Annotated in this window: 53 protein-coding genes and 1 pseudogene (1 of these 54 running past the window's edge); 28 read left to right on the top strand and 26 right to left on the bottom strand. The window is 66.0% G+C overall.

What is annotated here, in order from left to right:
- From ACN4E0_RS05545 to ACN4E0_RS05535, 3 genes are all read right to left on the bottom strand, one after another.
- Window positions 1-905 carry the start of an efflux RND transporter permease subunit gene (locus tag ACN4E0_RS05545; protein ID WP_419566465.1) on the bottom strand. 2,284 nt of this gene lie to the left of the window's left edge, so only the first 905 of its 3,189 coding nucleotides appear in the window; the start codon lies at window positions 903-905; the stop codon falls past the left edge of the window.
- Between the two features lie 51 nt (window positions 906-956).
- Window positions 957-2,288, bottom strand: a complete 1,332-nt coding sequence (locus ACN4E0_RS05540; protein WP_419566463.1) for an efflux RND transporter periplasmic adaptor subunit — start codon at window positions 2,286-2,288, stop codon at window positions 957-959.
- 222 nt (window positions 2,289-2,510) lie between these two features.
- The gene (locus ACN4E0_RS05535) at window positions 2,511-3,110 is read right to left on the bottom strand and encodes a TetR/AcrR family transcriptional regulator (RefSeq protein ID WP_419566462.1); all 600 of its coding nucleotides are present in this window, start codon (window positions 3,108-3,110) and stop codon (window positions 2,511-2,513) included.
- A 334-nt stretch (window positions 3,111-3,444) separates the two neighbouring features.
- On the opposite strand from ACN4E0_RS05535, the gene ACN4E0_RS05530 reads away from it, so the two are divergent.
- Window positions 3,445-4,044 (top strand): helix-turn-helix domain-containing protein, encoded by a 600-nt coding sequence (locus tag ACN4E0_RS05530; protein ID WP_419566461.1) that lies wholly within the window; start codon window positions 3,445-3,447, stop codon window positions 4,042-4,044.
- A gap of 388 nt (window positions 4,045-4,432) precedes the next feature.
- Window positions 4,433-4,951 (top strand): arginine N-succinyltransferase, encoded by a 519-nt coding sequence (locus tag ACN4E0_RS05525; protein WP_419566459.1) that lies wholly within the window; start codon window positions 4,433-4,435, stop codon window positions 4,949-4,951.
- A 47-nt stretch (window positions 4,952-4,998) separates the two neighbouring features.
- On the opposite strand, the gene ACN4E0_RS05520 is transcribed toward ACN4E0_RS05525, so the two are convergent.
- The 7 genes from ACN4E0_RS05520 to ACN4E0_RS05490 form a co-directional block, all read right to left on the bottom strand.
- Window positions 4,999-5,241: a hypothetical protein gene (locus ACN4E0_RS05520; protein WP_419566458.1), complete on the bottom strand. Its 243-nt coding sequence runs from the start codon at window positions 5,239-5,241 to the stop codon at window positions 4,999-5,001.
- Window positions 5,238-6,302 carry a Leu/Phe/Val dehydrogenase gene (locus tag ACN4E0_RS05515; protein ID WP_419566457.1) on the bottom strand — a complete coding sequence of 355 codons (1,065 nt, stop codon included), beginning with the start codon at window positions 6,300-6,302 and terminating at the stop codon, window positions 5,238-5,240. The genes ACN4E0_RS05520 and ACN4E0_RS05515 overlap by 4 nt, the downstream gene beginning before the upstream one ends.
- Window positions 6,303-6,944: 642 nt before the next feature.
- The gene (locus ACN4E0_RS05510) at window positions 6,945-7,496 is read right to left on the bottom strand and encodes a nucleotidyltransferase family protein (RefSeq protein WP_419566455.1); all 552 of its coding nucleotides are present in this window, start codon (window positions 7,494-7,496) and stop codon (window positions 6,945-6,947) included.
- Window positions 7,489-8,340 carry an XdhC family protein gene (locus ACN4E0_RS05505; protein ID WP_419566454.1) on the bottom strand — a complete coding sequence of 284 codons (852 nt, stop codon included), beginning with the start codon at window positions 8,338-8,340 and terminating at the stop codon, window positions 7,489-7,491. The genes ACN4E0_RS05510 and ACN4E0_RS05505 overlap by 8 nt, the downstream gene beginning before the upstream one ends.
- Entirely contained in the window at window positions 8,340-10,529 is a 2,190-nt protein-coding gene (locus ACN4E0_RS05500) for a xanthine dehydrogenase family protein molybdopterin-binding subunit (protein ID WP_419566453.1), read from the bottom strand. The genes ACN4E0_RS05505 and ACN4E0_RS05500 overlap by 1 nt, the downstream gene beginning before the upstream one ends.
- Entirely contained in the window at window positions 10,526-11,512 is a 987-nt protein-coding gene (locus ACN4E0_RS05495) for an FAD binding domain-containing protein (RefSeq protein WP_419566452.1), read from the bottom strand. The genes ACN4E0_RS05500 and ACN4E0_RS05495 overlap by 4 nt, the downstream gene beginning before the upstream one ends.
- Window positions 11,509-12,015, bottom strand: coding sequence for a 2Fe-2S iron-sulfur cluster-binding protein (locus tag ACN4E0_RS05490; RefSeq protein ID WP_419566451.1), 507 nt, complete (start codon window positions 12,013-12,015; stop codon window positions 11,509-11,511). Before ACN4E0_RS05490 ends, ACN4E0_RS05495 begins: the two co-directional genes overlap by 4 nt.
- Window positions 12,016-12,198: 183 nt before the next feature.
- Between ACN4E0_RS05490 and ACN4E0_RS05485 the strand changes: the two genes are divergently transcribed.
- The 5 genes from ACN4E0_RS05485 (at window position 12,199) to ACN4E0_RS05465 (ending at window position 16,253) form a co-directional block, all read left to right on the top strand.
- The gene (locus ACN4E0_RS05485) at window positions 12,199-12,405 is read left to right on the top strand and encodes a hypothetical protein (RefSeq protein ID WP_419566450.1); all 207 of its coding nucleotides are present in this window, start codon (window positions 12,199-12,201) and stop codon (window positions 12,403-12,405) included.
- Between the two features lie 256 nt (window positions 12,406-12,661).
- A complete protein-coding gene (gene gntA / locus ACN4E0_RS05480; RefSeq protein ID WP_419566449.1) occupies window positions 12,662-13,387 on the top strand; it encodes a guanitoxin biosynthesis heme-dependent pre-guanitoxin N-hydroxylase GntA in 726 nt (241 codons plus the stop codon).
- Window positions 13,362-13,943: a DUF1989 domain-containing protein gene (locus ACN4E0_RS05475; protein ID WP_419566448.1), complete on the top strand. Its 582-nt coding sequence runs from the start codon at window positions 13,362-13,364 to the stop codon at window positions 13,941-13,943. Before gntA ends, ACN4E0_RS05475 begins: the two co-directional genes overlap by 26 nt.
- 84 nt (window positions 13,944-14,027) lie before the next feature.
- On the top strand, window positions 14,028-14,789 hold the full coding sequence (locus ACN4E0_RS05470; protein ID WP_419566447.1) for a Crp/Fnr family transcriptional regulator: 762 nt from the start codon (window positions 14,028-14,030) through the stop codon (window positions 14,787-14,789).
- A 399-nt stretch (window positions 14,790-15,188) separates the two neighbouring features.
- On the top strand, window positions 15,189-16,253 hold the full coding sequence (locus ACN4E0_RS05465) for an AI-2E family transporter (protein WP_419566446.1): 1,065 nt from the start codon (window positions 15,189-15,191) through the stop codon (window positions 16,251-16,253).
- A gap of 18 nt (window positions 16,254-16,271) precedes the next feature.
- Here the strand turns inward: ACN4E0_RS05465 and ACN4E0_RS05460 are convergent, their stop codons facing one another.
- From ACN4E0_RS05460 to ACN4E0_RS05425, 8 genes are all read right to left on the bottom strand, one after another.
- Window positions 16,272-16,898, bottom strand: a complete 627-nt coding sequence (locus tag ACN4E0_RS05460) for a hypothetical protein (protein ID WP_419566444.1) — start codon at window positions 16,896-16,898, stop codon at window positions 16,272-16,274.
- Window positions 16,899-16,969: 71 nt separating this feature from the next.
- Entirely contained in the window at window positions 16,970-17,773 is an 804-nt protein-coding gene (locus ACN4E0_RS05455; protein WP_419566442.1) for a DUF1295 domain-containing protein, read from the bottom strand.
- A complete protein-coding gene (locus ACN4E0_RS05450) occupies window positions 17,763-18,389 on the bottom strand; it encodes a lysophospholipid acyltransferase family protein (protein WP_419566440.1) in 627 nt (208 codons plus the stop codon). Before ACN4E0_RS05450 ends, ACN4E0_RS05455 begins: the two co-directional genes overlap by 11 nt.
- 46 nt (window positions 18,390-18,435) lie before the next feature.
- Window positions 18,436-20,046, bottom strand: a complete 1,611-nt coding sequence (locus ACN4E0_RS05445) for a carboxyl transferase domain-containing protein (RefSeq protein WP_419566439.1) — start codon at window positions 20,044-20,046, stop codon at window positions 18,436-18,438.
- Window positions 20,047-20,883 (bottom strand): hypothetical protein, encoded by an 837-nt coding sequence (locus ACN4E0_RS05440; protein WP_419566437.1) that lies wholly within the window; start codon window positions 20,881-20,883, stop codon window positions 20,047-20,049.
- A 78-nt stretch (window positions 20,884-20,961) separates the two neighbouring features.
- A complete protein-coding gene (locus tag ACN4E0_RS05435) occupies window positions 20,962-21,267 on the bottom strand; it encodes an alkylphosphonate utilization protein (RefSeq protein ID WP_419566435.1) in 306 nt (101 codons plus the stop codon).
- Complete coding sequence (locus ACN4E0_RS05430) at window positions 21,264-21,635, bottom strand: DUF1801 domain-containing protein (protein ID WP_419566433.1); 372 nt, start codon at window positions 21,633-21,635, stop codon at window positions 21,264-21,266. Before ACN4E0_RS05430 ends, ACN4E0_RS05435 begins: the two co-directional genes overlap by 4 nt.
- On the bottom strand, window positions 21,632-22,813 hold the full coding sequence (locus tag ACN4E0_RS05425) for an isovaleryl-CoA dehydrogenase (RefSeq protein ID WP_419566431.1): 1,182 nt from the start codon (window positions 22,811-22,813) through the stop codon (window positions 21,632-21,634). The genes ACN4E0_RS05430 and ACN4E0_RS05425 overlap by 4 nt, the downstream gene beginning before the upstream one ends.
- Before the next feature lie 167 nt (window positions 22,814-22,980).
- Here ACN4E0_RS05425 and ACN4E0_RS05420 point away from each other — a divergent pair, with 167 nt between their 5' ends.
- Genes ACN4E0_RS05420 through ACN4E0_RS05405 form a run of 4 tightly spaced genes read left to right on the top strand, consistent with a single transcriptional unit; the run spans window position 22,981 to window position 27,331 of the window.
- Window positions 22,981-24,507 (top strand): sensor histidine kinase, encoded by a 1,527-nt coding sequence (locus ACN4E0_RS05420; protein WP_419566429.1) that lies wholly within the window; start codon window positions 22,981-22,983, stop codon window positions 24,505-24,507.
- A 48-nt stretch (window positions 24,508-24,555) separates the two neighbouring features.
- Window positions 24,556-25,035, top strand: coding sequence for a hypothetical protein (locus ACN4E0_RS05415; protein WP_419566426.1), 480 nt, complete (start codon window positions 24,556-24,558; stop codon window positions 25,033-25,035).
- Window positions 25,036-25,094: 59 nt separating this feature from the next.
- A complete protein-coding gene (locus tag ACN4E0_RS05410; RefSeq protein ID WP_419566509.1) occupies window positions 25,095-25,799 on the top strand; it encodes an ATP-binding cassette domain-containing protein in 705 nt (234 codons plus the stop codon).
- The gene (locus tag ACN4E0_RS05405) at window positions 25,796-27,331 is read left to right on the top strand and encodes an ABC transporter permease/substrate-binding protein (RefSeq protein ID WP_419566424.1); all 1,536 of its coding nucleotides are present in this window, start codon (window positions 25,796-25,798) and stop codon (window positions 27,329-27,331) included. The genes ACN4E0_RS05410 and ACN4E0_RS05405 overlap by 4 nt, the downstream gene beginning before the upstream one ends.
- A gap of 1 nt (window position 27,332) precedes the next feature.
- Here ACN4E0_RS05405 and ACN4E0_RS05400 read toward each other — a convergent pair whose 3' ends face one another.
- From ACN4E0_RS05400 to lgt, 3 genes are read right to left on the bottom strand one after another with little or no spacing between them, the layout of a single operon-like run.
- Entirely contained in the window at window positions 27,333-27,746 is a 414-nt protein-coding gene (locus tag ACN4E0_RS05400; RefSeq protein WP_419566420.1) for a DUF2147 domain-containing protein, read from the bottom strand.
- Entirely contained in the window at window positions 27,743-28,828 is a 1,086-nt protein-coding gene (locus tag ACN4E0_RS05395) for a class I SAM-dependent methyltransferase (RefSeq protein WP_419566418.1), read from the bottom strand. Before ACN4E0_RS05395 ends, ACN4E0_RS05400 begins: the two co-directional genes overlap by 4 nt.
- Window positions 28,825-29,700 carry a prolipoprotein diacylglyceryl transferase gene (gene lgt, locus ACN4E0_RS05390; protein ID WP_419566415.1) on the bottom strand — a complete coding sequence of 292 codons (876 nt, stop codon included), beginning with the start codon at window positions 29,698-29,700 and terminating at the stop codon, window positions 28,825-28,827. The genes ACN4E0_RS05395 and lgt overlap by 4 nt, the downstream gene beginning before the upstream one ends.
- Window positions 29,701-29,863: 163 nt before the next feature.
- On the opposite strand from lgt, the gene ACN4E0_RS05385 reads away from it, so the two are divergent.
- The gene (locus ACN4E0_RS05385) at window positions 29,864-31,558 is read left to right on the top strand and encodes a class I adenylate-forming enzyme family protein (protein WP_419566413.1); all 1,695 of its coding nucleotides are present in this window, start codon (window positions 29,864-29,866) and stop codon (window positions 31,556-31,558) included.
- Window positions 31,555-34,314, top strand: a complete 2,760-nt coding sequence (locus ACN4E0_RS05380) for a [protein-PII] uridylyltransferase (protein WP_419566410.1) — start codon at window positions 31,555-31,557, stop codon at window positions 34,312-34,314. Before ACN4E0_RS05385 ends, ACN4E0_RS05380 begins: the two co-directional genes overlap by 4 nt.
- Before the next feature lie 60 nt (window positions 34,315-34,374).
- Here the strand turns inward: ACN4E0_RS05380 and ACN4E0_RS05375 are convergent, their stop codons facing one another.
- A complete protein-coding gene (locus tag ACN4E0_RS05375; RefSeq protein ID WP_419566408.1) occupies window positions 34,375-35,046 on the bottom strand; it encodes a YggS family pyridoxal phosphate-dependent enzyme in 672 nt (223 codons plus the stop codon).
- A gap of 106 nt (window positions 35,047-35,152) precedes the next feature.
- Here ACN4E0_RS05375 and ACN4E0_RS05370 point away from each other — a divergent pair, with 106 nt between their 5' ends.
- From ACN4E0_RS05370 to ACN4E0_RS05350, 5 genes are all read left to right on the top strand, one after another.
- Entirely contained in the window at window positions 35,153-35,620 is a 468-nt protein-coding gene (locus tag ACN4E0_RS05370) for a thiamine phosphate synthase (RefSeq protein WP_419566407.1), read from the top strand.
- Between the two features lie 56 nt (window positions 35,621-35,676).
- Window positions 35,677-38,019: a DNA translocase FtsK 4TM domain-containing protein gene (locus ACN4E0_RS05365; protein ID WP_419566405.1), complete on the top strand. Its 2,343-nt coding sequence runs from the start codon at window positions 35,677-35,679 to the stop codon at window positions 38,017-38,019.
- Between the two features lie 55 nt (window positions 38,020-38,074).
- A complete protein-coding gene (locus tag ACN4E0_RS05360; protein WP_419566403.1) occupies window positions 38,075-39,664 on the top strand; it encodes a DUF389 domain-containing protein in 1,590 nt (529 codons plus the stop codon).
- 130 nt (window positions 39,665-39,794) lie between these two features.
- Window positions 39,795-40,910 (top strand): alanine dehydrogenase, encoded by a 1,116-nt coding sequence (gene ald / locus ACN4E0_RS05355; protein ID WP_419566401.1) that lies wholly within the window; start codon window positions 39,795-39,797, stop codon window positions 40,908-40,910.
- Between the two features lie 63 nt (window positions 40,911-40,973).
- Window positions 40,974-42,728, top strand: coding sequence for a diguanylate cyclase (locus ACN4E0_RS05350; protein WP_419566398.1), 1,755 nt, complete (start codon window positions 40,974-40,976; stop codon window positions 42,726-42,728).
- Here the strand turns inward: ACN4E0_RS05350 and ACN4E0_RS05345 are convergent.
- The 3 genes from ACN4E0_RS05345 to ACN4E0_RS05335 are packed head-to-tail and all read right to left on the bottom strand — an operon-like array spanning window position 42,725 to window position 45,832.
- Window positions 42,725-43,123: an acyl-CoA thioesterase gene (locus ACN4E0_RS05345; RefSeq protein ID WP_419566396.1), complete on the bottom strand. Its 399-nt coding sequence runs from the start codon at window positions 43,121-43,123 to the stop codon at window positions 42,725-42,727. The two genes, ACN4E0_RS05350 and ACN4E0_RS05345, sit on opposite strands and share 4 nt — an antisense overlap.
- Window position 43,124: 1 nt before the next feature.
- A complete protein-coding gene (locus tag ACN4E0_RS05340) occupies window positions 43,125-43,736 on the bottom strand; it encodes an HAD family hydrolase (RefSeq protein WP_419566394.1) in 612 nt (203 codons plus the stop codon).
- Window positions 43,736-45,832 carry a S9 family peptidase gene (locus tag ACN4E0_RS05335; protein ID WP_419566508.1) on the bottom strand — a complete coding sequence of 699 codons (2,097 nt, stop codon included), beginning with the start codon at window positions 45,830-45,832 and terminating at the stop codon, window positions 43,736-43,738. Before ACN4E0_RS05335 ends, ACN4E0_RS05340 begins: the two co-directional genes overlap by 1 nt.
- Before the next feature lie 158 nt (window positions 45,833-45,990).
- Here ACN4E0_RS05335 and ACN4E0_RS05330 point away from each other — a divergent pair, with 158 nt between their 5' ends.
- The 6 genes from ACN4E0_RS05330 to ACN4E0_RS05305 all read left to right on the top strand — a co-directional run bounded on the left by ACN4E0_RS05330 (window position 45,991) and on the right by ACN4E0_RS05305 (window position 51,748).
- On the top strand, window positions 45,991-47,793 hold the full coding sequence (locus ACN4E0_RS05330; protein WP_419566392.1) for an aminopeptidase P family protein: 1,803 nt from the start codon (window positions 45,991-45,993) through the stop codon (window positions 47,791-47,793).
- 71 nt (window positions 47,794-47,864) lie between these two features.
- On the top strand, window positions 47,865-48,260 hold the full coding sequence (locus tag ACN4E0_RS05325; RefSeq protein ID WP_419566389.1) for a VOC family protein: 396 nt from the start codon (window positions 47,865-47,867) through the stop codon (window positions 48,258-48,260).
- Window position 48,261: 1 nt separating this feature from the next.
- Complete coding sequence (locus ACN4E0_RS05320; RefSeq protein WP_419566386.1) at window positions 48,262-48,660, top strand: cupin domain-containing protein; 399 nt, start codon at window positions 48,262-48,264, stop codon at window positions 48,658-48,660.
- 180 nt (window positions 48,661-48,840) lie between these two features.
- A complete protein-coding gene (locus tag ACN4E0_RS05315) occupies window positions 48,841-49,557 on the top strand; it encodes a calcium-binding protein (RefSeq protein WP_419566385.1) in 717 nt (238 codons plus the stop codon).
- 50 nt (window positions 49,558-49,607) lie between these two features.
- Window positions 49,608-50,345: a response regulator gene (locus ACN4E0_RS05310; RefSeq protein WP_419566382.1), complete on the top strand. Its 738-nt coding sequence runs from the start codon at window positions 49,608-49,610 to the stop codon at window positions 50,343-50,345.
- The gene (locus ACN4E0_RS05305; RefSeq protein WP_419566379.1) at window positions 50,345-51,748 is read left to right on the top strand and encodes an ATP-binding protein; all 1,404 of its coding nucleotides are present in this window, start codon (window positions 50,345-50,347) and stop codon (window positions 51,746-51,748) included. Before ACN4E0_RS05310 ends, ACN4E0_RS05305 begins: the two co-directional genes overlap by 1 nt.
- A gap of 101 nt (window positions 51,749-51,849) precedes the next feature.
- Here the strand turns inward: ACN4E0_RS05305 and ACN4E0_RS05300 are convergent, their stop codons facing one another.
- The gene (locus ACN4E0_RS05300) at window positions 51,850-53,376 is read right to left on the bottom strand and encodes a helicase HerA-like domain-containing protein (RefSeq protein ID WP_419566377.1); all 1,527 of its coding nucleotides are present in this window, start codon (window positions 53,374-53,376) and stop codon (window positions 51,850-51,852) included.
- Between the two features lie 110 nt (window positions 53,377-53,486).
- Between ACN4E0_RS05300 and pabB the strand changes: the two genes are divergently transcribed.
- From pabB to ACN4E0_RS05280, 4 genes and pseudogenes are all read left to right on the top strand, one after another.
- Window positions 53,487-55,298 (top strand): aminodeoxychorismate synthase component I, encoded by a 1,812-nt coding sequence (gene pabB, locus ACN4E0_RS05295; RefSeq protein WP_419566375.1) that lies wholly within the window; start codon window positions 53,487-53,489, stop codon window positions 55,296-55,298.
- Window positions 55,295-55,951: an RluA family pseudouridine synthase gene (locus tag ACN4E0_RS05290; protein WP_419566374.1), complete on the top strand. Its 657-nt coding sequence runs from the start codon at window positions 55,295-55,297 to the stop codon at window positions 55,949-55,951. Before pabB ends, ACN4E0_RS05290 begins: the two co-directional genes overlap by 4 nt.
- Window positions 55,944-56,348 carry an alternative ribosome rescue aminoacyl-tRNA hydrolase ArfB gene (gene arfB / locus ACN4E0_RS05285; protein ID WP_419566372.1) on the top strand — a complete coding sequence of 135 codons (405 nt, stop codon included), beginning with the start codon at window positions 55,944-55,946 and terminating at the stop codon, window positions 56,346-56,348. Before ACN4E0_RS05290 ends, arfB begins: the two co-directional genes overlap by 8 nt.
- Window positions 56,349-56,591: 243 nt before the next feature.
- Window positions 56,592-56,666: pseudogene (locus ACN4E0_RS05280) on the top strand (50S ribosomal protein L33); the annotation flags it as partial.

The following is a 56,666-nucleotide window of genomic DNA, read 5'->3' as shown; positions in this document are numbered from 1 at the left end:
AGCGCATTGGAACCGGGCTTCTGGAAGATTGGGAGGATGACCGAATCCATGTCGTTCAGATATGCAGAGGTCGCGTAATCGGCAGCGCCGATCTCGACGCGCGCAATGTCCTTGACGCGGACCTGACGGCCCTGATCGTCGGTCCGGATCACGACCTCGCCGAACTGCGCCGGGCTGGTGAAACGCCCCTGCGTCTCGACGTTGAGCTGAAAAGCGGCATCGGGGCTCGGCTGTTGTCCCAACACCCCGGCAGCCACCTGGACGTTCTGTGCCCGCAGCGCGCCAACGACGTCGCTGCCCGTCAGCCCGAGGGCCGCGGCGCGGCCAGGATCGATCCAAACCCGCATCGCCAGTTCACGCTGGCCGAACAGCTGGGCGTCGCCGATACCTTCGAGGCGTGCGATACGGTCCTTGATCCGGGTCTGCGCGTAATTGGAGATGTACTCGCGGTCGAGCGACCCGTCGGGTGAAATCAGGTTCACCACCATCAGGAAGTCGGGCGTTGTTTTGCGCGTGACGACACCCAGTCGTCGGACTGCTTCAGGCAGCCGCGCTTCAGCGATCGCCACGCGGTTCTGGACCAGCACCTGCGCCTCGTCGAGGTCGGTCCCGGGTGCGAAAGTAACGGTGATCGTCATCCGCCCGTCGCCGGTGGATTCACTCGACTGGTAGAGCATCCCGTCGACCCCGTTGATCTCCTGTTCGATCGGATTGGCGACTGTGTCCGCGACGGTTTCCGCCGAGGCGCCGGGATAGACCGCGGTTACAGTGACCGTGGGCGGGACGATGTCGGGATACTGGCTGACCGGCAGGAAGAAATAGGAGATCGCGCCGACGAGCGTCACCAGAACCGCAAGGACGCTGGCGAAGATCGGTCGATCGATGAAGAAACGGGAAACGTTCATGGACGCACTCCGGGCGTGATGGGGGGGACTGCCACGGGCCTTTGGGGCGTTTTAGCTGGCGAGATTGGCGGAGGCGGCGGGGAGTTCGTCAGGCGTTTCGCCGCCGCTCCGCCCAGAGGGGGCGATACGACCTTTCTCCGTCCTCACCTTCTGACCGGGTATGGCCATCTGCGAGCCCTTGATGATCACTCGGTCGGAGGGCGTTAGACCCTTGCTGATCACACGCAGGCGCCCGACGAGCGGGCCCAGTTCGACCTCGCGCGTGACGACCTTTTCGTCCTTCCCGACTACCAGCAGCAGTTTCCGCGTCTGGTCGGTCGTGACCGCGCTATCGGGAACAAGCAGCGCCTGATGCGTACCGCCAGTGGCGAGCCGCATGCGCCCGAACAGACCGGGCGCGAGGAAACCTTCGCCGTTGCGAACGACGGCGCGCGCCCGGATCGTGCCCGACTCGCTGTCCAGTCCATTGTCCGTGAAGTCCAGGACGCCGTGCCAGCTGTATTCGTTCTCGTCCTGGAGGCGAATTTCCACCGGAGTGTTCTTTTCGAGCCCGTCGCGCCGCGCCTTGAGGAAGAGCGCTTCGGAGCCGGCGAATTCGAAATAGATAGGATCGACGGCGTTTATCGTGGTCAGTAGCGTGGCCGCGCCCCCGCCGCCGCCCGAAACCAGATTGCCTGCATCGATACGGCGATCGGAGATGCGACCCGAGATGGGCGCGCGCACGGTGGTGAAACCGACATCGAGCGCCCGCGCCGAAGCTCGCGCCTTGGCAGCGGCGAGCGTCGCTTCGTTATTGCGTACTTCGGCGGTGAGGCGGTCGATTTCCGTTTCGGCTATGGCGTCGTCGGCGACCAGGCGCCGCGCGCGGGAAAGGTTTTCGCGCGAAAGGGCAAGTGCGCTCTGTGCCCGGGCAACTTCGGCCTGCTGCTCGGCCAGAGCGGCGCGAAAGGTACGCGAATCGATAGTGAAGAGCGGCGCGCCCTTGCGGACAAACTGGCCGTCGGTGAAATGGATGCGCGTAATCTCGCCGGATACCTGCGGACGTACCTCGACGCTGCGGCTCGCCTGGAATCGCCCGACGAATTCGTCCCATTCGGTGATCTCCTGCTGCAGCGGAACGGCAGCCATGACTACCGGAACCGGAGGAGCGGCAGAGGCCGACGGTTCACGGTTAAAGATCCACCAGCTGCCTGCGACAGCGAACAGCAGGATGATTGCCAGCAGCAGTCGCTTCCTGCGCGGTCGAGGATGCGAAGGCATGGCTCCCGTTTCGGAATCGGCGCTTTCCTGCGCCGTTTCATCCCCCAGGATTTCGGAGACATGCCGGGCCCGATCCTCCTCAGTTATATAGTCCGTATCGCGATCGAACGGTATGTCGAGCATGGGCATTCCTGACCTCATAGATACAAGCGATCGCGCCTTCGAAAGCGCGGCCTGCGAAGAAAAACGCGTGTGATCTGGATTGCCGGGGACCTGCGGTACCCGGTCGTCACGCAACGCAATCAGCGCTGCGGGACTTTCTGTACCGCTAAGTATGTAATCTGAAGTTCAGGTCAAGCGGATTTTTTGTACCGCTAGGTATTTTTTTCGCAACTGCGAAAGGACTCAGCGCGATGGCCAGGAGAGAAGCGCTGATTCAGCGACTTCCATAAGCTCTTGGCGGGTGGCGCCGGATTGCGCTTGCACCGAGATGCCCTGCATCAGCGCGAGCAGATAGCGAGTCATGGCGATCGCATTTGTCGGAACGGCGAAGTCGCCATCGTCAATGGCTTGCTGGATCCGGTCGATGATCAATTGTCTCGCCGACTCCGCCCGGGCATTGACGTCGTCACGGATGGACGGCTCGACACTCTGGCACGCAACCGACGAGATAACGCCCATACAGCCCCGGCACTCACCCCCGGTCGCCACGTCGACTGCGCCGATAAGAAGCGTTTCGGCCACAGCGCGCGCGGTTGGCGCTTCCACCGCCTCCCCGATATAGGCGAGCTTGTCTTTCTCGTAGAGATCGAGCGCCTGGCGGAACAGCGTTTCCTTGTTGCCGAAGGCCGCATAAAGACTGGGGCGGGTGATCCCCATCGCCTCGGTGAGATCGGTCAGCGAGGCGCCCTCGTAGCCCTTCATCCAGAACACGCGCAAAGCCTCGCCGAGCGCTTCGTCGGTGTCGAATTCGCGCGGACGACCGCGAGTGGCAAGCTTTTCCATACTTTCTAGTATAGAATTTTTACGGGGCCATTCAAGAGATGTCGCGCCTGACGTTTCCGAACGATGGCCGCCTCGCCCGCGATCCCGGAGCCGGCCTAGGAGCGAAAGTTCACGCTCCCGGGGGAACGCAACTTTGGCGATAAATCGCCAAAAAATCCTGATGTTCAGTCTCCGCCCACATTGCCCCTGCGACACTTGCAGTAGCTATGTGCCCCCCCTACGATGGGCTTGACTATCCTCGTAGGGACATAGCGGCCTGACCGGAAAGTTGCTGAAGCAGAGAGATCGCCGGTTTATGGATTCACATATCAATCGACCTACCCTTGCGAGTGTCATGCGCGGGATTCGGGCCCGCAACCAGTGGACACTCAAACAGATGAGCGAGAAGTGCGGGATCCCGGTATCGACCCTTTCGAAGGTCGAGCACGATCGTCTCACTCTGAGCTACGACAAGCTCCAGCAGGTCAGCGAACGCCTCGACATCAGGATGTCCGATCTGTTTGCCGAGAGCGAAAGCCGGGAGGGTCCGGTGGTCACCGGCAGGCGCTCGATTGGAAAGATCGAGGATGCTGTCCAGGTGACCACGGATAACTACGACTATCATTATCTGTGTACCGACTTGCGGCACAAACGGATGATACCCATCGTCACGCGAATCCGGGCACGCAGCGCTGCCGAATTCGGCGATCTGGTCAAGCACCATGGCGAGGAATTCATCTACGTCATCGAAGGATCGATCGAGGTGCACACCGAATTCTACGATCCCACGGTGCTCGAGCAGGGCCAGAGCATATATCTGGATTCGTCGATGGGACATGCCTATGTCGCCGCGAAGGGTTGCGAGGAGGCGGTGGTGCTGGGCGTGTGCTCGAGTTCCGGCGAAGGACTGCTAGACGCGCTCATGAACTTGCGGAGCAATGCAGCCGGGAAGTGAGGGCTGCCTCAACCAGGTCGGCCGCCTCAAGCTTCCACAAACCTCAGTCAACCCGCAGTTCGCGCAGAAGAGTGCCCTGCCGCGAGTGCCGTCGGCCCTGAAACAACTTGGCCGCCCGCATTCAACGACGAAGCCAGTTCGCGCGATCGTCGTCGACAGGGTTGCAGCGCCCTCTAAAGGGTATTGGCAGTCACGATGATGGCGAGCCACCCCGACGTCCCCTCAAGGTCCGGCACCAGCGCCCATCGGACCCGTTTCCCCGGAAGGGAATCAGTACGATTCACGCCTGGTTGTTTCTCATCCACGCCACGAAGGGAACGGGCGTTGGGCGCCTCATGGCCCGGGCGCGCTAGGTGCTGTTCGCCTGCTTTCCCTCGCGTTCTCGGACATGATCATCGCCGAACTGAGGGGCTGGCAGGATGAAAAGGGGAACAGCCCTTTCAGGGATGGCCTGGGACATCGCTTCTTCGCTATGGATTTCGCCAGTGCCGATCTGGCCAGTGCAACGGCAGGCAGTGAATTCATTGCCGAGCTCATGCCCAAGTTGCCGCTCTATCTCGACCTCTTGCCCGATGACGCTGCCAACTGCGTCGGGAAGGCACACTCCGTAAGCGCAATCGCGATGAAGATGCCCGTCGATGAAGGGTTCAGACAGGGAGGCTATGTCGACATTTTCGATGGAGGTCCCCAGCTGGCCGCGCGTCGTGACACAATAAGCACGGTCAGAAAGACGCGTTTCGTCCGGCTTGGCGAGATCGCGAAACACCGCGAGGAAGTCGGACTGATCGCCAAGCCGCAACTGGACGATTTTCGCATGGTGGCGAGCGGTGAAGGAGCGACGCTGGACGAGATGGCAAGCGTCCTCGCACTTTCGAGCCAGGACGTCGCCGCGGTGTGTTTCGATTGAATTGGCAAGCTGCCCGTAACTGCGGCCGCCCAACGACCCACGCCCGCTCACGCTGCGATACAGCTATCCACCCCGACAAAGGCAGCGATCTTGCGATTGACTGCCTGCTGCTCGACGCTCCCGAGAGCGTCGACCATGAGCACCGCCTCCATCGTATTGCCGTCGACCCGCACCTGCATTGCCGGTGGTGGAAGGTCCAGTTGGGCAAAGATTCCCACGACCCGGGCGAGCAGGCCGGAGTCAGCCGCCCCCCGCATCGTGAGAACCTTTATTCCCTTCTCGTTGTTCACGCAGCCGCAGCCTCCTTGCGCGCGGGCTGTGCCAGTCGCTCGCGTGCAAGGGCATCGGCAGCCCGGTGCGTGGGCAGGCCGGCATCGTCTGCGTACCGCAGGACGTCCGCAAGGCGGTCGCCCGATCCCCGGACCCGGGCCTCGACCTCGACCGTGGTCCATCCGAGATATTCGGCACACACATTGATGATGCCCCCGGCATTGACGACGTAGTCGGGCGCATAAAGGACCCCGCGCTCGGCAAGGGCGTCACCGTCCTCGGGCGAGGCCAGGACATTGTTGGCCGCGCCGCAGACAAGACGCGCCTTCAGCCGCGGGACGCTTTCGCGATCGAGCACGGCTCCCAGCGCGCAAGGGGCGAAAACATCGCACTGCGCATCGAGGATCGAGTTGGAATGGGCGATTTCCGCCCCATACTTGCAGGCCACCTCGGCCGCGACGCCCTCGCGCGGTTCCGCCACGACGAGCCTCGCGCCAGCTTCATGCAGCAATTCGCACAGCGCCGAGCCGACATGGCCCAGCCCCTGGACCGCAACCTTGAGGCCGGCGAGGTCGCCGCCGAACTTGTAGCGCACTGCCCTTTGCATCGAGACGAATACGCCGAGCGCGGTCCAGGGGGAGGGATCGCCGCCCGGCTTGCCCTCCACGGCCGAAAGGCCCGCCACGTGCCGCGTCTGGAGCCGCACGGTTTCCATATCCTCGACGCTGGTGCCCACGTCCTCGGCTGTCACATAGTCCCCGCGCAGGCGTTCGACGGCGCGCCCGAAGGCCTCGAAGAGCTTTCGGCGATCGAACTCTCCGCGCGGGAGGTTGATGACCGATTTGCCGCCGCCGAGAGGCAGATCCGCCATCGCATTCTTGTAGGCCATGCCTTCCGCCAAACGCAGGGCATCGTGGGCCATGGACGCCTGGTCGGCGTAGCGCCAAGCCCGACAACCGCCGGCGGCAGGACCGAGGCGTGTCGAATGCAGGACGATGACCCCCTCCAGCCCCGATTCGGGATCGGACAGGAGGTGTACGGTTTCGGGTGGAAAGGCGGGATTGAAATCGAGTTCTTGCATGACAATGTCTCCGTGGTTCGGAGCTCTTTTTGGTGCATGTCTGCGGGTTTTTCTGGCCTAATGAGCGGACGGATATTGCACCGGGAGGCAAGGTTGACCCGACCAACACCGATATCCGGTCAAACTTTCCGCGGGTTATCGAATCGGCAATGCGGTGGTGGATTTGATCTCGGACAGGGCGATGGTCGAGTTGACCCAGAGCAGCAGAACGAGGGCTTGGCTTATGGCTTCGATGGCATACAGCATCCAAAGTCCGCAAAGGTGTAGCCATGACGAAAGTCCCTCCGCCCGCAACCCGCCCCGAGGACGCAGCCACCGTGCCTGGCCCGATCCCGCATCCGGAACAATCGTCGAACGCCCCCCACCAGGGTGTTCTCGTGAAGGGCGAACGGCGAGGATGGACCCAAGGCGTTCTACATTCACATCGAAGCCAAACCGGGCAAGGAAGATGATGTCGTGCAGATGGGCCGTTAGCGGTCCGCCCGGTCTCGGCTCGAAGGACTCGAGGCTGCCCCTTCGTCCGGGAACCGGGCAGGTGGGTCCTCGAGGCGCTTGCCTCGATTTCGCCGACCCCACGCTAGCGCTATGGAAAGACAGTCCACATCGGCGCCGATGGCGTTCGAGCGACGATAACCCGACCTGTCAGTGTTCGATGTAACGATCTTCTCGCAGGTCCACATCGAACAAGAGAGTTGGATCGGCCGGTTCGATTATCGACAGATTTGGCAGGTCCAGACCTCGGGCTCCTCGATCGCCCGTCAAATTGCGCAACTCTGCGAAGGTTTCGCCATCGAAGCCTGCAGGGCATCCGGCACTGCCGTCCTCGTATCCGGTGAAAACAGCTCCCCTGCCGGATGCGATCCGCCGCAGGTGCGCCGCGCTCATCATCGGCATATCGGCGAGGCCGATTACCACACGATCGTGGTGCATCGCGGCGGAAACACCCGCGGCGATCGAGGTTCCCATGCCCTGTGCGGCATCGGCGTTTACGACTTCTTCCCAACCGGCTGGCACCCTGACGGACGAGTGCTCGCCGATCACCAGAAACCGCTCGTGAAAGCCCGCCTCCTCTGCCGCATCGGCGGCCCAGCGCCACAGGGGTTTGCCCTTGTATGGGCTGATAAGCTTGTCTCCCCCGAAACGCTCGCTGCGACCGGCTGCGAGCAGGATGAATGCAATCGTCCGGTCAGGCACTGGTACGCAATCGCTCATATTGCGCGACCACTTCAGCCAGCGCGGACAGCGCCATCGCCGCGGGGGTCTTGCATGAAGGGATAAGGCCGACCGGGCTGCGGATGCGCGCAATCTGCTCTTCAGGTACGCCGCGGCGGGTCAGGCCGAGCGAGCGAGCCTCACGCGCTCTTTCCCCACCCTGGGCGCCCACGAAGAACACATCGCTCGCAAGCACCTGTTCGAGCAGGGCCATTTCCCATTCGTGGTCGTGAAACAGAAGGAGCGCCGCAGTCCATCGATCGAGCAGACAATTCGGGGCTGGCTTGCCGAGCGACAGGTGGGTCTTGTCGTAGGTCGTGACATCCAGCCGCAAGGTTGTGGCCAGGTCTTCCACATACGCCAACTCCGGTCCCTCCCCGAAAACCGCCAGTCGCAGGGAGGGCAGGTAGCGGCGTGTCGCAAGCCGTGAAACGCATGGAAGGGTAAGATCGGCGGGGGTGCGCTTCGCCAGCCGGTTCATCGCCATGCGGCAGGCCGCCCGGTCCGGGAAGGGATCGAGCAGGATGTCGAGCCCTCCGCCGCAGGGCAGGCGGAAATCGATCCTTCCCGATCCGGCGCCATAACGGATCACCCGCGGCTCGGCGCAATCGAGGAGGTCCGACGCTAGCTGCGCTTCGAGACAGCCATCGGAGAGACTTCCGACAGTCGACCCATCAGCCTTTACAGCCAGTTGAGCGCCCAACCGCCGTGAGAAGCTGCCCTCGATACCGACGATGGTGCACAAGCCTGCGCCCGGTTCGCAAGCCGCGGCAAGCGCCTCATGGTCCTCGTCCGTGACCTCGGCCGCATCCAGCTGCCGCAGCATCAGTCCGGCATCGCTGCCAGGACGCGGTCGGGCGTCATCGGATAATCGAAGATGCGCGCCCCACAGGCATTGTAGATGGCATTCGCGATCGCCGCCGCCCCGCCGCACATCCCGAGTTCGCCGATGCCCTTGGCCTGAATCGGACTCGCCGCAGGATCGCGCTCCTCGACCAGGAGAACCTCGAGGTCCGGCACGTCGCGATTCACGGGCACGTGGTATTCGGCGAGGTCGCAATTGACGAGATGCCCGTCGCGCGGATCGAATTCCAGCGCCTCGGTAAGCGCGACGCCGATGCTCCACGTGATGCCGCCCAAACATTGCGATCGCGCCGTCTGGTGATTGAGCACCCGGCCGAACCCGAACGCGCCGAGCATCCGGTCGACCCTCGTTTCCCCAGTGAAGCGATTGACGCGTACCTGCGCGAAGAACGCCCCGAAACCGGAGGCGGTGTAGTCGTCCTCGATGTCGCCTGGCTCATAGTGACCCTCGCGAGCGATATCCTTTCCCTCGAGCAAACCGACCAGCGCCTCGCCCGAAGCGGCCTTGCCGTCCGCCAGATCGAGGTCGGTTTCCTTCACCCCGAGCTTGTCCGCGATTTCCTCGCGAATGGCCTTGCATGCGACATAGACCGCCGAACCGATGGAAGCCGCGCCCCAGCTGCCGCCAGAGCCCGGTCCTCGCGGATGGCGGGTGTCGCCCAGTTCGACGAGGACGCTGTCGGGTGCGAGGCCGAGCATTTCTCCCGCGAGCTGGGCCAGGATGGTATAGGTGCCGGTGCCGATATCGGTCATGTCGGTTTCGACCAGCGCGGTTCCGTCGGCTTTCAGGGTAACGCGGGCTTTCGCTTCCGCGACGTTGTGGACTCGCGCCGCGCTGGCCATGCCGGTGCCGACCCACCATTCGCCATCCCGACGATGCCTCGGCTTGCGCGGCCCGCTGTCCCAACCGAACGCCTCCGCACCCTGCCTCAAGCATTCCGCGAGCTTGTGCGAGGAGAACGGCAGGTCTTCCTCCGGGTTCTGGTCGGGGATGTTTCTCAGACGCAGTTCGACCGGATCGATACCCGCCTTTTCGGCCAGCACGTCCATCGCGCTTTCGAGTGCGGGCATGCCCACCGCCTCACCGGGAGCGCGAACCGAGCCAGCGGTCATGCGATGGATGCGGGCCACTTCGAGCATGAGCTCGCGGTTTTCGCCGCCGTAAAGGAAATGCGAGGACTGGAGGACCGGCTCGACGAAGGTTTCACCCGGGAGGTTCGACGCGAGTGCATAATGGCCGAAGCCGGTCAGCCTGCCGTCCTCGCCCGCTGCAAGCCGCAAGCGCTGCGTCGTTTCGGAGCGCCGCATGATGCATTGGAAGACCTGCTGGCGGGAGAGGACCACCTTGACCGGTCGATCCAGTTCCTTCGCCGCTATCGCCGCCGCGACGACCTCTTCGCTGATTCCCAGCTTGGAGCCGAACCCCCCACCGACGAAGCGCGAGATCAGGCGAATGTTTTCCTCTTCCATGCCCAGCGCGTCTGCCAGCTCGCTGATATTGTAGTTGAGCATCTGCAGCGACGCGTAAACCGTCAGCTTGTCGCCATCCCACCAGGCGATGGCGGCATGCGGCTCCATGGCCGCGGAGGCATGCCCCTTGGTCGTGTAGGTGAGATCGACGGTATGAGCGGCCCCGGCCATCGCATGGGCAAGGTCGCCTTGCCGGACGGTCTCATCGTCCTGCTCTTCCGGCTCGACCGCCTGCGGATCGAGAGGAGCGCCTTCCTCTTCGTGGTACTCTACGGCGAGATGTTTCGCCGCATCGCGCGCTTGCTCGAAAGTCTCCGCCACCACGAGGGCGACAGGCTGGCCCCAGTAGCAGACCGTTTTCGGCCCCTGTTTGGGAGCTTCGTCGGCCGTACCTTGCGCCGCGCGGGTAGTGAGTTTGGGATCGTCGATGACTGCAATGACGCCCGGCATGCCCAGCACGGCATCCTTGTCGATACCCAGAACCTCTCCCTGCGTGATGGTCGATGTGACCAGCACACCCTCGGCACAGCCCTCGGCCGGATATTCGGCAGCATAGCGCGCCGTTCCGGTTACCTTAGCCAAGCCTTCGACGCGCGGAACGGCCTTGCCAAGCACCCCCTGCTTCATCGCATCGAGGCGGTTGGACCGGTCCGGCTTGTCCTGTTTCATGTGGGCAGTCATGGCGCGCCCTCCGCTGCGTGTTCGAGGACTGCGTGAAGCGCGCGCCGGGCGAGCGGGATCTTGAAGTCGTTTTCGCCGAAGCCGCGCGCATCTTCGAGAAGGATGTCGGCCGCGCGATCGATCGTTTCGCTTGTCGGAGACTGGCCGATCAAGGCTTCGCCGATACGCGGATCATGCCAGGGCTTGTGCGCCAGACCGCCGAAAGCAAGGTCCGCCCGCGTGAACAGGCCGTCTTCGATCCCGACGACGGCGGCGACCGAGACCAGGGCAAAGGCATAGGACGACCGCTCGCGCACCTTGCGGTAGATCTGGGTGCCCCCCACCGGAGGCGGCAGGGTGATAGCCGTGATAAGTTCGCCCTCTTCGAGCACGTTCTCACGCCAGGGCGTATCGCCCGGCAGACAATGGAACTCGCGGACCGGCACCTTCCGCTTCCCCCCATCGGCCATCGCAATATCGACGGTGGCGTCCAGGGCGCTGAGCGCGACCGCCATGTCTCCGGGGTAGGTCGCGATACATTGCTCGCTCGTGCCCAGGATGGCGTGCAATTTAGCGATCCCCTCGATCGCGCCGCAGCCGCTGCCCGGATCGCGCTTGTTGCAGGGCTGATCGATATTGGTGAAGTAGAAGCACCGCGTTCGCTGACACAGGTTCCCCCCGTTCGTCGCCTTGTTGCGGAGCTGCTGCGTCGCGCCGGAAAGAATTGCGCGTGCCAGGACCGGATAATCGGCACGAACGCGCGGGTGGACGGCGGTGGCGGTGTTTGTCGCCAGGGCTCCGAGCGAGAGTCCGCCAGCCTGCGTGTCCTCGATCTGGCCGAAACCGAGCCGATTGATGTCCGCGAGCTTTTCCGGCGTTTCAACCTGCAGCTTCATCAGGTCGAGGAGGTTGGTGCCCCCGGCGATCGCCATCGCGCTTTCGTCTGCAATGGCGCGGGTTGCCTCTTCGACGCTGCGTGGCCTGCCATACGCAAAGGGTCTCATGCGCTCTTCTCCGCCACGTCGCGGATTGCGGCGACGATATTGGCGTAGGCCCCGCAGCGGCACAGATTGCCGCTCATGCGCTCGCGTATCTCCTCGTCGGTGACCTTCATCGCTTGTTCGAGGCTCCCGCTGGCATCGCTGGGCCAGTCATCGGCAATCTCCTGCAACATGGCGGTAGCCGAACATATCTGGCCCGGGGTGCAGTACCCGCACTGGAAGCCATCATGCTCGAGAAAGGCCTTCTGCAGATCGGACGGCTGGTCAGGCGTCCCCAGCCCTTCGATCGTGGTCACCTCGTCGCCGTCGTGCATGGCAGCCAGCGTGAGGCAGCTGTTGATCCGAATCCCGTTGACGATGACAGTGCAGGCCCCGCACTGGCCGTGGTCGCACCCCTTCTTGGTGCCGGTCAGGCCAAGATCGTGGCGCAGGAAATCGAGCAGCGATGTACGGGGATCGTCGGGCAATCGCTGCGGGGTACCGTTGACGGAAATGGTATCGGACAAGAGCGCCTCCTCAATGCAAGAACCATCAAAACGGCGAAGGTGTCCTCGGACACCGAGAATTACCGGCAAGCAAGTGCTGCATCGTTCGTGCCGCGGGTTTACGCCGAGGAAGCTATCAAATGTCAAATCGCATTCGCTGGACCGGATCGCTAGCTCCGCCTTCCGCTGTTTTGGAGGTCGGGCATGTCACTCTACACCGTGCATTACACATTGTCGGGCGATCCGGAGGTCGAAGCAGGGATGGAATACCATTCCGACACACTGGAAGGGGTCTTTGCGAAGTTGGAACGCATTCACGGGTTGTCATCGGCAGCTTTGTACGAGGATCACCACCGGATCGGCATATTGCGTCGAAGCACGACCGGGATCTGGGAAGTAAGCCAAGGGTGAAACCGCTCGATGGCCGACGCGTCAGACTGGCCGATCTCCAGCAGAAATCCCAGGCACGGCACCAGTTGCCTTGCTGCTCTACATCCTGATTCTGGCGACAAAGCGCAGGAGCTTCACGCCGAACTTGAGTATCGAGCGCACCCGGGCGAATACGATGGGTAGCGTCGACCGCAAATGCGGCGCCAACGAGGCGGCTGAAACGCCTGATAAATGTTGCATGCAGGGATCGTAGCCGGTTGCATGGCGTACAGTGCCCATGCAGTCTTATTCTGACCCGTCTTCGCTGCTCCTTCCGGTGGATGCTGCCAAACTCGAAAGCGGATTGAGAGATCACGTCAAGGCGCCCGATTTTCCTTGCGTCGGGGCGAAATCGGCTTTGGCGCGAGGCACGCTGCGGACCGTCTCCGCCTGGTCCATGACGAGCGGCTGGGACGATATGCGCATCCACCACGAGTTACTCGAATGGAGCGAAGGATATCGCAGCGATCCGGATGGACTGCGCAGCCTGGCGGTGGTTTTCTCCGGTCCCGACGATCTGAGCGAAGAGGAATTCGAGGCAGCGATGTGGGAACGCCTCCAATCCTTGGCTCACAAGGATGCGTGGCTCGGCCAACCCTACGACCCCCGAGTAAGCGCCGCTCCCGACAGCCCGCATTTTTCGCTGAGCTTCGGCAAGGAAGCCTACTTCGTGGTGGGCCTCCATCCGCGCGCCTCGCGCCCCGCTCGACGCACGGCCTATCCGACGATGGTATTCAACCTGCACGCTCAGTTCGAGCGATTGCGGGAGGAGGGACAATATGAACGCATGCGGGAACGTATTCTTGCCCGCGACGTGGACCTGTGCGGCTCGACCAACCCTATGCTCGCCCGCCACGGAGACGGAAGCGAGGCACGGCAATACAGCGGTCGGCCGGTAGACCAGAACTGGAAATGCCCATTCAAGGACCCTCGGACGAATGACGACCCGAATTCCGCCGCGTAGCGGCGTAGCATTTACGCTCGACACGGATCAGGAGCTGGTGGTCATCGACCCGGAGGGCGGCCAGGTGAGCGACTTGCTTGCCTACGGCAGGGAAGACCCTCGCGAGGTCATCTCCAATGGCCGTACTTTCGATTATGAAGAGACCACGCGCCTCACGTCCGGCAACGCGCTGTGGTCCAATCGATCAGAGCGGTTGTTGGAGATCGTCGAGGACACAGTGGGCGAGCACGACTTCCTGCTGACGCCCTGTTCCACTGATACCTTTCGCCACTTCTATCCCGACAAGCCCGTTCACCCGGGCTGTTTCGGGAACCTCGCACGCGCACTCGGGCCCTTCGGCATCGAGGAACATACCATCCCGACCGCCTTCAACGTGTTCATGAACGTTCCGGTCGATCAGCGGACCGGTCGCCTGTCCGTTGAACCGCCCCGCACGCGCCCGGGAGATTTCATCCGCTTGCGGGCATGCAAGCCGCTGATCGTGGGTCTGACCGCGTGCTCGGCCTATGCGTCCAACGGGGGCAGCTTCAAGCCGATCGACTACAGGATCGAATAGTGCGACATCGTCCAGGCGAGTGCGATGCCTGCTTTGACGGCAGCGCCCGCGGCTATTAGCGAGCAGCTCCAACGGGAGTTCGTTATGCTGATGAACCGATTTCTTCGCGGCCGCCTGCGCCATGATCTGAGCCAGACGGAACTTGCCGCACTCGAGAACGCAGTATCCCGGACCATCGCTCTGGGGCCGAGAGAAACGCTCGTGGAGCGCGGAGATCGCCTCGAGCACAGCTATTATCTGATCGAGGGGGTGATGCTACGGCACCTCGACGATCAGCGGGGACAGCGCCAGCTGCTGGAGGTGAACATCCCCGGCGATTTCGTCGATCTGCATGGCTATGCCATGAAACGACTGGATCACAGCGTGCAGTCGCTGACAGCCGTGAGATTGGCAGAAGTGCCCCATACGGAGCTGAGTCGGCTGGTGGCGACGATGCCCCACTTGGCCCGGGCACTCTGGTTCTCCACTCTTCTCGACGCCGCGATGCACAGGGAATGGATCTTCCGGCTCGGCCGGCTCAATGCCGAGGGTCGCATCGCGCACCTCATCGTCGAACTGGCCGAACGATTGCGGCTGGTCGACCTGTTCGACGAGGGCGAGCTTCCCGTCCCTCTCCTGCAACGGGACTACGCAGAAGCCTGCGGAATCTCCCCCGTCCATGCCAATCGCAGCTTCAGGACTCTAAAAGACCGCGGAGCAATCCTGATGGAGGGAGAAGCCCGTCTGCGAATCCTCGACGAAAAGCAGCTACGCGATCTGGCGCAATTCGACAGCTCCTACCTTTACGGTACGGGAGTGCTGAGTCTGGAAGCGCTGGTGGATCGCGATGAGCACGCTCGCCGCTGAGGGGCCCTTGCTGGCGCATTCCAAAGGCCGACCGCCCAGGCGAGACACCGGCTGGAACACCGAAAGGCGTTTGAGCGTTTCTGCGGCGCGCGGGACCTCCCTCTCGCGCCGGGTGGCCTGCCGTCCTTGTCCCAAACCGCGGACCAGCAGGCCGCCCGTTATTGGCGACAGCGGCCATCACACCGGAATACACGAGATGGGGTAGCCGCGACCGACGGCTAGGGTCCGCATTCCGCGAGTGAAGGCACGCCAGCGCCTGGCCGCCCCCATCCCGGATGACGTTTATTCTTAGCGAAACAGGCAATCGCTTTGTAGGAACAGGCATTCAGTTTTCCGAGAATGCGATTACGGGTAGATGCGATGCCGGAACGAACAGATAATCGCGTTGTCACCGACCGTGTGAGCCGGGGGGCACCAGGCCGGTCGGTCGAGAAGGGCGGATTCCTCCTCTTCCTCGCGCTGGTCTCGCTCGCGCTGCTGGCGGTAGTGCTCCCCTTTGCCAAGCCGCTGCTGTGGGCGGCGCTGGGCGCGATCATGTTCCAGCCGCTGTACCGCTGGTTCCTCGCCAGACGGCCCGAGAAGCCGAGCCAGGCGGCGCTGGCGAGCCTGCTGGTGATCCTCTTTGCCGTGGTCCTCCCGGCGCTGTGGATCGGCAGCGCGGTGGTCGACGAGGCCGCCGGCCTGTTCCTCGCCTTTCGCGATGGCGATGTCGATGTCGCGGCCTATTTCCAGCAGGTCTTCGGCGCGCTGCCGGCCAATATCCAGGCATCGCTGGAGCGTGCGGGCTTCGGCGATTTCGGTGCGGTGCAAGAGCGTGCGAGCGCTTTCATCCAGGCGAGCCTCGGCCTGATCGCGACGCAGGCCATCGCCATCGGCGGAAGCGTGTTCGGTTTCGTGCTCGGCTTCGGCATCGCGCTCTACGCGGGCTTCTTCCTGCTCCGCGACGGGCGCGCGATCGGCGAGGCGATCCTCTCCGCCCTGCCGATGGATCGCGCCATTGCCGCGCGGCTGGCCGAACGTTTCCTCACCATCGTCCGCGCGACGATCAAGGGCTCGGTGGTGGTCGGTCTGCTTCAGGGTGCGCTGGGCGCGATCACCTTCTGGATCGTCGGCATTCCCTCGGTGCTGCTGCTCGGGGTGATCATGGCGATCGCCTCGCTGCTCCCCGCGCTCGGCCCGGCGATCGTCTGGGTGCCCGCGGCAATCTACCTGCTCGCCACCGGCGCGCTGTGGCAGGGCGTCGTGGTGGTGGTCTCGGGCGTGGCGGTGATCGGCATGGCCGACAATGTCCTGCGCCCGATCCTGGTCGGCCGCGACACGGGCATTCCCGACTGGCTGATCCTCGTCACCACGCTCGGCGGGATCGCGCTGATGGGGCTGTCGGGCATCGTCGTCGGCCCGCTCATCTGCGGGCTGTTCCTCGCCGCCTGGGGGATTTTTGCCGAGCAGCGCGCCGCCGCCTAGGCAATCGGCAGCCTGCAGTCAGGCGGCGCGGATATCCTGCGTGCCGCGCGCACCGCCATCCTTGGCATCGAGCCCGTCGAAGATCGCACCGACTATCAGCGCCAGCTTCTCCTCGCTCAGCCGGTCGTCGATCATCGCGATCATGTAGGGCTGGAGGTAGCAGCCGACCATCTGGTTGATCAGCGACATCGCCGTGTCGACCTCAAGCCCCTGCAGATAGCCATCAGCCTGCGCCTCGGCGATCAGCTCGCACAGATAGTGGTCGGCAAGGTCGATATAGCTGCGCGCATAGTCGAAATAGCGTTCGCCCATCTCGACATAGAGATTGAAGGTCGCCGGATCCTCGCGGAAGTTCTGCCGCAGCAGGCGGAAGCGCCGGGCGAAGAACTCGTACATCTTGCGCCGCGGCGGCAGGTCGGACGCCATGACTTCGTCCATCACCGCCAGCTTGGGCGCGAACCATTCGCCGGTCACCGCCTCGAGCAAATCGCCCTCTTCGGGAAAGACCACGTCGAGCCGGGCGCGGGCGATCTTGAGCTCTGCGGCGAGCCGCGTCCGCGTGACCTCTTGGCCGGTGCGCTCCATCAGCGCCATCGCCTCGCGCGCGAAGCGGCTGCGCAATTCGTCGATTTCCTTCTCGCTCACGCCCGGCGCGCTCCCATCGGTTCGAATCGCAAATTAGGGACGCTTTGGCGCGGGTAAAACCCCTTTCCGGTCTAGCCGGCGGATTTCTTCGGCGGGCGCGGGACGAAGGCCGAGGTGCGCGCCCGATAGTCGGCATAGCCCGGACGCGACTTTTTCATCCCGCCTTCGAGCAGCGGCGCACCCGACCAGCGTGTCAGCGTGAAGGTCAGGAACAGCGGGCCGATGACCGTTGCCGCCGCGACCCACCAGCCGGCCGATGCCGCCGCGATCCAGATCCCCCACCACACGCAGGCATCGCCGAAATAGTTGGGATGGCGGGTATAGCGCCACAGGCCCCGATCCATCACCTGCCCGGCATTGGCCGGGTTCGCCTTGAACCGCGCGAGCTGCCAGTCGCCGACCCATTCGAAGAATATGCCGAGCGCCCACAGCGCCACGCCGACCAGCGCCAGCCCGCTGACCGGGGTCAGCGAACTGGCCTCGAGAATGCCGTATTGCGCGGGGCTGGAAACGATGAAGAGCAGCACCGACTGGCCGAGGAAGACCTTGGTCAGCGCGGCCATGGCGAAGCGCCCCTTCTCTCGGTCCTTGCTGAGGATGCGCGCATAGCGCTTGTCTTCGCCCTCGCGCCGCCAGCGCATCAGCAGATGGAGGCACAGCCGCAGGCCCCAGATCACCGTCATCGCCATCAGCAGCGTGGCGAGCGGGCCCGGATCGAACAGCCGCAGCCAGCTGACCAGTGCGAGCAATGCCATCCCGCCGCCCCAATAGGCATCGACGAAGCTGACGTCGCCGATCTGGACGGCGAGCACCCACAGCAGCAGCGCCAGTCCGACGAGAATCACGGCATTTGCGAGCAGCGACTCAAGAATCACCCTTCATCTCCTCGATTGTCTCGGCACTCTTTTCCAGAGCCACGAAGCGATCGCAATCGGGCCGCTTCTCGCGATAGAAGGCGGCAAGCCTGGCGAGGTCGGCGCGATAGTCGCCGGTCGGCATGAGCGGTTCGCCCAGGCCGCCGCGCATGGTCGCATTGTTCACCCAGGCGGGGACGATCGGGACGCCCGCCGCCATGGCGATATGGTAGAACCCGGTACGCCAGCCGCCCTTGAAGGTGCGCGAACCCTCGGGCGCGATGACGAGGGCAAGATCGTCGGCGCGGGCGAAGGCTTCGGCCACCTGCTCGACGTAATTGCCGCTCTTCGACCGGTCGACAGGGATCCCGCCCATATCGAGCATGAAGTTGGTCGCGGGCCAGCGGAACAGGCTGAGCTTGCCCATGAAGCTGGGGCGGATACCGAGTTCATGCGTCGCTCCGAGGAAGAAGACGAAATCCCAGTTCGAGGTATGCGGCGCGCCGAGGATGATGAACTTGTCGCAATCGGGTCGCCCGCCCTCGAGCTGCCATCCCTTCCAGCGATAGAGCCACACGAGCATGCGCCGCACCAGGCGCGACAGCAGCGAGGGCTGACGGTTCGGATCGGTCGGCATTCTCTCTCCCCGCTCCCGCCTAGCACAGCGCTGGCGGAATGCGAGCCTACATCCTGAACACGCCGAACTGCGGCTTTTCGGGGATCGGCGCTTCCAGCGTCGCGGCGAAGGCGAGGCCGAGGACGTCGCGGGTCTGCACCGGATCGATTACGCCGTCGTCCCACAGGCGCGCGGTGGCGTAATAGGGATTGCCCTCGTCCTCGTATTTCTGGCGGATCGGGGCCTTGAATTCCTCGGCCTGCTCCGCCGTCCAGCTGTCGGCGTCGCGGTGGACGGTGGCGAGCACCGACGCGGCCTGTTCGCCGCCCATCACGCTGATGCGCGCATTGGGCCAGGTAAACAGGAAGCGCGGGGAATAGGCGCGCCCGCACATGCCGTAATTGCCCGCCCCGAAGCTGCCGCCGATGACCACGGTCACCTTGGGCACACTCGCGGTGGCGACCGCAGTGACCAGCTTGGCGCCGTGCTTGGCGATGCCTTCGGCTTCGTATTTGCCGCCGACCATGAAGCCCGAGATATTCTGCAGGAACAGCAACGGGATGCGACGCTGGCAGGCGAGCTCGATGAAATGCGCGCCCTTCTGCGCGCTTTCGCTGAACAGCACGCCGTTGTTGGCGAGGATCGCCACGGGCATGCCCCAGATGTGCGCGAAGCCGCAGACCAGCGTGCTGCCGTAGTGCTGCTTGAACTCGTGGAACTCGCTGCCGTCGACGAGACGCGCGATGACCTCGTGGACGTCATAGGGTGCGCGGACGTCCTCGGGGATGAGCGCGTAGAGGTCCTCTGCATCGAACTTGGGCAGGCGCGGTTCGCGCAGCTCGACCGCCTTGGCCGCGGCGTGATTGTCGCCCAAGTGGCTGACGATATCGCGCACGATGGTGAGCGCGTGCTCGTCGTCTTCGGCGAGGTGGTCGACCACACCCGATTTCCTGGCGTGGAGGTCGCCCCCGCCCAGATCCTCGGCGCTGATTTCCTCGCCCGTCGCGGCCTTCACCAGCGGCGGGCCGGCGAGGAAGATCGTGCCCTGGTTGCGGACGATCACCGTCTCGTCGGACATGGCCGGGACATAGGCGCCGCCCGCGGTGCAGCTGCCCATGACGCAGGCGATCTGCGGAATGCCGAGCGCCGACATATTCGCCTGGTTGAAGAAGATCCGCCCGAAATGGTCGCGATCAGGGAACACTTCGGCCTGGTGCGGCAGGTTGGCCCCGCCGCTGTCGACGAGGTAGATGCACGGCAGGCGATTCTCCTGCGCGATTTCCTGCGCGCGCAGGTGCTTCTTGACCGTCATCGGGTAATAGGTGCCGCCCTTCACGGTGGCGTCGTTGCAGACGATCATCACTTGCCGGCCCGAGACCCGGCCGATTCCGGCGATCATCCCCGCGCCGTTGATTTCGTCCTTGCCGTACATGCCGTTGGCGGCGAGCTGCCCGATCTCGAGAAAGGGGCTGCCCGGATCGAGCAGGCGCTCGACCCGCTCGCGCGGGAGCAGCTTGCCGCGCCCGACATGCCGCTCGCGACTGCCTTCCGAGCCGCCCAGCGCGGCTGCGGCGACGGTCGAGCGCAGTTCGGCGGCGAGCGAACGGTTGTGCTCGAAACGCGCCTTGGCATCGGGCGTTTCGCGGTCGAGGGTGGAGGTAAGAACGGGTGCGGTCATCTAGCGGTCATCCATGTCGTCGGCTTTGCTTTTCAGGGCGTGTGGCACCGTCGTGCCTTCAAGCCAGCGGCCCTTCATCCATTGCCGGGCAGCGGTCTTTGTATTCTCGGCGTAATCGTCCGTGTCGAGCCCGACCAGCGGCAGGTCGAAGCGTCTGGCCATATCCGCTATCGTCTCGTCGGTAATGGGGTTCGCGTCGCGCACGATATACCGCGCCAGCTCCAGCTCCTGCCCCCAGAAATAGACGTTCTGCGCTTCGACATTGTCCTGCATCCGGCGCGTCTCTTCGGCACGGCCGTCGCTGACCATATCCAGCCAGATGTCGGGCATCAGCAGGTCGACCGGGCCATCCGGTTTCCAGTCGAACGCATCCGCCTCGACGACTTCGATCTTCCTGCCGAGGCCATCGGGCAGGCGGTCGAACAGGCCCATCTCGCGGTTCATCGCGATAATCTCGGGATCGCGTTCGAGGACGGTAATCCGCTCGACCTTGGGGTGGAACGTGGCCATTGCCGCGGCCCAGCCCATCCCGAGGCCACAAATAACGGTATGCGCGCCAGCATTGTCGATGCCGATCCACTGGCTCTCGACTTCCATCGGGCAGATCGACATCCAGACGTCCTTGCCGCGGGTCAGGATCGGCATGTTGTACACGCGGTGGAGGCCAGACCAATAGCCCATGGCCACACCGAACGGTATAGCGAACAGCTGCCATGACTCCGTCTCGACAGGCCGGTAGTAAACCGCCAGCGGATCTCCTTCCCAATCCGGAAGGGCGTCGATATCGACATCGGAAAGATCCGGAGTGCCCTTGCGCGGGTCCGGCTTACCGCCCAATTGCTCTACCATTGCGGCTGGCCCGCCGCCCCGACCGGAGTCCGGTCGCTTATGGAAGCGTCAATGATCGCTGCCATATCAGCGCTTCTTCACGAATTCGGCCCGCAGGACGAGGCCTTTGATGCCGGGATATTTGCAGTCGATTTCCTGCGCATCGCCGGTCAGCCGGATCGACTTGATCAGCGTGCCCTGCTTGAGCGTCTGCCCCGCTCCCTTGACCTCGAGATCCTTGATCAGCGTCACCTGGTCGCCATCGGCCAGGAGATTGCCCACCGCATCGCGCACCTCGACCTGGTCGGCCGCGGCCTGTTTCGCGGCGAGCTCGGAAGCCGGCATCCATTCGCCGCTTTCCTCGTCGTAGACGTAATCTTCGTCGTCGCTCATCGCGTTGCCTCCAGCCAGCGGGTGAACAGCCGCAGCAGCGCGTCGCGCTGCGCATCGATCGCGTCCTTATCCGCGAAGGTCAGCGTGCCGCGATCGGGCGAGGGCCAGCGGGCCAGCCCCTCACTGTCCACCGCCGAGAAATCCTCGTCGCGGCCCTTGGCGCCGCAATGGAGCACGGCGCGCACGCCGCCCTTGCGCTCGACGCCGAGCGTGATGCGGTCCTCCCCGTCGAGCGCGAAGCTGGGGGCGTTCCACTTGATCGTCTCCTCGACCCGCGGATCGGCCTCGACAACGAGCGCGCGCAGCGCGTCGATCGCCGCGCGCGTGGCCTCGTCGCAGCCCTGCCGCCAGGCCTCGACGCTGGTCACCCCGCGGCGCCGATCAGTTCGCGGCCGATCAGCATGCGGCGGATCTCGTTGGTGCCGGCACCGATGTCGAGCAGTTTGGCATCGCGCATGTAGCGCTCGACCGGCCAGTCGAGCGTGTAGCCGGCCCCGCCCAGCGCCTGAACGCTTTCGGCGGCCACGCGGAAGGCGTTCTCCGATGCCAGCAGGATCGCGCCGGCCGCATCGAAGCGGGTGGTCTGCTCCGCATCGCAGCTCTTGGCTACGGCATAGGTGTAGGCGCGCGCCGATTGCAGCGCGACATACATGTCGGCGACCTTGGCCTGCATCAGCTGGAAGGAGCCGATGGGCTTGCCGAACTGGGTACGCTCGCGAAGGTAGGGAATGACCGTGTCGAGGCAGGCCTGCATGATGCCCAGCTGCAATCCGGCGAGCACCACGCGCTCGTAATCCAATCCGCTCATCAGCACGCCGACGCCGCCATTGAGCGGGCCCATCACGCGGGTTTCGGGGACGAAGCAATCGTCGAACACCAGCTCTGCCGTGGGCGAGCCGCGCATGCCGACCTTCTCAATCTTCTGGCCGATCGAGAAGCCTTCGTCGTTCTTCTCGATCAGGAAGGCGGTAATCCCGCGACTGCCCGCGCTGCCGTCGGTCTTGGCATAGACCACCAGCGTATCGGCATAGGGTGCGTTGGTGATCCAGAACTTGGTGCCGTTGAGGACATAGCCGTCCACCCCGTCTCGCGTGGTGGCCTCGGCCTTGAGCTTCATCGAGACCACGTCCGACCCGGCGCTGGCCTCCGACATGGCGAGGCTGCCGACATGCTCGCCGCTGATCAGGCCGGGGAGGTACTTCGCCTTCTGCTCCTCATTGCCCCAGCGGCGGATCTGGTTGACGCAGAGGTTCGAATGCGCGCCGTAGCTCAGGCCCAGCGAGGCGCTCGCGCGGCTCACTTCCTCGACCGCGATGACATGCTCGAGGTAGCCGAGGCCGAGGCCGCCATCCTCCTCGCTCACGGTGATGCCGTGCAGGCCCAGCTCGCCCATCTGCCGCCACAGTGCCTCACGCGGAAACCAGTCCTCGCGGTCGATCTTCTCGGCGAGCGGGGCGATCTGCTCGTCGGCGAAACGGGCGACGGTGTCGCGGATCATCTCGGCGCTTTCACCGAGCTGGAAATCAAAATCGGGAGTCGCGCGCATGGTCTCTCCTCAAATGCCTCGCGAAATTCTTGTGCGGGCGAGCCGATAGCCGAGCCCGCATCGGGGGGCAAACCCAATGGCCTTTTCTCCCGTAGTCGGAAGCAATCTTGCTTTTTGAGTTATGCCTCGGATGACATTTATGGCTATGGGGCTGCAGGGACGTAATCATGTACCACAAGCACGCCACCCCGTGGCCCGAAGGCGAACCGCCGGCGGATGCCTATTGCGACGAGGACGAGCGCCTCGCGATCCTGGCTGTCTACGGCACCGATGCCATTGTCGACGATCCCGAACTGCAGGAGATCGCCAGCCTCGCCGCCAGGATCTGCCACACTCCGATGGCCATGGTCACCATCGTCGAAGAGGAACGCCAGCTGTTCCTGGCCCGGACCGGGCTCGAGGCGCGGGAAACGCCGCGTTCGACGAGCTTCTGCGCCCATGCCATGCTCGGCACCGAATCCCTGGTAATCCGGGATGCGCGCGAGGATAGCCGCTTCGCCGACAACCCGCTGGTGACCGGCGAGCCGCATATCCGCTTCTATGCGGGGTATCCGCTGGTTTCGGCCGAAGGGGCGCCGCTCGGGGCACTGTGCGTGATCGACACCGCGCCGCGCGCCGATGGTCTCACCGAAATCCAGCGGGAAACGCTGGCCGTACTCGCCAAATCGATCATGCGGCGCATTGCGCAGCAGAGGCTGGGTGCGACCGCCGAGAAGGCGGTGAATCTGCGCGAAAACTATCTCCAGCGGATGATCGACAGCGTGCCGGGGATCGCCTGGTCGGCCGATGCCGCCGGGAATTTCGACTATATCAATCCGCAGTGGACCGAGCTCACCGGCCTGCCGGCCCCGCGCACCCTGGCCGACTGGCAGGCAGCGGTTCACCCGGAGGACTGGGAGAATGCGGCTGGCGCCTTCCAAAGCGCGCTCGATAACGAGACGCCCTTCGAATACGAGTGGCGGTTGAAGCAGGCCGACGGCGAATACCGCTGGATGCTGTCGCGGGCGGTGAAGGCGCCGGTCGACAAGGGCGAGACCCGCTGGTTCGGCACGGTGATCGAGATCGACCGCCAGCGGCGCCTGTCCGAGGCGCGCGACCTGCTGGCGAACGAGCTGTCGCACCGGATCAAGAACATCTTCGCCGTGGTATCGGGCCTCATCGCCATTCGCGCGCGCGGTAAGCCCGAGGTCGCCGAATTCGCCGAGGCACTCAATCAGGCGATCCGCGCGCTGAGCGCGGCGCACAACCATGTGCGCCCGGGCAATGCGGAAAGCCCCGGAACGCTTTCGGGCCTGCTCGCCGACCTGCTCGCACCCTATGGCTCGGCCAAGGACGAGCGCTTCAGCATCAGTGGGCCGGGCATTGCCATCAGCCCCCGTGCGGCGACGCCGCTGGCGCTGATCTTCCACGAGCTGGCCACAAATTCCGCCAAATATGGCGCTTTGTCCTGTCCCGAGGGCCATGTGACCGTCCTCGTCGAAAAGGCATCCGCGGACGGCGACCATATTTGCGTTTCGTGGGATGAAAGCGCGCGTAGCTGCGACATTCCCGAAGCGGGCGAACACGAGGGCTTCGGCTCGCGGCTGCTGCGCATGGCGGTCGAAGGGCAGCTCGGGGGGACATTCGAGCGCCACCATTCGGAAGACGGCCTCAGCGTAACCATCACCATTCCCCGGTCCTCGATCGAAAGCTGACTGCTCGCGCGGCTTGCACCGCTTGGCGGGCTGTGCTTTGCCGCTTGCATGCAACGGGCAAGAGCAATCACGGGACGCTGGCTGGCTGCGGCGATCGTGCCGTTCGCACTCGCCGCCTGCAGTGCGCAAGAGACGGATGAAGGCACACCGCCTACCGCAACCGACGCCAGCGCGAACGCCACCCCGACGCCATCGGAAGCGCCCGCTCCCGAAGCGCTCGCCGCAACCGCCTGGCGCACCCTGTCCGAGGACGGCGCGCGCTACACCACCTATCTCGATCCCGACGGAAGCTATCGCGACTTGCGCAACGGCGACCCCTGGCAGACGGGCAGCTGGCGCTACATCGACGGCGAGGAGGGCAAGCGGCTGTGCTTCAAGCCCGACGACGAGAACGGTCTCGAACGCTGCTGGGAGCCGGGCCGGGTATCGGGCGACACCATGCGCGCCAAGGGCGACAGCGGGATCACGATCGAGCTCGAACGGGTGGAATATCAGCCGCCCGCCGAAGCCGACGACGAAGCCGCGTGACCGACGCACGGCAGGCCCTGCTCGAATTCCGCGACCTGCACAAAGACTACGGCACGACGATGGCCGTGGACAATGTGTCGCTCGGGATCGATCGCGGCGCCTTCGTGGCGCTGGTCGGCGCCTCGGGATCGGGCAAGTCGACGCTGCTCAAGACGGTCAACCGGCTGGTCGAGCCGAGCAGCGGCAGCGTGCTGTTCGACGGCGAAAAGGTCGGGAGCCTGCCGCTCGCCGCGCTGCGGCGCCGGATCGGTTACGTCTTCCAGTCGATCGGGCTGTTCCCGCATATGAGCGTGGCCGAGAACATCGCCATCGGCCCGCGACTGGTCGGCGAGCGCCTGCCGGATGCACGCATCACCGAATTGCTCGAACTGGTCGACCTCGAGCCGGCCATGGCTCCGCGCATGCCCGATGAATTGTCCGGCGGCCAGCGCCAGCGTGTCGGCGTCGCGCGCGCGCTGGCGAGCGAGCCGCAATTGCTGCTGATGGACGAACCCTTCGGCGCGCTCGACCCGGTCACGCGCGACGCGCTCGGCGAACGCGTGCGCGCGCTCCACGCCGATCTCGGCCTGACCACCGTGATGGTCACCCACGACATGGCCGAGGCGCTGCTGCTGGCCGAACGCGTGCTGGTGATGGACGAGGGCCGGATCGTCGCCGACGAGACCCCTCATGCGCTGCTCGACGGGGCCGGCGGCGATATCGCGCAGGCGCTGGTGGCGGTCCCGCGCGGACAGGCCGACCGGCTGGCCGAGCTCGCCCGGTGAACGGCATCTGGACCACCCTGCTCGGCCTCGGCGACAAGCTCGCCGCGCATGTCCTGCTATCCGCTTCGGCGATTGCGCTGGGCATCGCGGTCGCGCTGCCGCTGGCGATCTGGGCGAGCCGCTCGGAAGCGGTCGCGCGCACCACGCTCGGTTTCGCCAGTCTCGTCCAGACGATCCCGGCGCTGGCGCTGCTGGCGCTGTTCTTCCCCATCCTGCTGAGCCTGCGCGCGGTGTTCGGCGAGGGGCTGCCGACGCTCGGCTTCCTTCCCGCGCTGCTCGCGCTCGCGCTCTATGCGCTGCTCCCGATCCTGCGCAATGCGGTGACCGCGCAGGCCAACCTCGATCCCGGCGTCATCGAGGCGGCCGATGGCGTCGGAATGAGCTTCTGGCAGCGGTTGCGGCTGGTCGAGGCACCGCTCGCGGCGCCCTATGTCATGGCCGGCATCCGCACCGCGGCGGTGTGGACGATCGGCGCGGCGACGCTGTCGACCACCATTGGCCAGCCGAGCCTGGGCGATCCGATCTTCGCCGGGCTGCAGACGCAGAACTGGGTGCTGGTGCTTGCCGGCTGCATCGCCAGCGCCGGGCTGGCGCTGATCGCCGATGCACTGCTGGGCACGATCGAACATGGCCTCAAGACGCGGCGGCGCGTGCTGACTTTCGGCGGGCTCGGCGCGGTCGCGCTCGGCATCCTCGCGGCACTCGCGGTCCAGTTCGCCGGGCGCAGCGAAGATCGCATCGTCATCGGCGCCAAGGGCTTTTCCGAACAATACATCCTCGCCCGGCTGATCGGCCAGCGGCTCGAGGATGCGGGCTATGCGGTCGGCTATCGCGACGGGCTGGGATCGGCGGTGGCCCACCGCGCGGTATCGACCGGGGCAATCGATATCCTCGTCGACTACACGGGCACGATCTGGACCAACCAGATGGAGCGCAGCGACAACCCTTCGCGCGACGCCATGCTCGCCGACATCATCGACTGGGAAAGCCGTACGAGCGGCACGCATGTGCTCGGCAGGCTCGGCTTCGAGAACGCCTATGGTCTCGCGATGCCGCGTGCCAGGGCGCAGGCCGAGGGATTGACCAGCATCGGCGATCTGGCGACAAAGGCGCGGGGGATGACGATCGGTGGTGATCCCGAATTCTTCGAGCGGCCCGAATGGATCGCGGTGCGCGACGCCTATGGCCTGCGCTTCGCGGCGCGGCGCAATTTCTCGCCCACTTTCATGTATAATGCGCTGCAATCGGGCGAGGCCGACGTGATCGGCGCCTATACGTCGGACGGGCGTATCGCGGCTGACGACCTGCTGATCCTCGACGATCCGCAGGGCGCCTTCCCCAATTACGACGCCATCATCCTCCTCGCACCCGAGACGGGCAAGGACGAGCGCCTGCTCGCAGCGCTCCGCCCGCTGGTCGGCGCGATCGATGTCGCCGCGATGCGCGAGGCCAATCTCTCGGTCGACCGCGAGGCGGACAAGGTGTCGTTCGGCGAGGCCGCCCGCCGGCTGGCGGAGCGCGCGGGGCTGTGACCTAGCGCGCGCGGGTCCAGACCTGCGTCCGGCAGAAGGGGCCAAGGCATCCCTCCACCTCCAGCTGGCTGGCGCTCTTGCGGCGGATGTTCGAGCGATAGGTCTTGCCGCTCTTGGGATCGTAGATCTCGCCTCGCCACCGGTCGCCGTCTTCGGTGAAACCGGTCAGGATGGCCATGCCCAGCAGCTTGCGATCACGCTTGGCCCGGTCCTTGTTCTTGACGTCGCGCTGGTCGGCGCCTTTTGGCGGCGGCACGAGGAATTGCGCAATCCGACCGCAGGTGCTCGATCCGCAGATGCCGATCTGGATCACAGCGGTCTTTTCCGCATTGATCCAGCGGCCCTCGATGGGCTCCGCGGCGGCGAGCGGCACCGCGGCGAGCGTCAGCGTGGCCAGGGCAATCAGGCGTTTCATCTGTCGGATCTCCTCCGCTCCCCTTCGGGAAAGCCGGCCCCGCGCGGCCAATCGCGCGCGCTCAGCGCCATGCATTTGAACAATTCCCCCATGGCCCCGGGCTGAACGAGCCGCTCGAGCGACGCTGCCAGCTCTTCCGCGCGCCCGGGCGCCGCCTTGGCAAGTGCCTGCGCGCGTAGGCCGATGCCCATCGCAGTGAGCCAGGCGCCCTGCGTGGTCAGCGAGCTGGCCATGCCCTCGCGCTGGGCGATTCCATCGAGCGTGGCGAAATCGACATGCGCGGTGACGTCCATCTCACCCGGCGCGGCGAAGACATCGACCTTCTCATGCGCCCGAACCGCCTGCAGGGTCGAGCCGCTGCGCGGGGCAAGGTGGCCGTAATCGATGAACAGCGCCGCCCCACCCTGCACGTCGATCCGGCGGGCGAGCGCCTCGACCAGCGTCGCTGCCGCCGGGCAGGTCTCGATCACCGTGCCCGGCGTCGCGGCGCGCTGCGCCTCGGGCACCGCCTCGTCCATCGGATTGGGCCCGGCGACGAAGGCGAAGGCGCCATTGTCGTCGAGGGCGACCATGCGCTCGCGCCAGCCCTTCTCGGTCATCACCAGCTGGCGCACCGGCAAGGCGTCGAGGAATTCGTTCGCGAGCAGCAGGATCGGCCGGTCGTCGGGCAGCGTATCGAGCGTATCGTGGAACCGTGCCCCGGCGAGCGCCCCGCCCTGGATCCGGCGTAGCGCTTCGGACCCTTCGACGAGATGCACTTCGGGCCGCAGCCCCTGGCTCGCCATCGCCCGCAGGGCATCTTTCGCCAGCGTGCCGCGACCGGGGCCGAGCTCGACATAGATCGCCTCGCCCGGTCGCCCCGCACGCGCCCAGATATCGGCCAGCCACAGCCCCGCCATCTCGCCGAACATCTGGCTGATCTCGGGCGCGGTGGTGAAATCGCCGGCCGCGCCCAGCGGGTCGCGCGTGGTGTAATAGCGCGCGTTGCTCTCGCCCATATATCGCGACACGGGCATCGGTCCGTGCTGCGCGATCAGGCGGCGAAAGCTGTCCGCGAGCCCGGTCTCGCCGCCCTCGCTCATGCCGGAGGCGACGCGACCTTGGCCGCTCCGCCGACCGGCGGTTTCACCAGCGCATAGACCAGCACCACGATGCCGATGGCGATCATCGGCAGGCTCAACCACTGCCCGCGCGAGAGGCCGGTCTCGGTGACGACATAGGCGAGATAGGCATCGGGTTCGCGGAAGAATTCCATCAGGAAGCGGCCCAGTCCCATGCCGATGGTGAAGATCGCCACCAGCAGGCCTGGGCGATAGCGTGCGCGGGTCTTCCAGAACAGCGCCAGCAGCAGAAGGCCCAGCAGCAGCCCTTCGAAGCCCGCCTGGTAGAGCTGGCTCGGATGGCGCGGCAGCTGGTCGGGATCGGTCGGGAAGACCATTGCCAGCGGGAAATCGCTGGCGACCGGGCGTCCATAGAGCTCACCGTTGACGAAGTTCGCCAGCCGTCCGAGCATGTAGCCGATGGGGACGTTAACCGCGATATAGTCGCTCACCCGCAGCCAGTTCAGCCCGCCGCGCCAGGCGACCCAGCTGATCGCGACGAGCACCCCGATCACCCCTCCGTGAAAGCTCATCCCGCCTTCCCACAGCCGGAACAGCGCCAGGCTCTGGAACAGTTCGGGCTTGTAGAAGGCGGCATAGCCGAGCCGCCCGCCGAGGATCACGCCGAGCGTGCAATAGAAGAACAGGTCGTCGGCATGGCGCTGCGCCATCGGCGCGCCGGACGCCTTGATCATCTTCGACAGGTGCCAGTAGGCGAACAGGATACCGAGCAGATAGGCCAGCGAATAGAAGCGCAGCTGGAAACCGCCGATCTCGAAAAGATAGGGCCTGAGGCCGAGATTCTCCCAGTAGATCGGTTCCGCCGCGCCCGATGCAGCCAGTAGTGACAGCAAGTGCTTATCCCCTTAGAGGTGTTGCCAAGGCCGCGACCGGCGACCCATCGGGGCGGCTTTTGGCATAGCAGGGGTTTTGGGGAAAGCCTGCGTCGAGCCGCAATATATGCGCGAGCCTCGGGCACGAGGACGCGCGCCGATTGGAGAGGACACGAAACAACCCATGCCGACACAACTCGACAAGGACATCCATCGCATCACCGCTGCGGTCACTGCCGCCGGCCAGATGTTCGAGCTGACCGAAGTCACCCGCCGCGGGGTCCCCATGCCCGCGTTCAAGAACGCCCCGCCGAGCCTCGCCCACTATTTCGCGCATTTCTGCAACGAGAAAAAGGATGAGCTGTTCATCGTCGATGGCGAGATGCGGCTGACCTTCGGCGAGATCTGGCATGCCGCGAGCCATGTCGCTCACGGACTTGCGACCACCCACGGCATCGAGAAGGGCGACCGCGTCGGCATCGCGGCGCGCAATTCGGCCAACTGGATCATCGCCTATATGGGCGTGCTGATGGCCGGCGGCTGCGCGACGCTGCTCAATGGCTGGTGGACCGGGGAGGAACTCGCCTACGGCATCGGGCTGTGCGAGTGCAAATTGGTGCTTGCCGACCCGCAGCGCGCCGCCCGGCTCGAAGGGATCGACCATTCGGCCAAGGTTGTGACCTTCGATCACGGCCAGCCCGCCGAAGGGCTCGCACCGGTCTGGGCCGCGGGCGATACGGCGATGCGGATGCTCGGCGAGATCGGGCCCGACGACCTGGCCACCATCCTCTACACCTCGGGCTCCACCGGTCACCCAAAGGGCGCCTATTCGGACCATCTCGGCGTGGTCTCGGGGACGATGAACTACGTCTGCCAGACGGCGATGATCCTCCAGTTGCTGACCGAGCGTGACGAGGCACCCACCGTCCAGCCGAGCGCGCTTGTCGCCGTGCCTCTGTTCCACGTGACGGGCGAGGTCCCGCTGCTGCTGCAGAGCTTCGCGCTGGGGCGCAAGCTGGTGCTGATGCCCAAGTGGGACGCGACCGAGGCGCTGCGCCTGCTCGAGAAGGAGCAGATCACCTATTTCGTCGGCGTGCCGCTGATGAGCTACGAGATCGCGGTCCATCCCGAGCGCGAGAAATACGACCTCTCGCAGTGCAAGACCTTCGCCGGCGGCGGCGCGGCGCGCCCGATCGAACACGTCAAGAAGATCAAGGACGCCTTCCAGGACGGCTACCCCGTGCTCGGCTACGGCCTCACCGAAACCAACGGTGTGGGCGCGGGCAACCTCAACGAGAACTACCTCGCCAAGCCCAGCAGCACCGGCATGCCCTCGCTGCCGCTGGTCGACATGGCGATCCTCGACGACGACGGCCAGCCGATGGCGCAGGGCAAGGTCGGCGAGGTCTCGATCCGCTCGGTGTGCAACTTCCTCGGCTATTGGAAGAACGAGGAAGCGACCAGCGCCGCCTATTCGGACCAGGCCTATTTCCGCACCGGCGACCTCGGCTATCTCGACGAGGACAATTACCTGTTCATCGTCGACCGCAAGAAGGACATCATCATCCGCGGCGGCGAGAACATCTCCTGCATCGAGGTCGAGGAAGCGATCTACGCGCATCCGGCGGTGGCCGAATGCTCGGTCTTCGGCCTGCCCGACGAGCGCTTCGGCGAGATCCCCGCGGCGGTCTATTACACGCATGAAGGCAAGGACGTGACGGTCGCGGACCTGCAGGAATTCCTGCGCGAGCACATCGCCGCCTTCAAGGTGCCGACCGTGATGTGGAAGAGCGAGGAGCAGCTGCCGCGCCTCGGTACGCAGAAGGTCGACAAGCGCAGCGTCAAGGCGGCCTATGCCAAGGAGCATCTCGCCGCTTGAGTACCCGCCGCATTCCCCGCCAGCGCGCGATCATCGACCGCCGCGGGCTGGCCGCCGAGATCGACGCGCTGGTCGGGGAGCGGGGCGACAAGGCCCGGCCCGAGATCGTCGGGCTGCTCAAGGACGCGCTCGACAGCGGGCGCGCCGAGCTCGCGCGGCGGCTCGAGGAAAAGCCCTCGGCCGGCCACGAGAATGCCGGCGGCTTCGCCTTCCTGATCGACCAGCTGATCCGCGTGATCCACGACCACGCGGTGACCCATCTCTACCCCAACGCCAACCGGTCGCAGGCCGAACGGCTCGCGATCATGGCGGTGGGCGGGTACGGCCGCGCCGAAATGGCGCCGCATTCGGACGTCGACATCGCCTTTCTCGTCGGCGGCCGGAAGACCGCGTGGTGCGAACAGGTGGTCGAGGCGATGCTCTACCTGATGTGGGATCTGGGGCTGAAGGTCGGCCATTCGACACGCACGCTCGACGAGGCGATGCGCCTGTCGAAGAGCGACCTCACCATCCGCACTGCGCTGCTCGAAGGGCGCTATGTCTGGGGCGATCAGGAACTCTATGACGAAGGGTCGCGGCGATACACGGCCGAGGTGGTGCACGGCAACGAGCGCCAGTTCGTCAGCGAGAAGCTGGCCGAGCGCAATGCCCGCCACAAGCGGATGGGCGACAGCCGCTACGTCGTCGAGCCCAATGTGAAGGACGGCAAGGGCGGCCTGCGCGACCTCCACACGCTCTACTGGATCGGCAAGTTCATCCACCGCGTGCGCGCTGCCGCCGAACTCGTCGACGTGGGCCTGTTCACGCCGGAGGAATATCGCAGCTTCCGCCGGGCGGAGAACTTCCTCCTCGCGGTGCGCAGCCACATGCATGTGGTCACCGGACGCGCCGAGGACCGGCTGACCTTCGACCTTCAGCGCCGCATCGCCGAGCGGATGAATTTCGCCGAACGACCGGGCAAGAGCGCGGTCGAACGCTTCATGCAGTTCTATTTCCTCCAGGCGAAGCGCGTCGGCTCGCTCACCGGCGTGTTCCTCGCGCATATCGACGACCAGTTCGAGGCGAAGACCGCACGGCGCGGCTTCTTCGCCGGGTGGAAGGCGAAGGCGCGGATACTCAAGGGCTATCGCGTGTTTGGCGGCAAGATCGCCGCGCCGTCCGACGACTGGTTCCGGAAGGACCCGGTCCGGTTGATCGAGATCTTCCAGCTGGCCGAGGCCGAGGAGCTCGAGATCCATCCCGAGACGATGCGCCAGGCCAATCGCGACAGCGGGCTGATCGACGCCGCGATCCGCGAGGATGCCCGCGCCAATGCGCTGTTCCTCGACCTGCTGTGCGGGCGCAACGATCCCGAAACCGTGCTCCGCTGGATGAACGAGGCGGGCGTGTTCGGAAAGTTCGTGCCCGATTTCGGCAAGGTCAACGCGCAGATGCAGTTCGACATGTACCACCACTATACGGTGGACGAGCACACCATCCGCGCGATCGGTCTGCTCAACAAGATCGAGAAGGGTGAACTCGCCGACGACCATCCGCGCGCGACGCGGCTGATCCACAAGGTCAATTCGCGGCGGGTCGCTTATGTCGCAGCGCTGCTGCACGATATCGCCAAGGGGCGCGGTGGCGACCATTCTGTGCTCGGCGCCGAAGTGGCGGAAGAGCTTTGCCCGCGTTTCGGCCTTTCCGACAGCGAGACCGAGATGGTCGCTTGGCTGGTGCTCAACCACCTGCTGATGAGCCACACCGCGCAGAAGCGCGACCTGACCGATCCCAAAACGATCGAGGATTTCGTCGGCCAGGTGCAGAGCGCCGAGCGGTTGCGGCACTTGGCCATTCTCACTGCGGTCGATATCCGCGCGGTCGGGCCGGGCACGTGGAACAGCTGGAAGGGCCAGCTGCTCGGCGAGCTCTACGACATCTCGAGCGAGCGGCTGCGGCTCGGCCACATGCGTCACGGGCGCGAACAGAAGGTGGCGCACAAGCAGGACGAGGTCAGGGAGATTCTCGGTGACAAGGCCAGTCTGGTCGACGATCTCGCCAAGACCATGGGCGAGGCCTACTGGATCGCCGAGCCGGTCGACATCATCGCGCTCAACCTCGTCCACTACGCCGTGGCGCGCGAGCTCGAACACGAACTGTCGATCCACTGCGAGTTCTACGAGGCGCGCGGGGCGACGCTGGTGACGGTGATTGCCGCCGACCACCCGGGCCTGTTCTACCGCATCGCCGGCGGCATCCATCTCGCCGGGGGCAATATCATCGATGCCCGGATCCACACCACGCGGGCGGGCTGGGCGCTGGACAATTTCCTCGTCCAGGACCCGCATGGCGAACCATTCGCCGAGGAAGGCCAGCTCGCGCGGCTCGAGCAATCGATCGCCGATGCGCTCGCCAACAGGGTCGACCTCGCGCCGCGCCTCGCCCAGCGCCCGCTGGCACACAGCCGCGCGCGCGCCTTCGACGTCGCGCCGCGCGTGCTGTTCGACAACAAGGCCTCGAACAAGTTCACCGTGATCGAGGTCAATGCGCGTGATCGCCCGGCGCTGCTCAACCGGCTCGCACGCGTGCTGTTCGAGAGCCGCCTCGTCGTCCAGTCGGCGCATGTCACCAATTACGGCGAGCGCGCTGCGGACACCTTCTACGTCACCGATCTCACCGGCGGAAAGCTCGAGCCCGGCGAGCGGATGAACCGGATCGAGGCGCGGCTGATGGAAGCCGCCAGCGATGCGCTACAGGACCGGCTCGAAAACGCGTAGGGTTTCTTGCTGCCCTACCGCTTCGCTGCTTGAGGGCGTTCTTGCGGCCCTAACGCTTCGCTACTTGAGGTCAGGGCGCTCGCCGAACAGCGCGGTGCCGACGCGGACATGCGTCGCGCCCAGCTTGACCGCGGTCTCGTAGTCGCCGCTCATTCCCATGCTGCGTCCGTCGAGACCATGGTCGCGGGCGAGTTTGTCGAGGAAGGCGAAGAAGGGCGCGGGTTCGATCTCGAAGGGCGGGATGCACATCAGTCCGGCAAGCGGGATGTCGGCCGCACGAGCCTGTTCCAGCAGCGCGGGCAGCTTTGCCACCGGACAGCCGCCCTTCTGCGGCTCCTCGCCGACATCGACCTGGACGAAGCAGGGGATCCGCCGGTCGAGCTTGTCCATCGCCTTGGCGAGCGTTTTCACCAGGCTCGGCCGGTCGAGCGAATGGATCATGTCGAACAGCGCCACCGCGTCCTCCGCCTTGTTCGACTGCAACTGGCCGATCAGGTGGAGCTGCACCGCCGGATGCGCCTCGCGCAGCGCGGGCCATTTGCCCTGCGCTTCCTGCACGCGGTTCTCACCGAAATGGCGTTGCCCTTCGAGGAGGAGCGGTTCGACCGCCTCGGCGGGATGCGTCTTGCTGACCGCGATCAGCGTCACCTCCTCGACCTTGCGCCGGGCGATTGTGCAGGCCCTGGCGATATTCGCCTGCACCTGCTGAAGCGGAGTCTCTGCCTTTTCCATCGCGCCGCGCTATAGCGTGTACGTGCCGCGAAACCACCATCATCCTGAGCCCGGTCGAAGGGCCCTTCCCCTGCTCTGGCTGCTCAGCGATGCGCGGAACGATGCGATGATTGAGGAGGCATTGCGTGCCTTGCCGCCGGGCTCGGGCTTCGTGTTCCGCCACTACCACCTCGATCCCGAGACGCGGCAGGCACGCTTTGCCGCGCTGGCCGACGTCGCGCGAAGCTGTGGCCATGTCGTGATCCTGGCGGGTTCGGAGCCATGGGGCGCGGACGGACATTACGGCCCTCCCGAGCGCCTCGGCGAGGGACTGCGCCTCGCCACCGCGCATGACGGCGCGGAACTGCAGGCGGCGATCGCGGCGGGAGCCGACGGCATCTTTCTTTCGCCCGTCTTCCCCACCGCCTCGCACCCCGGCGCTGCGTCGCTTGGCGTGCACGGCTTCCATGTCCTCGCCCAGCAATCGCCGATACCGGTCATCGCGCTCGGCGGGATGACAGCCGACCGCGCGCGCGCGCTCGACTGGCCGCGCTGGGGGGCGATCGACGGACTCGCTTCGACGAAGGTCGCTTGACGCGCGAGTCCCCGAGGACTCATACTGCGTGCATCCAACGGATCAGGGGAATTTTCATGGCCACGCGCGCAGGCGCAGCACCCGATTGGCGCGCGGCCTTCCGCCGCAGCTTCCGCCGCGCCACGCATATGGCGGGGGCGGGGCTGCTGTTCGCGCTGCTCGTCTTCCTCGCGCTGGCGCTGGCGAGCTACACCCAGACCGACCCGAGCTCCTCGACCGCGGCGAGCGGGGAGGACATCCGCAACTGGATGGGGGCGAGCGGCGCCTGGATCGGCGAACGCGCGCTCAACTATTTCGGCATCCCCGCGGGCTTGCTGCTGCCGCTGCTGTATATTTCCGCGCGGCGGCTGTGGAGCGGGGTCGAGCACGAGGACGAGGAGGAGACCCCCGGGCGCTGGTGGGGGCCCTTCGCGCTGCTGCTCGCGGCGATGGTCCTGCTCGGCACGGTGCTGGCGCTGGTCTTCGAGGAAACCAGCGGGAGCCTTCCGGCCGGCTATGGCGGGCTCTTCGGCCAGCTCGGCGGGCTCGGGATCGAGGCGGTGGCCGATCGCTTCGGCGGCGATTTCGCGGGTTGGATCGTGCTCGCGCTGGCGCTGGTCGCGCTCGGCGGCGGCATCGCTCTGGTCACCCGCGTCTTCGCGATCGACTGGGCGCAGTTCCTGACCCTGCCCGATTTTCTGGCGCGCAAGGCGCAGCTGCCCGAACTCGACCTGCCGCTCGTGCCGAAGAAGCAGAAACGCGCCAGGCTGCTCGACGAAGGGGAGGAGGACGCCGCGACCGAGGCGGCGCCGCCGCGCGAATCGCGCCGCGCGCCCGAGATCGCCGATCCCGCGCCGCTGCCCGCGCAGTCGAAGCCGTCCAGGCCCAAGCAGCGCGACATGTTCGCGAGCTTCCAGCTTCCGAGCCACGATCTGCTCGACGACGCGCCCGAGAATGCGGCGCCCAAGCTCGACAAGATGGCGCTGGAACGCAACGCGCGCCTGCTCGAAAACGTGCTCGACGATTTCAACGTCAAGGGCGAGATCACCGCGGTGCGCGCCGGCCCCGTGGTCACCATGTACGAACTCGAACCCGCGCCCGGCATCAAGGCCAGCCGCGTGGTCGGCCTGGCCGAGGACATCGCGCGCAACATGAGCGCGATCAGCGCGCGCGTTTCGCCGATCCCGGGCCGGACCGTAATCGGCATCGAGCTGCCCAATGCCGACCGCCAGATGGTCAGCTACAAGCAGCTCGCCCAGTCGGCGGCCTTCGTCGACCACAAGGGCAGCCTGCCGATGATCCTCGGCAAGGATATCGCCGGCGAGCCGATCGTCGCCGACCTCGCCGCCATGCCGCATCTGCTCGTCGCGGGTACCACCGGCTCGGGCAAGTCGGTGGGCTTGAACGCCATCCTGCTGTCGCTGCTCTATCGCTTCACGCCCGACGAATGCCGCCTGATCCTGATCGATCCCAAGGTGCTCGAACTCAAGACCTACGACGACATCCCGCATCTCCTCAGCCCGGTGGTGACCGAGCCGCACAAGAGCGTGCGCGCGCTCAAATGGGCGGTCGAGGAGATGGAGAAGCGCTATCGCATGATGTCGAGCGTCAACTCGCGCAACATCGCCGGCTTCAACGAGAAGATCCGCTCCGCCATCGCCAAGGGCAAGCCGCTCGGCCGCCGGGTGCAGACCGGCTTCGACCCCGAAACCGGCGAGGAGCTCTACGAGGAAGAGCAGCTCGATTACGAACCGCTGCCGCTTATCGTGCTGATCGTCGACGAACTCGCCGACCTGATGGTCACCGTGGGCAAGGAAATCGAAGTGCTGATCCAGCGCCTCAGCCAGAAGAGCCGCGCGGCGGGTATCCACCTGATCATGGCGACGCAGCGCCCCAGCGTCGACGTCATCACCGGCGTCATCAAGGCCAACCTGCCGACGCGCATCAGCTTCAAGGTCACCAGCCGGATCGACAGCCGCACCATCCTGGGCGAGCAGGGCGCCGAGCAGTTGCTGGGCAAGGGCGACATGCTCTACAAGCCCAACACCGGGGCGATGATCCGCGTCCACGGCCCCTTCGTCAGCGACGAGGAGGTCGAACGCGTCGCCGATCACTGGCGCGCGCAGGGCAAGCCCGACTACGTCGACGCGGTCACCGAGGAGCCCGAGGACGGCGGCTTCAATTTCGAGGACGAGTTCACCGCCTCCGACAATCCCGAAGAGCGCAAGTACCGCCAGGCCTGCCAGATCGTGGTCGAGAACCAGAAGGCGAGCGGCAGCTGGCTGCAGCGCCAGATGGGCGTCGGCTACAACACCGCCGCCAAGTGGATCGAGCGGATGGAAAGCGAAGGGCTGGTCGGCCCGGCGAACCATGTCGGCCGCCGCGAGATCTTCCGCGACCAGGACGGCAACCCGATCTGACGGTTTCACACAAGGGGCGGGACTTTGGAAAGGTTGCCCGCTAGATCGCGCGGTGATGGCCAATCCTCCCGACATACCCGCCGACGACTGGTCCGACGAAGCAGACGGCAAGCCCGGCACCGATTACCCCAAGCGCCGCCCGATCAGCCGGTGGACGATCCTGCGCGCCATCGCCGAAATCCGCATGTGGTGGCGCGATGGCGTGATCGCCGATCTCGACCATGTCGCCACGATCGAACGCGTGCGCGGCGAATCGCTGCTGACCAGCCGCTACGTCTTCATGACCGCGATGAGTGCCGGGATCGCCATCCTCGGCCTGCTGCTGTCCTCGCCTGCGGTGGTCATCGGCGCCATGCTGCTCTCGCCGCTCATGAACCCGATCATCGGCACCGGCTTCTCGCTCGCCACCGGCGATGCCGACTGGCTGCGGCGCTGCGGCAAGGCACTGGCGGCCGGATCGATCTTCGCGATCCTGTTCTGCGCCATGATCGTCTTCCTCTCGCCGCTGCAGACGGTGACCGAGGAAATCGCGGGGCGCACGCGGCCCAACCTGTTCGACCTGCTGGTGGCGCTGTTCTCGGCGCTCGCCGGCTCCTACGCGGTGATTCGCGGGCGCGAGGGCACCATCGTCGGCGTCGCCATCGCGACCGCCCTGATGCCTCCCCTCGCAGTGGTCGGCTTCGGTCTCGCGACCTTCAACTGGACGGTCTTCGCCGGGGCGCTGGGCCTGTTCGTGACCAATCTCGTCACCATCGGCCTGACCGCCGCCGTCATGGCCAAGCTCTACGGCTTCGAGTCCGATGTCACGAAACGCAAGGGCAAGCTGCAATCGCTGGTGATCCTGGCGGTGTTCATCGCCATGGCCGTGCCGCTGGGATTTTCGCTGAGGACGATCGCCTGGGAGGCCAACGGCCAGCGCATCGTCAACCAGGAGCTCGCCGACGCCTTCTCCGACCGCGCGCGGGTCGACCAGCCGATCGTCAATTGGGATTCCGAACCGATCGCGGTTTCGGCGAGCGTGTTCACGCCCGAATTCAGCGCCAATGCCGACAGCGAGGTGGCCAAGCGCCTCCAGCGGCGCCTGGGCCGTCCGGTCGTCGTCACGATCGACCAGTTCCAGGTAGGGACCGATCCCGGCGCCGCCGAACAGGCAGCACTGGCGCAGGCGCGGGCCCGCGAAGCGGCCGAAGCGAGCGAACGGCAGATCGCCAGCCTCGCGCGCAGCCTGGCGCTGATCGCCGGCGTCGACCGTCAGGACGTGCTGCTCGACCGCGACAATCGCCGCGCGCAGGCCACCGCCGCGCCGCTCGAGGGCATGGCGCTGGCGGGCTATCGCGAGCTCGAACGCAGGCTCGAGCGCACGGCGCCGGGATGGACGGTCGAATTGCGGCCCCCGCTCGTGAGCCTGCCCGATCTGAGCGTGGGCGAAGAGGGTCTCGATGCCGAGAACACCCGGCGGCTCGCGCTGATCCGCTGGGCTGCGCAGCGCACCGGGTTGCGCATCACCCTGAGCGGCAGCGAGAAGGCCGTCGAGACGCTCACTGCCGCGCTCGGAGACGACCGCCGATGGGTCGACACGCGCATTGCGGGAAGCGGCAGCGCCGTTACCGCCGCCTGGTCGACCTCGGCGAGCGCACCGAACTAGCCCTCGCCGCGCAACAGGGCCGTAGGCCGCTGCCTCGCTCCCTCGACAGTGCCGCCCGGCGCGGCGACCGTGGGCTTGCCCCGGATTGGTTGCAGTTGTAACGGGCGCCGCAGATCAAGGAGTCCTCCCCATGCTCATCGGCAGCCCCAAGGAAATCAAGAACCACGAATACCGCGTCGGCCTGACGCCCGAGAGCGCGAAAGAGCTCGTCATGCAGGGCCACGAGGTGTGGATCGAGACGCAGGCCGGTTGCGGCATTGATGCGACCGACGCGCAATATGTCGCCGCCGGCGCCCGGATCGTCGACGGTCCCGACCCGATCTTTGCCGAGTGCGAAATGGTGGTGAAGGTCAAGGAACCGCAGGCGGTCGAGCGCAAGAAGCTGCGCGAAGGGCAGATTCTCTACACCTATCTCCACCTCGCGCCCGATCCGGAGCAGACGAGGGACCTCGTCGACAGCGGCGTCACCGCCATCGCCTACGAGACCGTCACCGGTCCGCGCGGCCAGCTGCCGCTGCTGAAGCCGATGAGCCAGGTCGCCGGGCGCATGAGCGTCCAGGCCGGCGCCACCGCGCTCGAAAAGGCGCATGGCGGACGCGGCGTGCTGCTCGGGGGCGTGCCGGGGGTGATGCCGGGCAGGGTCGTGGTGATCGGCGGCGGCGTGGTCGGCTTCAACGCCGCGCAGATGGCGGTCGGCCTCGGCGCCGATGTCACCATTCTCGACCGCGATCCCGAAGTGCTCGAGAAGGTCGGCACGCATTTCGAGGCCCGTGCGGCGACGCGCTTCTCGAACGCGGCGAATCTCTACGATGCGGTGACCACCGCCGATCTGGTTATCGGCGCGGTGCTCATCCCCGGCGCGGCGGCGCCCAAGCTGGTCAGCCGCGAGATGCTCAAGGACATGCAGAAGGGCGCGGTGCTCGTCGACGTCGCGATCGACCAGGGCGGCTGCTTCGAAACCTCGAAGCCGACCACACATGCCGATCCGACCTATGTGGTCGACGACGTCGTCCACTATTGCGTCGCGAACATGCCCGGCGCGGTGGCGCGGACCAGCACCTATGCGCTCAACAACGTCACCCTGCCGCATGCGCTGCGCATCGCGCGGCTCGGCTGGAAGGCGGCGCTCGCCACCGACCCGCACCTTGCCGAGGGGCTCAATGTCCACAAGGGCCAGGTGACCTACGAAGCCGTCGCGAATGAGCTCGGCTACGACTATCGTCCGGTGAGCGAACTGCTCGTCTGACCGAGTTGCTTCCCCGCGCGATTCCTTAATCGGCCTTTAAGTCTGTCGCGCTATCGCGAGCGCGTGGGACGGGTAGAACCAGCCATTCTTGCGCAGGCCCTCCGGGCGCTGCTGCTCGTGCTGTGCGCGAACCTTTTCGCCGTGCCTGCGACAGCCCAGCAGGGTCCGGGTTTCGCCAAAGGCTCGACTTGCTGGACATCGGGCGCGCGAACCCTGCGCTATGCCGACCTTGCCGCGCAACCGGCCCAGTGGACCTGCGCGGGCGACAGCTACGACTGGAAGCAGCCGCGCCATTTTGTCCGGCTCGACGTGCGCGGAAAGGACATCGATGCCAATGCCGCGCGATATGCGGAGTTCGACCGTCATGAATTCGAGCGGCTGACGGTCACGCTGATCGGCGCCGACGGGAACAGGGCAAGCCGAAGCTACGATTTCGACGAGACCTGGCTCGGCCGCTCGAGCCTGCACTCGATGGTCGAATTTCCGGAATTCCCGGGTAAGGTCGAGGCCGTCCTGTTCACGCTCGACGGCGGAGATTGGCCCGAATCCCTCGCCCGGGCAGACCTCGTCGCCAAGCCTTCGGTGCCGCCGACCTCCGGCTTCGTCCATCTTGTCGCGGCGCTGATCTGCGGGTTGCTGCTCGCACCGATCCTGTTCGATCTGGGCTATTTCCGTGCCCTGCGCGAGCCTTTCCCGCTGTGGCACGCGCTGTTCTGCAGCATGGCCTTCGTGCAGACCGCAGCCGTATCGGGTCTCATTCCGCTGCTGACGCCGATCGGTTTCGAGACCGAGCTATTCATCACCTACATGAGCCTCGACGTAATGGTCGCGGCAACCATGCTGTTCGCCAGCAACTTCGTCGAACCCGAATTCATCGCTCGCAGGCAACGTGTCGCACTCTTCTCCATCGCCCTCCTCGCGCTCCTGAACGGGGCGCTGACGACCTTCCTGCCCGAATTGTTCGGGGAGTGGATCGATCACGTCTATTTCGGCGCCTACATGCTGATGCTGGGTGTCTATTTCGCCGTCCTGTGGCAGGCGCGCCGCGCGGGTAGCCGGATGGCGGCCTACCTCATCCTGGGCTTCGCACCCTTCTGCTCGATCATCGCCGTGCAGTTCGTCGGTGTGGTCAGCGATGCGTTTCATACGTTCGACGAGACCTGGCCGCAGAACTTCGCCTTGCTGTTCGAGGTCGTCGCGACAGCGCTCGCGGTTGCGGACCGCTTCATTGCGATCAAGCGCGAACGCGACCAGGCCATCGACGATGCGCGCATTCTGGAAAAGCTGAGCGAGCGCGACGAGTTGACCGGCTTGCGCAACCGCCGGTCGCTGGATGCGCAGTTTGCGGACCTCGTTGCGGACGGCTTCCACACCATTGCGGTGCTCGATATCGACCACTTCAAGCCGATCAACGACCTTTACGGCCACCCATTCGGCGATGCCGTGCTGGTGTCCGCGGCTGCCGCCCTGCGGGCGGGGGACGACGAGAATCTCCTCGCCTTTCGCATTGGCGGCGAGGAATTCCTGCTGATGTTGCGCGGTCAGGATGCGGGCGCCCGCGCCGAAACGCGCCGCCGGGCCATTACCGCGCGAACGCTGTCGGACATGGAAGGGCTGGACCGGCCGGTCACGGCGAGCATGGGCGTTCTGGATTTCTCGGCCGTGGCCGGCGAACCGGGGCTCGACTTCTGGACCCTCTACACCCGCGCCGACCAACTTCTCTACGATGCCAAATGCGCCGGCCGGAACCGGACCCGCAGCGACACGCTCGACTGGTTCGTCCCCGAGGCCGCCGAAGGCCAGACAGCAGCCGCCTAGGACACGAAGGGGGCGAGCACCTCCGGCCGGACGCGGACGAGCCTCCCCGACGCCCGGTCAAGCATGGCCCAGGTCGTCGCCGCGCTGACGATGACCTTGCCCGCCGCATTGCGGAAATCGACGCGGCGGAGCGAGGTCGCACCGCGCGCCGGGCCCTCGATCCAGGTTGCGCCGGTGACGCTCTCGCCCTCGTCGATATTGCCGCGGTAGTCGATCTCGTGGCGGGTCACTACCCAGAAGAAGGCCGCGCGATCCTCGGGCCGCGCCACCGCGTCCCAATGCGCGGTCGCCATGTCCTGGATCCACTGCACCCAGACGGCATTGTTGACGTGGCCGAGCTCGTCGATGTGCTCGGCGCGGGCGGTAAACGTTCGCTGATAGGTAGGCGCGGTCATTTCAGAAACTCACAGCCAAGCTCGTCAGGTCGGCCCTCGCCCGCTCCGCTCCCGCGAATACCCGCGCGTGCATGCCGACAGCCTCCGCACCTTCGACGTTGGCCGCCACATCGTCGAAGAACAGGCTTTCTCCTGGCTGGAGCGAAGCGGCTTCCAGCAAATGCCGATAGATACGCGGGTCCGGCTTGAGAATGCCAAGTTCGGCCGAGATGGCGGCGGCTTCGAACATATCCCAAAAGTCATGGGTCGCTCTCTGGTGCGCGACGATCTCGAGCACATTGTCGGTTATGGCAAACAACCGCAAGCCGGCAGCCGCCAGATCACGCATCAGGCGAACGGTGTCTTCGATTGGAACCAGGCTCGCAAAAAGGACTTCGTAAAGCCGGTCGATCTCTGCTGCTTCGAACCCCTGCTCGTCGATATACAGCCGCTTCGCCTCCTCCATGGTGTGTTCGCCGCGATTGAGGGCAAGCCAGAGCGGATTTCCGGCCAGCGGTGACCGGAAGCCCGGCTCGGCAAGTCGCGGCTGATCGAATGCGTCCCGCACGATCGTATCGGGGTCCCAATCGACGACCACATTGCCGATATCGAAAACAATGTTCGAAATCGCCATCAGCGCTCGACCACTCCCAGCTGCCACAGCACGAAAGCGACCTCCTCCGCCGTCTCGCGGATGCTCTCGAATCGCCCCGATTTGCCGCCGTGGCCTGCGCCCATGTTGGTCTTGAGCAACAGCTCGTTGTCGTCGGTCTTCAGTTCGCGCAGCTTGGCGACCCATTTGGCGGGCTCCCAATAGGTCACGCGCGGATCGTTGAGTCCGGCGGTCACCAGCATGGGCGGATAGTCCTGCGCCACGACCTGGTCGTATGGCGAATAGCTGAGAATATAGGCGAAGGCTTGTTTCGACAGGATCGGATTGCCCCATTCGGGCCATTCGCCCGGAGTCAGCGGCAGTTCGGCATCGAGCATGGTCGCGAGCACGTCGACGAAGGGGACATGCGCCACCACCGCGCCCCACAGGCCGGGATCGGTGTTGGCGACGACGCCCATCAGTTCGCCGCCAGCCGAGCCGCCCGAAATGCTGATCCGGCCCTCCTCGGTATAGCCCTTCTTGGCGAGCCCTTTCGCCACGTCGACGAAGTCGGTGAAGGTGTTGGCCCGCTCGTTGAGCTTGCCCTGGAGATACCAATTGCGCCCCAGATCGTCGCCGCCGCGGATATGCGCGATGGCATAGGCGAAGCCGCGATCGACGAGGCTGAGGCGCGTGGTCGAGAAGCCCGGCGGGACGGCATAGCCATAGGCGCCATAGGCATAGAGATGCAGCGGTCCGGGTCCGGCGGGACGGTCCTTGCGCATCACCACGCTGACCGGGATCATCGTGCCGTCGCGCGCGGCGATCTCGAGCCGCTCGGTGACATAGAGCGAGGGATCGTAGCCGCTGGGGATTTCCTGCTGCTTGAGCAGTTCCAACTCGCCGCTTTCGACGTGGTAGTCGTAGACCGAATCGGGTGTCACCATGCTCTGGTAGGACAGCCGCAGCCTGTCCTGATGGTATTCGGGATTGTCGGTCAGCCCGGCGGTGAAGCTCTCCTCGGCAAAGGCGATCGGCTTGACCAGGTTCGCATCCGAATAGGACCGCAGCTGGATCTGGTCGAGGCCCTTGATCCGCCCCTCGGTGACATAGAAATCGCGGTAGAGTTCGAACCCGTCGAGATAGAATTCGTCCGACCCTTCGATCAGCGTTTCCCATCTATCCGGGCGGTCGAGCGAGGCGGTTGCGAGGCGGAAATTGACGTGATCGTCGTTGGTGTGGATCCACAGCGTGGTTTTCCCGCCGGCGGTGCGCAGGTCGACATCGTATTCGACCCCTTTCTCGCGCCGCCTGACGAGGATCGGGGCCGAGGTCGGGTCGTTCGCCGGCACCAGCCGCACTTCACTGGTCTCGTTGTCGCCGGTGGCGATGACCAGCCAGTCTTCCTGCGCGGAGAGCCCCGCGCCGACGCGGAAGCCCTCGTCCTCGGTCTCGCGGTAGAGTTCGACGTCTTCGGCCGGCGCGGTGCCGAGCATGTGGAGCGTGGCATCGTGGACGCGCCAGTGGTCGTCGGCGAGGCCGTAGACCAGCGCGCGATCGTCCATCACCCAGACCAGGTCGGACAGCGTGCCGGGAATCTCGTCGGGCAGGTGTTCGCCCGTTGCGAGGTCCTTGATCCGCGCGGTGAAGCGCTCCGATCCATTGGTGTCGGTCGAATAGGCGAGCAGCTTTCCGCTCTTCGAGACCGAGAAGCTGCCGAGGCGGAAATAGTCGTGCCCTTCGGCGAGCGCGTTCTCGTCCAGAATCAGCTGCGCCTCGCCCCCGCCAACCGGCTTGCGATAGTATTTGCGATATTCGGCACCCTGTTCGAATTCGGACCAGTAGAGCCAGTCGCCATCCTTCTGCGGAACGGTCGAATCGTCTTCCTTGATGCGCGCCTTCATCTCGGTGAACAGCGTCTCGACGAGCTCCTTGTGCGGCGCCATCCGCGCTTCGAACCAGGCATTCTCCGCCTCGAGATGCGCGAGCACCTCCTTGTCGGTCACTTCGGGATAGCCGGGGTCGCGCAGCCAGGCATAGGGATCGGCGATGGTCACGCCGTGATGGGCATAGGAGAAGTCGCGTTTCTCGGCGCGGGGAGGCGTGGTCGGCAGGGCGGCGGGGCGGCTCGTCGAAATGGGGAAACTCCTGAGCTGGGCAACGGGTGGAAAAGGGCGGCCAAGGGGCCTAAGTGGGGCGTATGACTATGCGCGCCCCGATCTAAGATGGCAGGGGGTGCGCCGCAAGCGCCGGGCTGCAGCCGGCGCCATCACAGGATACAAAGGATACCCCGCCCATGCTGATGCAGACCTATGAAGCCCGCCTCGACGGATTGCGCAAGGAACTGGGCAGGCGCGGGCTCGACGGCTTCGTCATCCCGATCTCCGACGAGCATATGAGCGAATATGTCGGCTCCTACGCCCAGCGGCTCAAATGGCTGACCGGCTTCGGCGGCAGCGCGGGCAGCGCCGCGGTGCTCAAGGACAGGGCGGCGATGTTCACCGACGGCCGCTATACCGTGCAGGTGCGCGAGCAGGTCGACGGCAAGCTCTACGATTACGAGGACGTGCCCGCGACCTCACCTGCGAAGTGGATTGCAGAGCACGCGCCCGAGGGTGCGAAGATCGGCTACGACGCCTGGCTCCACGGCATCGGCTGGGCCGAGGATGCGGAGAAGCTCTTCGCCAAAAAGGGCATCGAGCTGGTTCCGGTCGAGGGCAATCCGATCGACGCGATCTGGGACGACCGCCCGCAGGCCTCGCTCGCCGCGGCGGTGCCGCATGCCGACGAACACGCCGGTCGCTCGAGCGCCGACAAGCGCGCCGAGGTCGCCGACTGGCTCAAGCGCGAGGGCTATGACGCGACCGTGATCAGCGCGCTCGATTCGGTCGCCTGGCTGCTCAACATGCGCGGCGAGGACGTCGACAACACGCCGGTCGCGCTGTCCTATGTTCTCGCCCATGCCGACGGCACGGCAGAGCTGTTCATCGCGCCCGAGAAGGTCACCCCGGCGCTGACCCAGCATCTCGGCAATGCGGTGACCGTGCGCGATCGCGACGATTTCCAGCCGGCCCTGGCCGGTCTCGCGGGCAAGAGCGTGGCGGTCGATCCGAACCATGCGGTGGCGGGCATCTTCCACGCGCTCGAGGCAGGCGGGGCGAAGGTCGTGCGGACCGACGATCCGACCGTCCTGCCCAAGGCGATCAAGAACCCCGCCGAACAGCAGGGCCATCGCGACGCGCAGGCGCGCGACGGCGCGGCCGTGTCGCGCTTCCTGCGCTGGCTCAGCATCGAGGCGCCCAAGGGCGGGGTGGACGAACTCACGGCCGCGGCCAAGCTGCGCGAATTCCGCGAAGCCTCGGGCGTGCTCAAGGACGCGAGCTTCGACACGATCAGCGCCGCCGGCCCGCATGCCGCGCTGCCGCACTACAAGGTCGACGAGGACAGCAATATCGCAATCCCGCCGTCCTCGATCTACCTCGTCGATTCGGGCGGCCAGTATCTCGACGGCACAACCGACATCACCCGCACCGTGTGGGTCGGCCCGGGCGAGCCGAGCGCGGAGATGGTCGAGCGCAACACGCGCGTGCTGAAGGGCCACATCCAGCTCGACATGCAGAAATTCCCCGACCGGACCACCGGCGGTGCGCTCGATGCGCTGGCGCGCATGCACCTGTGGAACGGCGGCGTCGATTACGGCCACGGCACCGGCCACGGTGTCGGCAGCTTCCTCTCGGTCCACGAAGGGCCGCAGCGCATTTCGAAGCCCGGCGGCGCCTTCCCCGGCACCGAGACCCCGCTGCGCGAAGGCATGATCCTTTCGAACGAGCCCGGCTATTACAAGGCCGGCGCCTACGGCATCCGCATCGAGAACCTCGTGCTCGTCGTCCCCGCGGGGATCGAGAGCGAGGGCAACTATCTCGGCTTCGAGACGCTCACTTTCGTCCCGCTCGACCGCCGGCTGGTCGACAAGGGCCTGCTCTCGCCCGCGGAAATCGGCTGGTGGAACACCTATCACGCGAAGGTGTGGGACATCCTCTCGCCGCAGCTCGAAGGCGAGGACCTCGCCTGGCTGAAGGCCGAATGCGCGCCCTTGTAGGATCATTCCTGTTCCCGTAATGTTCCTGACGACTCGCGCGATCTCGCGAGTCGCGATGAAGGAGCATGGCCATGATCGGATACGTCACTCTCGGGTCCAACGATCTCGAGCGTTCTGCCAAATTCTACGACCCGCTGGCCGCCGAGATGGGCGTCGGGCGGATGATGGAATTCGAAAGCTTCATCGCCTGGGGCGCGATGGACGGCGCGCCCGGCATCGCCGCAACCAAGCCGTACGACGGCAAGGAGGCCAGTGTCGGCAACGGCACGATGGTCGCGCTCGAGGCCAGGGATCGCGACCAGGTGAAGCGGCTCTATGACATCGCGCTCGCCAATGGCGGGAGCTGCGAAGGCGAACCGGGGCCGCGCGGCGAGCCGGACGAGAACGGCATGGTGTTTTACGCCGCCTATTTCCGCGATCCGGACGGCAACAAGCTCAATGCCTTCCTGATGGACAAGGTGGCCTGACATGGCCCAGCCGCGCCGCCTCGCCGACAGCTTCGTCCACCTCGGGCTCGGCGCCACCACCGTGCCGCAGCCCCCTTTCGACGGGGTGGAGTGGTACGAAGCCTATGGCGAGCGGCACGGCGCCGACGGGCGCGAAGGCCGGCTGGTCAGCCAGCACAGCTTCACCGAGGACTGGCCGAGCTGGGAGATGCACCCGCATGGCGACGAGGTGGTGATCTGCATCGCCGGAACGATGGTGCTGACGCAGGAATTTCCCGATGGCCGGCGCGAGACGCTGACGCTCGCCGCCGGCGACTATGCGGTGAACCCGCCGGGGGTATGGCACATCGCCGATATCGCGGACCGGGCGACCGCCATCTTCATCACGGCGGGAGAAGGTACCGAGCACCGGCCCCGCTGACTTTCGCCCGGGTGAATGGCCCGGCCTGAACGCGACAAAGTATTACAATTCAGGCCAAGTTCGGGATAGTGTTGCGACATTGCAGCCCTAGACAGGGGGCACGAGTTGCGGCGGGCCTCACATGTTCCTCCCCTCAGACCCAGGGTCCGTCGCAGCTCTCCAGATTTTTGGAGACACGCAATGAACAAGACTTTCCTCACCCTTTCCGCTGCGGCGCTGGCGCTGACCGGCACGGCCGCTCTCGCCCGCCACGATGGCGAACATCACGATCCCGATGCCAATGGCGACGGGATCGTCACTCTCGACGAGGTCCGCGCGCAGGCCGCCGAAGGCTTCGCCAAGATGGATGCCAATGGCGACGGCGTGCTCGACGCCGCCGATCGCGAGGCCCGCGGCGCCGAAATGTTCGCCAAGGCCGATACCAATGGCGACGGCGAGCTCTCGCAGGCCGAAATGAAGGCCATGCACGAGGCGCGCATGCAACGCCGTGAACAGCGCCGCGAAGAACGCCGCGAGGCGCGCGCCGAACGCCGCGGCGATCGCATGGCCGAGCATTTCGCCAGCATGGATACCGACAACAGCGGCGGTCTCTCGCAGGCGGAAATGAAGGCGATGCACGAAGCACGCGGCGAGCGCGGAGCGCGCGGCGAAGGCAAGCGCCGCCACCGCGGCATGCGCGGCGGCCCTGGCGGCCCCGGCCACATGATGGCGCGCATGGCCGACGCCGACGGCGACCAGTCGGTCACCCGCGCCGAATTCGACGCGGCGGTGGCGGCCCACTTCGCCAAGCTCGACAGCGATGGCGACGGCCAGGTCACCGAGGCCGAGCGCAAGGCCGCCCGCCAAGCGATGCGGGCCGAGTGGAAAGCCCGGCGCGACACGCAGCGCGGCCAGTAAGCGCTTGATCCGGCATCGGGGCGGGCGGTAGGCCCGGGCACAGACAGACGATGACCACGCCCGCCCTCATTTCCATCCTGCTCGTCGATGACGAGCGCTCGCTGCGCGAACCCCTGGCGGAATATCTGACCCGCCAGGGGTTCGCCGTGCAGGACGCCGAAAGCGCCGCCGCGGCGCGCACGCTGCTTGCGCGCGAGACGCCCGACATCGTCCTGCTCGACATCATGATGCCGGGCGAGGACGGGCTCTCGCTGTGTCGCCACCTGGTCGAGGCGCGTCGCCTGCCGGTCATCCTGCTCACCGCCCGGAGCGAGGCGATGGACCGGATCATCGGGCTCGAGATCGGCGCCGACGACTATGTCACCAAGCCCTTCGAACCGCGCGAACTGGTGGCACGCATCCGTTCGGTGCTGCGTCGCGCCGAGCGTCCCGCCGCGACGCCTTCGGAAGAGCTGCTCTACGAATTCGAGGGTTGGCGGCTCGATCCGCTCAAGCGCCGCCTGACCGATTCCGAGGGCGCGCTGGTGCCGATCTCGACCGCCGAGTTTCGCATGCTGCGCGCCTTTTGCGACCATCCGCGCCAGGTGCTCGACCGCGACCGGCTGCTCGACCTGGTCCAGGGCCGCGAGGCGCATCTGTTCGACCGCGCGGTGGACAACCAGGTCAGTCGCCTGCGTCGCAAGATCGAGAGCGACAGCCGCAACCCTCATTTCATCCAGACCGTGCGCGGCGGCGGCTACCGTTTCGGCGCCGAGGTCACCCGCGCGATTCGCGACGGCGACGGCTGATGCGCCTCGGGCCGCGCAGCCTGCTCGGCCAGGTCATGCTGGCCCTCGCCGCCGCGTTGCTGATCGCGCAGGCGATTTCGGCGGGCATGCTCTATCGCGCGGCCAACGAGCGGCGCGAGTTCGCCTTCATGAACGCTGCGGCCTTCCAACTGCTGTTCGGCTCGCGGAGCGATGACCAGCGCCGCCGACGGGACCGTCCGCCTCCGCGCCATCGTCTGCGTGACGGAGAGAGCGGTCTGCGGCTTCCGCGCAGCTTCCGTTACACCGAGACCGCCGCTTTTCCGCTGCCTGCGGACGCTCCGCGCGATGAGCGACGCGAGGCGGTGCTCGAAACCCTGCTCGAGGCGCGGGGCATGACGGTGGAGAGCCTCGCCATCACCGTGCGGCCGCTGGCGCGGGAACCGGGCATCGCGCGAACGATCCGGAATACCGGCGCGCTGCGAGGGTCACGGCAGGGCCTCCCGCGCGACCTGATGGTGGTCGCGCTCAAGCAGCAGGGCAGCGACGTCTGGCAGGTGGTCCGCCTGCCGGTCCCCCCGCCCGATCGCGCCGTGGTGCGCACGCTCGTGCTGCAGACCGTGATCCTTTTCGCGGTGCTCGTGGGCCTGCTCTATTTCGTCCTCCGGCGCATTACCCGCCCGCTCGACGCCCTCGCCGAGCGCACGCGGCGCTTCGCCGGAGCGGGATCGGCCGAACCGCCGTTGCCCGCGTCCGGGCCCGACGACGTGCGCAAGCTGATCGAGGCGCACAATGCGATGCAGGCGCGGATCGTCTCGATGCTCGACGAAAAGGACGTCATGCTCGGCGCGATCGGGCACGATCTCAAGACTCCGCTCGCCGCACTGCGCGTGCGCATCGAAAGCGTCGAGGACGATGCCGCGCGCACGCGGATGGCGGCGAGTATCGAGGACATCACGAAGACGCTCGACGAGATCCTCGCGCTGGCCCGCGTCGGGCGCAACGATACCCCGGCCGAGATGACCGAGCTCGGCGCGCTCGCCGCCTCGGTGGTCGAGGAGTTCGAGGACATGGGCCGCCCCGTGACGCTGGCGATGCAGGGGCGCGTCGCCGCGCCGGTCCACCTGACCTGGCTCAAGCGCGGGCTGCGCAACCTGATCACCAATGCGCTGCGCTATGCCGGCACCGCGCGGGTCGAGGTGCTGCGCGCCGACGGCGTGGCGATCCTTCGCGTCGACGACGACGGGCCCGGCATTCCGGAGGACCGCATCCAAGCCATGCTCGAGCCTTTCACCCGCGGCGAGGCGAGCCGCAACCGCGCCACCGGCGGCTCGGGGCTCGGCCTGACGCTGGCGCGCGCGGTGGCCGAGCAGCACGGCGGCACCCTGGTGCTCGCCAACCGCCCCGAGGGCGGCCTGCGCGCCGAGTTCCGGATTCCCTTGTAGTCACGCGAGCGGCGCCAGCCCGCACCTCCGCCCGGCCACCCGATCAGGATGATGTCATGGGTGGCCGGGCGGGGGTGCGGGCTGGTGCCGCGAACGACGAATCAGCGCATCAGCCCGCCGATGATGTTGCGCACGAAGGCGTTGAGGCCGGTCCGCACCGGGTCGGCGCTCGACTTCTTGCCCAGCACGCTCGCAACGGCGATCGATGACAGCGAGCCAGCGGCGGCGGTGGCCGCAGCCTTGCCGGCCCTGGTCCACATCGAGGTGGTCTTGCGCGGCCGCTTGGCGACTTCCTCGCGCCCCTTTTCCGCGACCTCCTCGGCGGTGGCGGCGGCATCGGCGGTCTTCTGCGCGAGCACTTCCTCGGCGCTCTCGCGATCGACCGCGGTGTCGTATTTGCCGTCGAGATCGCTCACCGAATTGATGATCTTGCGCTCCTTCCCGGTCACCGGGCCGAGCCGCGAGCGCGGCGGCTTGATCAGCGTGCGCTGGACCACGGTGGGCGCGCCGTCCTCGTCGAGCGTCGAGACCAGCGCCTCGCCGACTTTCAGTTCGGTGATCGCCTGCGCGACGTCGAGATCGGGGTTGATGCGGAAGGTTTCGGCCGCCGCCTTGATCGCGCGCTGGTCGCGCGGGGTGAAGGCGCGCAGCGCGTGCTGCACGCGGTTGCCCAGCTGGCCGGCGATCTTCTCGGGAATGTCGATCGGGTTCTGGGTGACGAAATAGACCCCGACGCCCTTCGAGCGAATCAGGCGGACGACCTGTTCGACCTTGTCCTCGAGCGCCTGCGGGGCATCGTCGAACAGCAGGTGCGCCTCGTCGAAGAAGAACACCAGCCTGGGCTTTTCCGGGTCGCCCACCTCGGGCAGGCTCTCGAACAGTTCGGCGAGCAGGCACAGCAGGAAGGTCGCGTAGAGCTTGGGCCCGCGCATCAGCCTGTCGGCGGCGAGCACGTTGATCACCCCGCGCCCCTGTTCGTCGACGGCGAGGAAATCGTCGATTTCGAGGGCCGGCTCGCCGAAGAACAGGTCCGCGCCCTGGCTCTCGAAGCTCAGCAGCTGGCGCTGGATCGCGCCGACGCTGGCCTTGGTGACATTGCCGTATCTGGTTGAGAGTTCGGCGGCATGTTCGGCCGTGTGCGCCAGCATCGCCTGCAAGTCGCCGAGGTCGAGCAGCAGCAGCCCCTGTTCGTCGGCGAAGCGGAAGACGATGGTCAGCACGCCCTCCTGCGTCTCGTTGAGATCGAGCAGGCGCGCGAGCAGTAGCGGGCCCATCTCCGAGATCGTCGTTCGGATGGGAAAGCCCTGCTCGCCGTAGAGGTCCCAGAAGACCGCGGCGTTGTCGGCATAAGCATAGTCCTCCATGCCCAGTTCGCGCGCGCGGCCCTCGAGCTTGTCGGCATGCTTGAACTGCGGCGATCCGGCCATCGAAATGCCCGCGAGGTCGCCCTTCACGTCGGCGACGAAGACCGGGACGCCCGCAGCGGAGAAGCTTTCGGCAAGCCCCTGCAGCGTCACCGTCTTGCCCGTGCCGGTGGCGCCCGCGATCAGCCCGTGACGGTTGGCCTGACCCAGCCGCAGCACCTGCCGCTCGCCATTCGCGCCCAGCCCGAGGAAAATCTCGCTCATCGTCCCGCCCGCTCCCGCTGATCGTGTGCTCCCCTGCTGTGGCGCAGCGCTGTGGGCGCGGTCAAGCAATCCCTCGACAGGCGCGGCACTTGCGGTAAAGGCTGCCAGCGATGGCGGATAGGCCTCCCTTTGTCCTGCTCGACGATGCGCGCGAAAGCGGCGCGGCGGATGCCCTGCTGTTCGAAAACCCGCGCGAGGTATTCGTCGCCCATCGGGCCGAGCAGGTCGAAGATGTGCTGGCGATGGCCGAGGAAGCGCGGCGCGCAGGTGGTGAGCTGGCAGGCTACATCGCCTATGAGGCGGGCCTTGCGCTGGAAGAAAAGCTCCGCTCGCTGGCCGATGCGCGCAGCGGAGGAGCAGGCCCGCTGGTGTGGCTCGGCCTGTTCGAAGCACCGACGCGAATACCCGCTGCCGGGGTGCCCGAATGGCTGGCCACCAATGCGCAGGGAGGGGGCAGTGTCGGTCCGCTCGATCCGCAAATTTCGCCAGGCGGCTATGCCAAAGCCTTCGAGGCGCTGCAGGAGGCGATCCGCGCAGGCGATATCTACCAGGCGAACCTGACCTTCCCGCTGGCGGGCAATTTCACCGGGGACCCGATCGGTCTCTACGCCACGCTGCGCCCGGCCGCGCAGGCGGGCTATGGCGGGGTGGTGTTCGACGGGTCGCACTGGCTCTTGAGCCTCAGCCCCGAGCTGTTCGTCTCGCTCAAGGGCCGCGAGGCCAAGGCCAAGCCGATGAAGGGCACGCGCCCGCGCGGCGGCGACCCGGCGTCCGACCGCGCGCTGGCGGAGGAGCTCGCCGGATCGGTCAAGGACAAGGCCGAAAACCTGATGATCGTCGACCTGATGCGCAACGATCTGTCGCGCGTCGCCAAGGCCGGCAGCGTGCGCGTCGACGAGCCCTTCGCGATCGAGAGCTATCCCACCGTCCACCAGATGGTCAGCGTGGTGCGTGCGCAGCTGAAGGAGGGCACCGACGCGGTGGACCTCGTCCGCGCGCTGTTCCCCTGCGGCTCGATCACCGGCGCGCCCAAGATACGGGCGATGGAGCTGATCGGCGAGGCCGAGCGCGATCCGCGCGGGCCCTATTGCGGGGCGATCGGGCGAATCGGGGCCGATGGCGATGCCGCCTTCAACGTCGCGATACGCACGCTGCGGCTAACCGAGATCGAGAACGGCCGGGGCAAGGCGGTGCTCGGCGTGGGCGGCGCGATCGTCGCCGACAGCGAACCGCGCACCGAATGGCGCGAGGCTTTGCTCAAGGGTGCCTTCGCGCGCACCTCTTCACCCGATCACCGCGCGGCGCAATTCGACCTCATCGAGACCATGCGCTTCACTCCCGAGGGCGGTATTCCCTTCCTCGAGACGCATCTCGAGCGGATGAAGGCGAGCGCGGCGGCGCTGGGCCTGTCGTTCGACCGGCACGAGGCGCGCAACCAGCTCCACGCGCTGTGTTTCGTGCTCGAAAAGCCGAGCCGCGTGCGCCTGCTCGCGGCGCGATCGGGCGCGCTCGCGCTCGAGGCGCAGGACATGCCCGAACCCTGGCCGCAGCCCGCGCGCTGCATCGTCCTGCCGCTGCCGGTCGATACGGGCGACTGGCGCCTGCGGCACAAGACCACCGATCGCGGTTTCTACGACGATGCGCAGCGGATCGCCCGCGAGCACGGTGCGCAGGAGGCGCTGTTCGTGCGCGAGGACGGGCTGCTGACCGAGGGCAGCGTGACCAATATCTTCGTGCGCGGCGAGGACGGCGTGCTGCTCACCCCGCCCGCCCGGCTCGGTCTGCTGCCCGGCGTCTTTCGCCGGACTTTGCTCGACGAAGGCCGCGCGCGCGAGGTCGAATTGCGAATCGAGGACTTGGAAAACGGCTTCTTCCTCGGCAATGCGCTGCGCCTGATGATTGACGCGAGGCTTGCCCAATGACCCAGATACCGATCCTGTTCGAAGACGGCGAGGCGCTGGTCATCGACAAGCCCGCCGGCCTGCCGGTCGAGCGCCCGCGCCGCGGCGGCCCCTGCCTCGAGGACCATTTCGAGGAACTGAAGCTCGGCTTCCAGCGCGCCCCCGTGCCGGTCCACCGGATCGATACCGACACCAGCGGCTGCCTGCTGCTGGCGCGCAATCCCAAGGCGCTCAAGCGCTTTTCGAAGGGTTTCGAGGAGCGGCTGGTCGAGAAGCGCTATCTCGGCGTGCTCGCCGGCGTGCCCGAGACGAGCGAGGGCACGATCGAGCTGTCGCTGTCGAAGATCAGCAGCGCGGGCAAGGGCTGGCGCATGATCGCCGCGAAGAAGGGCAAGCCGTCGATCACCCACTGGCGCGTGCTGGCCGAGATCGACGGGCGCGCGCTGGTCGAATTCCGCCCCGAAACCGGTCGCACGCACCAGATCCGCGTCCATTGCCAGGCGGGGCTCGGCCTACCGCTGCTCGGCGACCCGGTCTATGGCGACGGGAAGGGGGCGCCGCGCACCATGCTCCACGCCGCCGCGCTCACCGTCCCGCGCGAAGGCAAGCCGCCGATTTCTGCCACTGCTCCGCTGCCGCAGGACTTTGCCGCCCTCGGCTTCAGCGATGGGTAGGATAGCCGACAAGGCACTCGAAATCGCGGAGGAGAAGTTCATCGCCTCTTCCGGCCCTGGCGGGCAGAACGTCAACAAGGTCGCCACCGCGGTGCAGCTGCGCGTCGACGTGTTCCAGCTGGGCATGCCGCCCGAGGCCTTCGAACGATTGAAGGAAATCGCCGGCAGCAAATTCACCAAGGGCGGCGAGATCGTCCTCACCGCGAACGAATACCGCACGCAGGACCAGAATCGCGAGGCGGCGCGCGAACGGCTGCTGGCGCTGCTGTCCGAGGCGCTCACCCCGCCGCGCAAACGCAAGAAGAGCCGCGTCAACCGGGTCGGCAAGGTCAAGCGGCTCAAGGCGAAAAAGGTGCGCGGCGAGGTCAAGGAAAAGCGCGGCAAGGTCGACTGGTAGAGTGCTTGACTTTTCCCCGTGAATCACACAAAGGGCGCGCCGGACGGCGGTGCAGCCGTTCTTTTCGTTTCTGGGAAACGATTTCGGCACCAGCCCACTCCCCCACCCGGCCACCCAATAGGGTATGCTGATGGGCGGCCGGGTGGGGGAGTGGGCCGGAACCGTCTCCGCGAAGCGCAAGGAACACGCCGCCCTTGTTTTTTCAGGCCTCAGCGGCCCCATTCAGATCTTTAGGAACACGCCATGGCGAAGCCCGCAACCGTCAAGATCAAGCTCGTCTCGACCGCCGACACGGGCTTCTATTACGTGACCAAGAAG

Origin of the sequence: Qipengyuania sp. (assembly GCF_048550555.1) — a bacterium.
Taxonomy (GTDB): domain Bacteria; phylum Pseudomonadota; class Alphaproteobacteria; order Sphingomonadales; family Sphingomonadaceae; genus Qipengyuania.
Note: the sequence above shows the minus strand (reverse complement) of the source record. Positions and strands in the feature narration are given on the sequence as shown.

Coding starts and splice junctions, on each gene's coding strand:
- ACN4E0_RS05365 (WP_419566405.1), top strand. CDS start 35,677: ATGGCCACGCGCGCAGGCGCAGCACCCGATTGGCGCGCGGCCTTCCGC.
- ACN4E0_RS05345 (WP_419566396.1), bottom strand. CDS start 43,123: ATGACCGCGCCTACCTATCAGCGAACGTTTACCGCCCGCGCCGAGCAC.
- ACN4E0_RS05315 (WP_419566385.1), top strand. CDS start 48,841: ATGAACAAGACTTTCCTCACCCTTTCCGCTGCGGCGCTGGCGCTGACC.
- ACN4E0_RS05540 (WP_419566463.1), bottom strand. CDS start 2,288: ATGCTCGACATACCGTTCGATCGCGATACGGACTATATAACTGAGGAG.
- ACN4E0_RS05370 (WP_419566407.1), top strand. CDS start 35,153: ATGATTGAGGAGGCATTGCGTGCCTTGCCGCCGGGCTCGGGCTTCGTG.
- ACN4E0_RS05385 (WP_419566413.1), top strand. CDS start 29,864: ATGCCGACACAACTCGACAAGGACATCCATCGCATCACCGCTGCGGTC.
- ACN4E0_RS05535 (WP_419566462.1), bottom strand. CDS start 3,110: ATGGAAAAGCTTGCCACTCGCGGTCGTCCGCGCGAATTCGACACCGAC.
- ACN4E0_RS05410 (WP_419566509.1), top strand. CDS start 25,095: ATGGCCGTGGACAATGTGTCGCTCGGGATCGATCGCGGCGCCTTCGTG.
- ACN4E0_RS05305 (WP_419566379.1), top strand. CDS start 50,345: ATGCGCCTCGGGCCGCGCAGCCTGCTCGGCCAGGTCATGCTGGCCCTC.
- ACN4E0_RS05310 (WP_419566382.1), top strand. CDS start 49,608: ATGACCACGCCCGCCCTCATTTCCATCCTGCTCGTCGATGACGAGCGC.
- ACN4E0_RS05470 (WP_419566447.1), top strand. CDS start 14,028: ATGCTGATGAACCGATTTCTTCGCGGCCGCCTGCGCCATGATCTGAGC.
- ACN4E0_RS05530 (WP_419566461.1), top strand. CDS start 3,445: ATGCGCGGGATTCGGGCCCGCAACCAGTGGACACTCAAACAGATGAGC.
- ACN4E0_RS05500 (WP_419566453.1), bottom strand. CDS start 10,529: ATGACTGCCCACATGAAACAGGACAAGCCGGACCGGTCCAACCGCCTC.
- ACN4E0_RS05340 (WP_419566394.1), bottom strand. CDS start 43,736: ATGGCGATTTCGAACATTGTTTTCGATATCGGCAATGTGGTCGTCGAT.
- ACN4E0_RS05435 (WP_419566435.1), bottom strand. CDS start 21,267: ATGAGCGACGACGAAGATTACGTCTACGACGAGGAAAGCGGCGAATGG.
- ACN4E0_RS05325 (WP_419566389.1), top strand. CDS start 47,865: ATGATCGGATACGTCACTCTCGGGTCCAACGATCTCGAGCGTTCTGCC.
- ACN4E0_RS05395 (WP_419566418.1), bottom strand. CDS start 28,828: ATGAGCGAGGGCGGCGAGACCGGGCTCGCGGACAGCTTTCGCCGCCTG.
- ACN4E0_RS05320 (WP_419566386.1), top strand. CDS start 48,262: ATGGCCCAGCCGCGCCGCCTCGCCGACAGCTTCGTCCACCTCGGGCTC.
- arfB (WP_419566372.1), top strand. CDS start 55,944: ATGGGTAGGATAGCCGACAAGGCACTCGAAATCGCGGAGGAGAAGTTC.
- ACN4E0_RS05415 (WP_419566426.1), top strand. CDS start 24,556: ATGCAACGGGCAAGAGCAATCACGGGACGCTGGCTGGCTGCGGCGATC.
- ACN4E0_RS05450 (WP_419566440.1), bottom strand. CDS start 18,389: ATGCCGACCGATCCGAACCGTCAGCCCTCGCTGCTGTCGCGCCTGGTG.
- ACN4E0_RS05420 (WP_419566429.1), top strand. CDS start 22,981: ATGTACCACAAGCACGCCACCCCGTGGCCCGAAGGCGAACCGCCGGCG.
- ACN4E0_RS05425 (WP_419566431.1), bottom strand. CDS start 22,813: ATGCGCGCGACTCCCGATTTTGATTTCCAGCTCGGTGAAAGCGCCGAG.
- ACN4E0_RS05445 (WP_419566439.1), bottom strand. CDS start 20,046: ATGACCGCACCCGTTCTTACCTCCACCCTCGACCGCGAAACGCCCGAT.
- ACN4E0_RS05300 (WP_419566377.1), bottom strand. CDS start 53,376: ATGAGCGAGATTTTCCTCGGGCTGGGCGCGAATGGCGAGCGGCAGGTG.
- ACN4E0_RS05505 (WP_419566454.1), bottom strand. CDS start 8,340: ATGCTGCGGCAGCTGGATGCGGCCGAGGTCACGGACGAGGACCATGAG.
- ACN4E0_RS05525 (WP_419566459.1), top strand. CDS start 4,433: ATGATCATCGCCGAACTGAGGGGCTGGCAGGATGAAAAGGGGAACAGC.
- ACN4E0_RS05485 (WP_419566450.1), top strand. CDS start 12,199: ATGTCACTCTACACCGTGCATTACACATTGTCGGGCGATCCGGAGGTC.
- ACN4E0_RS05290 (WP_419566374.1), top strand. CDS start 55,295: ATGACCCAGATACCGATCCTGTTCGAAGACGGCGAGGCGCTGGTCATC.
- ACN4E0_RS05360 (WP_419566403.1), top strand. CDS start 38,075: ATGGCCAATCCTCCCGACATACCCGCCGACGACTGGTCCGACGAAGCA.
- gntA (WP_419566449.1), top strand. CDS start 12,662: ATGCAGTCTTATTCTGACCCGTCTTCGCTGCTCCTTCCGGTGGATGCT.
- ACN4E0_RS05475 (WP_419566448.1), top strand. CDS start 13,362: ATGACGACCCGAATTCCGCCGCGTAGCGGCGTAGCATTTACGCTCGAC.
- ACN4E0_RS05330 (WP_419566392.1), top strand. CDS start 45,991: ATGCTGATGCAGACCTATGAAGCCCGCCTCGACGGATTGCGCAAGGAA.
- ACN4E0_RS05400 (WP_419566420.1), bottom strand. CDS start 27,746: ATGAAACGCCTGATTGCCCTGGCCACGCTGACGCTCGCCGCGGTGCCG.
- pabB (WP_419566375.1), top strand. CDS start 53,487: ATGGCGGATAGGCCTCCCTTTGTCCTGCTCGACGATGCGCGCGAAAGC.
- ACN4E0_RS05495 (WP_419566452.1), bottom strand. CDS start 11,512: ATGAGACCCTTTGCGTATGGCAGGCCACGCAGCGTCGAAGAGGCAACC.
- ACN4E0_RS05515 (WP_419566457.1), bottom strand. CDS start 6,302: ATGCAAGAACTCGATTTCAATCCCGCCTTTCCACCCGAAACCGTACAC.
- ald (WP_419566401.1), top strand. CDS start 39,795: ATGCTCATCGGCAGCCCCAAGGAAATCAAGAACCACGAATACCGCGTC.
- ACN4E0_RS05375 (WP_419566408.1), bottom strand. CDS start 35,046: ATGGAAAAGGCAGAGACTCCGCTTCAGCAGGTGCAGGCGAATATCGCC.